At 53.5% G+C, this 44,442-nt stretch carries 43 protein-coding genes, 1 other RNA gene and 1 pseudogene; 22 read left to right on the top strand and 23 right to left on the bottom strand.

Annotated features, from left to right (window positions below; genetic code table 11):
• Nucleotides 1-177: 177 nt before the first annotated feature.
• From KGZ92_01125 to KGZ92_01115, 3 genes are read left to right on the top strand one after another with little or no spacing between them, the layout of a single operon-like run.
• Nucleotides 178-1,143, top strand: coding sequence for a cation transporter (locus tag KGZ92_01125; protein ID MBS3887887.1), 966 nt, complete (start codon nt 178-180; stop codon nt 1,141-1,143).
• Nucleotides 1,079-1,336, top strand: a complete 258-nt coding sequence (locus KGZ92_01120; protein ID MBS3887886.1) for a LysO family transporter — start codon at nt 1,079-1,081, stop codon at nt 1,334-1,336. Before KGZ92_01125 ends, KGZ92_01120 begins: the two co-directional genes overlap by 65 nt.
• The gene (locus KGZ92_01115; GenBank protein ID MBS3887885.1) at nt 1,336-1,932 is read left to right on the top strand and encodes a lysine exporter LysO family protein; all 597 of its coding nucleotides are present in this window, start codon (nt 1,336-1,338) and stop codon (nt 1,930-1,932) included. The genes KGZ92_01120 and KGZ92_01115 overlap by 1 nt, the downstream gene beginning before the upstream one ends.
• Here KGZ92_01115 and KGZ92_01110 read toward each other — a convergent pair.
• Complete coding sequence (locus KGZ92_01110; protein ID MBS3887884.1) at nt 1,915-2,586, bottom strand: prenyltransferase; 672 nt, start codon at nt 2,584-2,586, stop codon at nt 1,915-1,917. The two genes, KGZ92_01115 and KGZ92_01110, sit on opposite strands and share 18 nt — an antisense overlap.
• A gap of 104 nt (nt 2,587-2,690) precedes the next feature.
• On the opposite strand from KGZ92_01110, the gene KGZ92_01105 reads away from it, so the two are divergent.
• From KGZ92_01105 to KGZ92_01095, 3 genes are read left to right on the top strand one after another with little or no spacing between them, the layout of a single operon-like run.
• Nucleotides 2,691-4,313 (top strand): spore germination protein, encoded by a 1,623-nt coding sequence (locus tag KGZ92_01105; GenBank protein MBS3887883.1) that lies wholly within the window; start codon nt 2,691-2,693, stop codon nt 4,311-4,313.
• Nucleotides 4,288-5,397: an endospore germination permease gene (locus tag KGZ92_01100; protein ID MBS3887882.1), complete on the top strand. Its 1,110-nt coding sequence runs from the start codon at nt 4,288-4,290 to the stop codon at nt 5,395-5,397. The genes KGZ92_01105 and KGZ92_01100 overlap by 26 nt, the downstream gene beginning before the upstream one ends.
• Nucleotides 5,387-6,571 (top strand): Ger(x)C family spore germination protein, encoded by a 1,185-nt coding sequence (locus KGZ92_01095; protein ID MBS3887881.1) that lies wholly within the window; start codon nt 5,387-5,389, stop codon nt 6,569-6,571. The genes KGZ92_01100 and KGZ92_01095 overlap by 11 nt, the downstream gene beginning before the upstream one ends.
• Nucleotides 6,572-6,655: 84 nt before the next feature.
• On the opposite strand, the gene KGZ92_01090 is transcribed toward KGZ92_01095, so the two are convergent.
• Nucleotides 6,656-6,817: a rubredoxin gene (locus KGZ92_01090; protein ID MBS3887880.1), complete on the bottom strand. Its 162-nt coding sequence runs from the start codon at nt 6,815-6,817 to the stop codon at nt 6,656-6,658.
• A 124-nt stretch (nt 6,818-6,941) separates the two neighbouring features.
• On the opposite strand from KGZ92_01090, the gene KGZ92_01085 reads away from it, so the two are divergent.
• The 3 genes from KGZ92_01085 to KGZ92_01075 are packed head-to-tail and all read left to right on the top strand — an operon-like array spanning nt 6,942 to nt 9,471.
• Nucleotides 6,942-7,499, top strand: coding sequence for a flavodoxin family protein (locus tag KGZ92_01085; GenBank protein ID MBS3887879.1), 558 nt, complete (start codon nt 6,942-6,944; stop codon nt 7,497-7,499).
• 9 nt (nt 7,500-7,508) lie between these two features.
• Nucleotides 7,509-8,471, top strand: a complete 963-nt coding sequence (locus KGZ92_01080; GenBank protein ID MBS3887878.1) for a biotin--[acetyl-CoA-carboxylase] ligase — start codon at nt 7,509-7,511, stop codon at nt 8,469-8,471.
• 10 nt (nt 8,472-8,481) lie between these two features.
• Nucleotides 8,482-9,471, top strand: a complete 990-nt coding sequence (locus KGZ92_01075; protein ID MBS3887877.1) for an asparaginase — start codon at nt 8,482-8,484, stop codon at nt 9,469-9,471.
• 72 nt (nt 9,472-9,543) lie between these two features.
• On the opposite strand, the gene KGZ92_01070 is transcribed toward KGZ92_01075, so the two are convergent.
• Entirely contained in the window at nt 9,544-10,092 is a 549-nt protein-coding gene (locus tag KGZ92_01070) for a biotin transporter BioY (protein ID MBS3887876.1), read from the bottom strand.
• Nucleotides 10,093-10,269: 177 nt separating this feature from the next.
• Between KGZ92_01070 and KGZ92_01065 the strand changes: the two genes are divergently transcribed.
• The 3 genes from KGZ92_01065 (at nt 10,270) to KGZ92_01055 (ending at nt 15,067) form a co-directional block, all read left to right on the top strand.
• Nucleotides 10,270-10,437 (top strand): DUF1540 domain-containing protein, encoded by a 168-nt coding sequence (locus KGZ92_01065; GenBank protein MBS3887875.1) that lies wholly within the window; start codon nt 10,270-10,272, stop codon nt 10,435-10,437.
• Nucleotides 10,438-10,552: 115 nt separating this feature from the next.
• Nucleotides 10,553-12,376: a translational GTPase TypA gene (gene typA / locus KGZ92_01060; GenBank protein MBS3887874.1), complete on the top strand. Its 1,824-nt coding sequence runs from the start codon at nt 10,553-10,555 to the stop codon at nt 12,374-12,376.
• 219 nt (nt 12,377-12,595) lie between these two features.
• Nucleotides 12,596-15,067 (top strand): copper-translocating P-type ATPase, encoded by a 2,472-nt coding sequence (locus KGZ92_01055; GenBank protein MBS3887873.1) that lies wholly within the window; start codon nt 12,596-12,598, stop codon nt 15,065-15,067.
• Nucleotides 15,068-15,079: 12 nt separating this feature from the next.
• On the opposite strand, the gene KGZ92_01050 is transcribed toward KGZ92_01055, so the two are convergent.
• Together KGZ92_01050 and KGZ92_01045 are read right to left on the bottom strand one after the other, a co-directional pair.
• Nucleotides 15,080-16,744, bottom strand: a complete 1,665-nt coding sequence (locus KGZ92_01050) for a DUF4080 domain-containing protein (protein ID MBS3887872.1) — start codon at nt 16,742-16,744, stop codon at nt 15,080-15,082.
• 30 nt (nt 16,745-16,774) lie between these two features.
• Complete coding sequence (locus KGZ92_01045) at nt 16,775-17,950, bottom strand: PLP-dependent aminotransferase family protein (GenBank protein ID MBS3887871.1); 1,176 nt, start codon at nt 17,948-17,950, stop codon at nt 16,775-16,777.
• A 145-nt stretch (nt 17,951-18,095) separates the two neighbouring features.
• Here KGZ92_01045 and KGZ92_01040 point away from each other — a divergent pair, with 145 nt between their 5' ends.
• Together KGZ92_01040 and KGZ92_01035 are read left to right on the top strand one after the other, a co-directional pair.
• Entirely contained in the window at nt 18,096-19,583 is a 1,488-nt protein-coding gene (locus tag KGZ92_01040) for an oligosaccharide flippase family protein (protein ID MBS3887870.1), read from the top strand.
• 62 nt (nt 19,584-19,645) lie between these two features.
• Nucleotides 19,646-20,647, top strand: a complete 1,002-nt coding sequence (locus KGZ92_01035; protein ID MBS3887869.1) for a phosphotransferase — start codon at nt 19,646-19,648, stop codon at nt 20,645-20,647.
• A gap of 15 nt (nt 20,648-20,662) precedes the next feature.
• Here KGZ92_01035 and KGZ92_01030 read toward each other — a convergent pair whose 3' ends face one another.
• The gene (locus KGZ92_01030) at nt 20,663-22,675 is read right to left on the bottom strand and encodes a S9 family peptidase (protein MBS3887868.1); all 2,013 of its coding nucleotides are present in this window, start codon (nt 22,673-22,675) and stop codon (nt 20,663-20,665) included.
• A gap of 79 nt (nt 22,676-22,754) precedes the next feature.
• The gene (locus KGZ92_01025) at nt 22,755-23,900 is read right to left on the bottom strand and encodes an SAM-dependent methyltransferase (protein ID MBS3887867.1); all 1,146 of its coding nucleotides are present in this window, start codon (nt 23,898-23,900) and stop codon (nt 22,755-22,757) included.
• A gap of 156 nt (nt 23,901-24,056) precedes the next feature.
• Between KGZ92_01025 and KGZ92_01020 the strand changes: the two genes are divergently transcribed.
• A complete protein-coding gene (locus KGZ92_01020; protein MBS3887866.1) occupies nt 24,057-24,569 on the top strand; it encodes a LemA family protein in 513 nt (170 codons plus the stop codon).
• Between the two features lie 22 nt (nt 24,570-24,591).
• The gene (locus tag KGZ92_01015) at nt 24,592-25,362 is read left to right on the top strand and encodes a TPM domain-containing protein (protein ID MBS3887865.1); all 771 of its coding nucleotides are present in this window, start codon (nt 24,592-24,594) and stop codon (nt 25,360-25,362) included.
• Nucleotides 25,363-25,367: 5 nt separating this feature from the next.
• Here KGZ92_01015 and trpS read toward each other — a convergent pair whose 3' ends face one another.
• From trpS to rnpB, 3 genes are all read right to left on the bottom strand, one after another.
• Nucleotides 25,368-26,345: a tryptophan--tRNA ligase gene (trpS, locus tag KGZ92_01010; GenBank protein MBS3887864.1), complete on the bottom strand. Its 978-nt coding sequence runs from the start codon at nt 26,343-26,345 to the stop codon at nt 25,368-25,370.
• 23 nt (nt 26,346-26,368) lie between these two features.
• On the bottom strand, nt 26,369-27,739 hold the full coding sequence (locus tag KGZ92_01005) for a glycine--tRNA ligase (protein ID MBS3887863.1): 1,371 nt from the start codon (nt 27,737-27,739) through the stop codon (nt 26,369-26,371).
• Nucleotides 27,740-27,899: 160 nt separating this feature from the next.
• Nucleotides 27,900-28,263: RNase P RNA component class A (rnpB, locus tag KGZ92_01000), an RNA gene on the bottom strand.
• 269 nt (nt 28,264-28,532) lie between these two features.
• Here rnpB and KGZ92_00995 point away from each other — a divergent pair.
• A complete protein-coding gene (locus KGZ92_00995; protein MBS3887862.1) occupies nt 28,533-29,147 on the top strand; it encodes a redoxin domain-containing protein in 615 nt (204 codons plus the stop codon).
• Nucleotides 29,148-29,252: 105 nt separating this feature from the next.
• On the opposite strand, the gene KGZ92_00990 is transcribed toward KGZ92_00995, so the two are convergent.
• Entirely contained in the window at nt 29,253-29,951 is a 699-nt protein-coding gene (locus KGZ92_00990; GenBank protein ID MBS3887861.1) for an SAM-dependent methyltransferase, read from the bottom strand.
• 169 nt (nt 29,952-30,120) lie between these two features.
• Here KGZ92_00990 and KGZ92_00985 point away from each other — a divergent pair, with 169 nt between their 5' ends.
• Entirely contained in the window at nt 30,121-30,996 is an 876-nt protein-coding gene (locus KGZ92_00985) for a GNAT family N-acetyltransferase (GenBank protein MBS3887860.1), read from the top strand.
• Here KGZ92_00985 and pepT read toward each other — a convergent pair.
• Nucleotides 30,993-32,216 carry a peptidase T gene (pepT, locus tag KGZ92_00980; GenBank protein ID MBS3887859.1) on the bottom strand — a complete coding sequence of 408 codons (1,224 nt, stop codon included), beginning with the start codon at nt 32,214-32,216 and terminating at the stop codon, nt 30,993-30,995. The genes KGZ92_00985 and pepT overlap by 4 nt on opposite strands.
• A 113-nt stretch (nt 32,217-32,329) precedes the next feature.
• Here pepT and KGZ92_00975 point away from each other — a divergent pair, with 113 nt between their 5' ends.
• Both KGZ92_00975 and KGZ92_00970 read left to right on the top strand, forming a co-directional pair.
• Nucleotides 32,330-33,214 (top strand): PhzF family phenazine biosynthesis protein, encoded by an 885-nt coding sequence (locus KGZ92_00975; protein ID MBS3887858.1) that lies wholly within the window; start codon nt 32,330-32,332, stop codon nt 33,212-33,214.
• Nucleotides 33,215-33,238: 24 nt separating this feature from the next.
• Entirely contained in the window at nt 33,239-33,796 is a 558-nt protein-coding gene (locus tag KGZ92_00970; GenBank protein ID MBS3887857.1) for a nitroreductase family protein, read from the top strand.
• A 105-nt stretch (nt 33,797-33,901) separates the two neighbouring features.
• Here KGZ92_00970 and KGZ92_00965 read toward each other — a convergent pair whose 3' ends face one another.
• From KGZ92_00965 to KGZ92_00945, 5 genes are all read right to left on the bottom strand, one after another.
• Nucleotides 33,902-34,240, bottom strand: coding sequence for a type II toxin-antitoxin system PemK/MazF family toxin (locus tag KGZ92_00965; protein ID MBS3887856.1), 339 nt, complete (start codon nt 34,238-34,240; stop codon nt 33,902-33,904).
• Nucleotides 34,237-34,488 carry a toxin-antitoxin system protein gene (locus KGZ92_00960; GenBank protein MBS3887855.1) on the bottom strand — a complete coding sequence of 84 codons (252 nt, stop codon included), beginning with the start codon at nt 34,486-34,488 and terminating at the stop codon, nt 34,237-34,239. Before KGZ92_00960 ends, KGZ92_00965 begins: the two co-directional genes overlap by 4 nt.
• A 14-nt stretch (nt 34,489-34,502) precedes the next feature.
• Nucleotides 34,503-34,763, bottom strand: a complete 261-nt coding sequence (locus KGZ92_00955) for a type II toxin-antitoxin system HicA family toxin (GenBank protein ID MBS3887854.1) — start codon at nt 34,761-34,763, stop codon at nt 34,503-34,505.
• Nucleotides 34,756-34,971, bottom strand: a complete 216-nt coding sequence (locus KGZ92_00950) for a type II toxin-antitoxin system HicB family antitoxin (protein ID MBS3887853.1) — start codon at nt 34,969-34,971, stop codon at nt 34,756-34,758. Before KGZ92_00950 ends, KGZ92_00955 begins: the two co-directional genes overlap by 8 nt.
• 134 nt (nt 34,972-35,105) lie before the next feature.
• Nucleotides 35,106-35,882, bottom strand: coding sequence for a transposase (locus KGZ92_00945; protein ID MBS3887852.1), 777 nt, complete (start codon nt 35,880-35,882; stop codon nt 35,106-35,108).
• A gap of 114 nt (nt 35,883-35,996) precedes the next feature.
• Between KGZ92_00945 and KGZ92_00940 the strand changes: the two are divergent.
• Nucleotides 35,997-37,027 (top strand): annotated as a pseudogene (locus tag KGZ92_00940) (putative DNA binding domain-containing protein).
• Nucleotides 37,028-37,076: 49 nt separating this feature from the next.
• Here KGZ92_00940 and KGZ92_00935 read toward each other — a convergent pair.
• The 5 genes from KGZ92_00935 to KGZ92_00915 all read right to left on the bottom strand — a co-directional run bounded on the left by KGZ92_00935 (nt 37,077) and on the right by KGZ92_00915 (nt 42,230).
• Nucleotides 37,077-38,849 carry a hypothetical protein gene (locus KGZ92_00935; protein ID MBS3887851.1) on the bottom strand — a complete coding sequence of 591 codons (1,773 nt, stop codon included), beginning with the start codon at nt 38,847-38,849 and terminating at the stop codon, nt 37,077-37,079.
• Nucleotides 38,850-38,951: 102 nt separating this feature from the next.
• The gene (locus tag KGZ92_00930; GenBank protein ID MBS3887850.1) at nt 38,952-39,239 is read right to left on the bottom strand and encodes a DUF4276 family protein; all 288 of its coding nucleotides are present in this window, start codon (nt 39,237-39,239) and stop codon (nt 38,952-38,954) included.
• A gap of 27 nt (nt 39,240-39,266) precedes the next feature.
• Nucleotides 39,267-39,629, bottom strand: a complete 363-nt coding sequence (locus KGZ92_00925; protein ID MBS3887849.1) for a DUF4276 family protein — start codon at nt 39,627-39,629, stop codon at nt 39,267-39,269.
• The gene (locus KGZ92_00920) at nt 39,626-40,762 is read right to left on the bottom strand and encodes an AAA family ATPase (GenBank protein MBS3887848.1); all 1,137 of its coding nucleotides are present in this window, start codon (nt 40,760-40,762) and stop codon (nt 39,626-39,628) included. Before KGZ92_00920 ends, KGZ92_00925 begins: the two co-directional genes overlap by 4 nt.
• A 214-nt stretch (nt 40,763-40,976) precedes the next feature.
• The gene (locus KGZ92_00915) at nt 40,977-42,230 is read right to left on the bottom strand and encodes an ATP-binding protein (protein MBS3887847.1); all 1,254 of its coding nucleotides are present in this window, start codon (nt 42,228-42,230) and stop codon (nt 40,977-40,979) included.
• 198 nt (nt 42,231-42,428) lie between these two features.
• On the opposite strand from KGZ92_00915, the gene KGZ92_00910 reads away from it, so the two are divergent.
• Entirely contained in the window at nt 42,429-43,931 is a 1,503-nt protein-coding gene (locus KGZ92_00910; GenBank protein ID MBS3887846.1) for an AAA-like domain-containing protein, read from the top strand.
• A gap of 57 nt (nt 43,932-43,988) precedes the next feature.
• Here KGZ92_00910 and KGZ92_00905 read toward each other — a convergent pair whose 3' ends face one another.
• On the bottom strand, nt 43,989-44,213 hold the full coding sequence (locus KGZ92_00905; protein MBS3887845.1) for a type II toxin-antitoxin system HicB family antitoxin: 225 nt from the start codon (nt 44,211-44,213) through the stop codon (nt 43,989-43,991).
• Nucleotides 44,214-44,442 lie beyond the last annotated feature (229 nt).

Raw genomic sequence — 44,442 nt, 5'->3', positions numbered from 1 at the left:
TGCGACAGAGGGGACGGTTCTTTTTGTCGGACTTTGCGACAAAAAGAACCGTCCCCTCTGTCGCAAAGGTGAAACAAACTATGTTTTGTGATATCATAGTCGAGCGAAGGGAGGGACTTCACTATCGCTACTCCATCAGCTAGAAACCAAAGTGCCAAAAGAGTTGCTGTCCTTAGCATGCTCACCAACATTGTACTCACCTTGCTCAGAGGAAGTGTGGGCTTTTTCGCAGGGAGTACCGCAGTACTTGTTGACGCGGCTAACTCGGCTTCAGACATTGTAGCTACTGTGGTGGTCTATGTGGGGCTTAAACTGGCTGGCAACCCGCCCGATGAGACGCATCACTATGGCCACGCCAAGTATGAGTCCGTAGCCGCTAAAATTGTGGCTCTCTTGATCATGGCCACCGGCATCAGTCTAGGCGTCAAATCGTTCTTGCTGATTAAAACGGGCAATATCGAAGTTCCGGGCACCCTGGCCATTTGGGTTACTGTCCTCTCCATTGTTGCCAAAGAGTGCGCTTACCGCTATGTCGGCAGAGCAGGTCAGCGACTCCGCAGTTCGGTCCTGCTGGCTGACGCAGCTAACCATCGTAGTGATGTACTGGCCTCGTTCGCGGTGCTCTGTGGCGTGCTGGGAGCACAGCTAGGCTACCCTGCGCTTGACCCACTCGCAGGGCTCACTGTATCACTTTATATCACCTATACCGGCCTCAAAATTTACGCGCAGTCAATCCGTGAGCTAATTGATGAGGCGCCGAGTCTGCCTGTACTAAACGACATTACCCGCATCGCGGAGGGCACGTGCGGGGTACTTTCAGTAACTGAAATTAAGGCTCGCCTCATCAGCTCACGCGTGCTAGTTGACCTTAAGATATGCGTCAACCCTTTTCTGACGGTAGCCGAAGGACACCATATCGCCACCTTAGCTAAACGAGCGCTTCTTGAGGAGCTGCCTATCGTAGAGAGCGTACTCGTCCATGTAAATCCCTGTCATCATATGGCGGTGGTAGATCAATCTATTGACTGCACTACCTGTAAGTTTCATCCACACGACATGCCTGAGGAGGAGACTGCTGATGAGCCAACTAATACTGGCGCTGCTCGTAGGGATGGCCTGCGGCGTAATTCTCAAGAGAAATAAATCCCTAAAGTATATGCCCACAATTGTCTTGGCTACGGTCGCCTGCTTGCTCTTAGTCATGGGAGCCAAAATAGGTGGAAATCCTGAGGTACTGGCCTCCTTGCCTCGCCTCGGGGGCAAGTCACTAGTCTTTGCCACCTTGAGTATAGCTGGTGGCGTCCTACTGTCACTTCCTTTGAGGGGGCGAAATTAATGACCCGACTGCTACTTGGTGCCACTGTGGTCGGCGGCTTGCTAGGTCGCTTCTTACTGCCTAGCACGGTTACCGCCAACCTTTCTCAGTATGCTTTCTGGTTACTACTGTTAGTGCTTTTCGGCATTGGCATTGAACTGGGCAGCTCCGATTCACTTGGCAAACGCCTCCTCGGCATCAAGCCGAAACACTTGCTCCTGCCGGTGACTTCTGCTTTAGGAACTTTACTGGGCGCTGGCTTAGCCGCACTGCTACTTGGGGTGAGGTTGCCTCTCGGGCTAGGTATCGGAGCTGGCTTTGGCTGGTACAGCTTGAGCAGCATTATCCTCGCTGAGTTAGCTGGTGCCGAAATTGCCGCCATTGCTTTTCTCACCAATGTCATTCGCGAACTAATCTCTATTCCATTAATACCCAAGCTATTTCGCCATAACTTTGGACCAGCCGCCATCACACCGGGCGGGGCCACGACCATGGACACGACGCTCGCGGTAGTCTCTAGAGCCGCTGACCAGGAGATGACGCTACTCGCTTTCTATCATGGTGTTGTTCTCTCGACTTTGTCGCCCATCTTGGTCACCCTACTCGGCAGCAGGTAGCTTGTGGAGAATATCTTGTATGCGCACCGCTAAATTTCTTTTGCCCGCCAATCTGTCAGACGCCGCGTCCGTGAACTCATTTAGTAAGAGTACCATGCCAATTAGTGCACCTATGACCACACTGACCAGGAAGACCGCAGTAGAGTAACCCCCTGTCAAGACATAGTAGGTGCTAAGCATAAGGCCCGGGCCAAAACTTAGGGCCACCAAGAGCTCACCATAGCCCCGATATGATAGCTTAAAGGGTGGCATTGTGTAGGCGATGCCCGCGGCTGTACCACCTAAAGCAAAAACGATTGGCCAAGCGCTATTACGCGATAAACCCGCGGCAATACCTATGGCGGCGACGAAAAGCACCGCAAAGAGCACTTTGGCCTCCCCTACTGCTACTAACCCCTTGGGCAAGACCCCGCTGCCGCCAGAATAGCGGCCGGCGGTGTCTTTTTTGTCTGCCCCTAGGCAGTAATCATAACAATCATTCACCACATTCGCGCCAGCGTGCATCATGGCTACACCCACCATACACCAGAAGAGAAGTGGTAGGCTACCCTCCCCCGGCAGCCCGGCATATCTGGCCGTGATGAGCATGGGTATTACCGACAAAGGCAGGAACTTGGGTCGGGTGAGTTCTAGAAACGTGGCTGCACGATTCATGTTAGCCCCCTAAACTATTCTTACCGAGAGTTTTAGCGGGACGGGAGAAAAAATACCCCCAGAGGGCATAATAAGTAAAAATTCTTCTCTGAGGGTTGTGAGTTGTGCAGAAAAATAGAGAAAAGGGCGCTGACCAGGCACTGAAACTGCCCCCTCCCCACCCCATCATGGACGAGAAAGATCAGCCCCTCGGCGCAAATATCGGTGAAAATCTCGCCTTACTCAAGCAAAAGCTCGGCGGAAGCGACGATGTTGTCTTTCGCGAATTCAAGCTCGACAATGCCAGCGAACTGCCCGCAGTAGTCGTCTTTATTGATGGTTTGACGAACAAAGACCACCTGCAAAGAGATCTCCTCGCTCCCCTCATGCTTTTCGCCCGCCAAACTGGCCACGCTGAGTGGGGCATGGGTAGGCGTGGTTTTGCCGCGCTCAAGAACCATCTGCTGACCCTAGTGGAGATAAAAGAGGCCAGCACCTTGCGCGAATGTGTGGAGGCCGTACTGGCAGCCGATGCGGTACTACTTATTCATGGTAGCGAGCAAGCGATCCTCCTTGGCGTAAAAACTTGGGAACACCGGGGCATCATGGAGCCTACCTCTGAACGAACAGTGCGCGGCCCCAAAGATGGCTTTAATGAGCTCTTTAAAAGCAATATCGCGCTCGTCAGGCGCAGGATAAAGAGCCCCTACCTGCGCGTCAAGTACGCGCGCATCGGTAGACGCACGCAGACGGACATCGCCATACTCTATGAAGACAACTTAACTGACCCCGCACTAGTGGCTGAGGTTTACCGCCGCCTACAATACATAGATGTGGACGGCATCCTTGACTCTGGCTACATCGAACAATACATAGAAGATAGTCCCTATTCACCCTTTCCGCAAGTGCAGTACACCGAAAGGCCCGATAGAGTCGCCGCGGCCCTCCTCGAGGGAAGGGTCGCCATTATGGTCGACGGCACACCCTTTGCGCTCATGGTCCCCGCCATCATGAGCAACTTTCTGCCCACTCCCGAGGACCATTATGAGCGGTGGACCTTAATGACAGGGGTGCGGTGGATTCGCACCATTAGCCTGCTCATCGGGGTGCTCTTACCAGCGCTTTATGTCGCCATAACTACTTTTCATCACGAAATGATTCCCCGGCACCTGGTAATAGCCATTGCCGCGGCCAGGGTAGGGGTACCCTTCCCCGCCATGGTCGAAGCCCTCATTATGGAGATTACTTTCGAGCTGCTCCGCGAAGGCGGTATCCGCATTCCCGGCCCCATTGGACCAACCATAGGCATAGTTGGCGGCATCATTATCGGCCAAGCGGCCGTAACAGCAGGGCTCGTAAGCCCCATTATGGTCGTGGTAGTGGCACTGACGGCCATTGGCTCCTTTGCCGTGCCTTCTTTTAATGTCGGCCTGTCGCTACGCCTTCTAAGATTCCCCCTCATTCTCCTAGCGGGAGCCTTTGGTCTCTATGGCGTGGTATCGGGTATTATTGTCATCTTAATGCACGCAGTGAGCCTAAAGTCGTTTGGCATACCCTATCTCTCGCCCATAGCGCCGTCAAACCTAGCCTCCATGAAAGACACCCTCGTTCGCGCACCCCTATGGATGCTTACCATGCGGCCACAAATCTTTCACCCGCGTCAAGGCAGACGCATCAATAAACCATCCTTCATTCAACATGACCACGAGCGGGGAGGACGCCATGACGAAGGCAACGAAACAGATTAGCGCCAGGCAACTCATGTTCTTAAAACTGACCGGTATTATCGGGGTCTTGTTTTTTGGCGCCATACGCCTAGTAACAGGTATAGCGGGAGCGCAGGGCATCATGGCCATAGCGGGAGGGGCGGTTTTGAGCATGCTTATTCTCTACTTGGCCGTCAGCGTAGCCAAAATGTTCCCCGACCATACTCCCTTTGAGTACGCCAAACTTATCTACGGCAGATGGCTAGGCTCACTCATTGCTCTAAGCTTAGTCGTCTTTAATCTCCTCATCGGCACCATGGTACTACGCGACCTCGGGGATTTTCTCATCTCTGCCATACTACCCGAAACGCCGCTCAGTGCAAACATCGCCCTTATGTTGGGCTTAGTCTGCTTCGGGGTCTATTTAGGCTTAGAGAGCCTCGCTCGTTTTAACGAAGGCTTCGCGCCTCTAATATTGCTGTCGTGGCTTATCGTCATAGTGGCCGGACTGCTCAGAGCTGACTTCGGATGGCTACGCCCCTTGCTGGCTGTGGAGCCCAGTCAGCTCATGCTCTCCACGCTCGTATCTGGCAGCATCATTATTGATGGACTGATCGTCCTCTTGTTTTTTAGTTTTGTCAAAGACCAAGGGTCTGTACTCAAGTACAATACTTGGGCAATTATCATGGCCACAGTTATCATGGCTGGGGCACAAGTTGCCGTTGTCACCAGCCTGAGCCCTAATTTAGCCCAGACGGTGCTCTACCCAATTCTTGAGCTGGCCCGCAATACCCCTCTAGGTGCATTTCTTGAGCGCATCGAAGCCCTTTACCTGGCCGTCTGGATAATGGGCACCTTCATCAAAATTGCCGTACTCTTCTATGGCTCCTGCCTCGGGCTCGCTACAACTACCGGGGTTAAGAATTATAGAACCTTCATCATACCTATCGCCGCGCTTTCCTTTTACTTCTCCTTTCAGGCCGACAACATTGTGCAAAGCTCACTGTTTGAAGCCATGTTCCACCATTATGCGCCTTTCTATGAAGCAGGTCTCTTGCTACTACTTTTACTCGGGGGGCTCTGGGTAGGCAAAACCGGCCGAGGACGTATCGCGCGTGGTACGTAAAGCAGCCATCATGCTCCTACTTGCCGTTCTACTCATCTTACACACCAGTTGCTGGAGCTCACGCGAAGTTGAATCCTTGGCCTTCGTCATGGCCCTAGGTGTAGATGCTGACGAAAATGGTGTTCGCCTAACAGTTCAAGTAGCTCTCCCGGCCGGGGGAGCGGGCGGCGGCGGAGGTCAAGGGGCCGAGAGACCGGTATGGGTGACTAGCTTTACTGCCCCCTCCCTTATAGAAGGCATCTTCAATATGCCCGCTCTCTTTGGCAGAGAACCCTTCCTAGGGCATTTGCAGGTTGTGATCATGGGGCAAGACTTTGCCAAAGACGGCATCCACCAACTGCTCGATTTCCTCGCCAGAGAACGGCAGGTGCGTGACACCATACGCTTGGCAGTAGCAGTCGACAAGGCAGAAGATATACTTCTGGTAGAGCCAAAAGTTGTGCAAATGCCCGCGGACTACATGGTCGAGCTTCTTAAGCAGGGAGAAAGAACGGGCATGATCCCACCCTCTGAGTTCCTCCGTACGCGCCAAGCGTGGCACAACAGACCGCGCCTGCAAATTATACTCCCCCTGCTACAGCCTCTAGAGGAGACAGAGGAGGAAAGCCCTGCGGTAGCCCCAGAAGAAAAACCACCTGCAGAAGCAGAAAAAAAACCCGAGGCGCTGCTCTTAAAGGGCTCCGCCGTTTTTAGAGATGACCGTTTGGTGGGCTTCCTCGACACGACAGAGAGTCGCGGCCTAGCCTGGCTGATGGGTTCTGTCAAAAACACCATCATCAGCATCCCGCGCGAAGAAGGAGCAATTACGCAACATGCCAACTTTGCTTCCGTAAAATTTAGAATGCGCAAGGCAGCTAATGGCGCACGTCTAACAGCTGTAGTTAGTCAGGACGGTAACCTGACCCAGTGGCCGCTCCGCGAACAGGGTATTACCTACCCACTCCTTAAGCAATTCGAACGTGTTTTGGTGCAACAAATCGAGACAGAAATTCGTGCCAGCCTGAAGGCTATCCAAGAGGTCTACCAAGTAGATGTTATCGGTATAGGTGAGCAGCTAAGGCGCCATGCACCAGAGCAATTTGCCGCTCTCAAGTGGGAAGAGGCCTTTCCGCACTTTGTCCTTGCTCTCGAGGTGCGCGCTTCTTTTAGGCGAATCGGACTTGTATTCAGGTAATTTAAGTTTCTTCACCAGAAAAAACCCCGCTCGGCGGGGTCTTTGGTATGTTTGTCATTACGTCGTGCCGACGCTAAACCTGCCTTACTCTGCTAGTTCAAACTGATCCTTGCCCACCCCACAGAGAGGGCATACCCAGTCCGAAGGAAGCTCTTCAAAGGTAGTACCTGGTGCTATGCCGCCATCATAGTCTCCTTGTGCCGGGTCATACACATAAGCGCAAACCACACAAACCCATTTAGCCACGTCAACACCTCCTTCCAATGGCCTAAATATATCACTATTCCTGCCTGCTCTCAAGCATTCTCACTTGCCCGGGAGAAAACAAAGTGCTAAGCTTTTGCAGGAGACTAGTCAAGGGAGGCCTTTCATGCGTGTTCTAGCCCTCCAGGGAAGCCCTCGCCCAAGCGGCAATACAAAAACCCTACTCAGTGCCCTATTAAAACCTCTTTGTGACCACCACGAGGTGCATGAATTCCATGTTGCCGGGTGTAAGCTTATGCCTTGCCTCTCTTGCTACCAATGCCAAGGGGAGGCCCGCTGCGCACAAGAAGACGACATGCATACGCTTTACCCACTCTTGGCCGAGAGCGACCTAGTCATTCTGGCCTCGCCTATCTATTTTTATGGGGTCAGTGCGCAACTAAAGAGCGTCATCGACCGCTGCCAGTATTTTTGGACTAACCCGGCGCGCCGCAGAAGTAATCGGGCCGGGGTACTCGTGCTGACCGCAGGTGCGCCAGACCACCGAGGTCAAGGGGTGGCAACTACCGAGGCGGCCTGCAAAATGTTTTTGCACTGCCTAGGTGCTCCTCTACTCCATACGCTAACTGCTACGCATACAGACCAACACCCTGTGACTAGCGAGTCAGAGGCCTTTCGCGCTGCCCTCACGCTCGGAGCAGTGCTCGCCAAGAACCACAAATGAGGTGATTACTTGCATCCCACTACCGATCACATCTTGCGACTACTGCTCGCCGAGGCTTGTTTTTCTGGTGAGGACATGGCGCGCGAACTAGGCTTGTCACGCGCCGCCATTTGGAAGCACATCTCGGAACTGCGTTCACTCGGGTTCAGTATTAAGGCTGTGCCCGGCCAGGGATATGTCCTACAGGATTGCCCCGACACTCTGCACCAGGCCCTAGTTCATGCCCATTTTACCCCGAGCAGCATTGGCCGGCAAATCATATACCTCGCGGAGTGCGATTCTACCAATGCCAGGCTCAAACACTTGGCCGATGAGGCGCCGGTGCAACTAAGGGGGCTCACCATGGCCACTGATCGCCAGAGTGCCGGCCGAGGGCGCCGCGGTCGCACCTGGCAGGCTGGGCCCGGCGAAGGCCTACTCTTTTCGGTGCTCCTCTATCCCCCCCTCCCCCCAAATCTCCTCCACGGTCTTACGCTGATGGCTGGGGTGGCCGTGGTAGAGGCCTTGGCCCAACTAGGGGTCACCACTACTCTTAAATGGCCTAACGATGTCTATCTCGCGGGGCGAAAGCTATGCGGCATACTAGCCGAAACGAGTGCCGAGCTTGACCACACAAACTACGTCGTGCTGGGCATAGGTCTAAACGTCAGTGGACACCCCCCTCTCTTAGAGACGCTGTCTACCGATCTTTATAGCGCAGGAATTCGCCCTAAGCGAGCCGAAATACTAGCTAGAATACTTTGTGCGCTAGAGGAGAACTACACCCTTTTTCTCGCTGCGCGGGTAGAAGAGATATATGACAAGTGGCGACTTCACTCGCATACCCTAGGGCGCAAAGTGACCGTGCATACGCTGCAAGGCGAGCTGTGCGGGGTAGCGCGCGATATTACGAGCGAAGGCGCGCTCCTCATTACCCTAGATAGTGGTGAAGACAAAGTCGTAACCGCTGGCGACGTCACGGTGAGATATTAGGAGGAAAGATATGAGCGATACACTCCCCCATGTGCGGGTTTTGGCGACCGGGGGCACCATAGCCGGGCATGCAGCTTCCCCTTTGCAGACTATGGGCTACAAAGCGGGACAACTTAAAGTTAGCGAACTACTAGCAAATATCCCACAAGTAGGCCAATTCGCCCACGTCACGGGCGAACAATTTGCTAACTTGCCTAGTTCAGACTTGACGCCAGCCCACTGGCTGACTTTGGCAAAGCGCATCAATGCCCTTTTTGCCGAGGAAGATGATTTGGCCGGCCTGGTCATCACCCACGGCACCGACACCCTCGAAGAGACAGCCTACTTTCTTAGTTTGGTAGTTAAGACCGAGAAACCCGTGGTCGTCGTCGGTGCCATGCGCCCTGCCTCAGCCCTAAGTTCAGACGGTCCCATGAATTTAGTAAATGCCATTCGTGTCTGCACTTGTGAAGCCGCCCGGGGACTAGGCGTCTTGGTAGTCATGAATGATGAAATCTATGCCGCACGCGAGGTCACCAAGGCCAACACCAATCGGCTAGACACGTTTCGCGCCTATGACTTTGGCACGGTCGGCACAATTGACAACGGTTACCCCGAGATATATTACCGCCCCACGCGGCTGCATACCGTCCAGACCGAATTTGATGTGTCCCAGGTGCAAGAACTCCCCCGCGTCGATATCATCCTCGGCTATGTGGGAGCCGATGCCTTACTGGTCAATGCCTTGCTCGGCATTGGCGCTACCGGCCTAGTCTTAGCGGGAGCAGGGGCAGGCCATATCTCCCCCCCGGCCGAGGACGCCCTGCGCGTAGCTTACGACGCCGGCACCATTGTAGTCCGGGCCAGTCGCACGGGAACCGGGCGCATACTGCCGCAACCCCCCCGCGACTTCATAGCCGCCGACAGCCTCTCGCCACAGAAGGCACGCATTCTCCTGATGTTAGCTTTGACTATTACGCAAGACCACACCCGAATACAAGAGATGTTCTTCAAATACTAGCGACAAAAAGATGGCCTTCGCCCAGCAGGGCAGGCCATCTTTCTTTTTCCTCCAGAGGGGCAACGACATCAATTACGAAAGATATGGCAGGCGCTTTTTTAGTTGTCGCGCCAGTAGCACTGCCACAAAAACTTTGACCATGTCTAGAGCTATAAAAGGCGCCACTGCCACTTCAAACGCCCTTTGCCAAGTAAAAGGTCTGCCTAAGTAAAAGCGAATGACGGCCACCAAGTAGGGCACGCCAACCAAGTACAGCACCAGAACACCAACGACCATGGCCAAAGCCGCACCGCGCCAAGTACGGATATCAAACTTGCCGGCGAAGTAAGCGGCGGCGATAAAGCCAAGGATAAAACCAAAAGTTGGCTGCAGCACGTAGGTTACGCCACCGAACGGTGGCCGGGCAAATACGGGCAAACCCATCAATCCAAGGAGCGTGTAGACAGCTAAGCTCAGGGCACCGAGCTTACTACCAAGAGTGAAAGCCGCCAGAAAGGCCATAAAGGGCACCAAACTAAAGGGTACCACCGCAGGGCCACCATAGCGCAGCATAAGGGCTGCGGCTACATGTAGAGCGGCAAAAATACCCACACGAGCGATCTCCTGCGTAGAAAACTTCATGCATATCACCTCCCGCATTATTTTAGAATACGGAAGCAAGCATGTCAACCTCTTTGCTTACGATGGTTTACAACTGCCAGAGCCTACTAAAGCCCGCGAAAAATTGCACAAAATCTTTGTTTCGACGCATGTCAGACAAAGAAAGCTGGCACATTAAGTGCAGAGGAGGTGATATTTTTGGAAACAAATACGAGTCCCATCGGCCGAGTAAAATGTGTTGTAGAGACCTGCCGCCACTGGAACAAGGGCAACCACTGCCTAGCATCAAGTATCACAGTACAGGGGCCTAAGGCCACCAGCATCCAAGGCACGGACTGTTCTACCTTTGTCAACAAAACTCTATAGGCTTAGCGCAGGCATACGCCTGCGCTTTTGCATTTTGTGGCCGCAAATTAATTTGACTCTCCATGTTAAACTAGGCTATAATTCTTTGTCTAAGTACAACAAAGGAGCCTGAGAAGTGAAAAGAAATATAGCGATTATAGCCCATGTTGACCATGGGAAGACCACTTTAGTAGATGCCATGCTCAAGCAGAGCCATATTTTCCATGTCAAGGAGCATGTGCAGGAGAGAGTCATGGACTCGATGGACCTAGAGCGCGAGCGAGGCATCACCATCATGGCCAAAAACACGGGTGTTTTCTACAAGGGGACCAAGATTAATATAGTGGATACCCCTGGACATGCCGATTTCGGCGGCGAAGTCGAGCGTACTTTGAGTACGGTCGATGGCGTGCTGCTCTTAGTCGACGCCGCAGAGGGCCCCTTAGCGCAAACCAAGTATGTCCTACGCAAAGCCCTCGCCCAGAACTTGCAGCCCATCGTGGTCATCAATAAAATCGACCGTGGCGACGCCCAGCCCCTCGAAATTCTAGATAAGTGCCTCGATCTCTTTATTGAGCTAGGCGCGAGTGAAGACCAGCTTGATTTTCCCGTGCTCTTTGCCTCATCGCGGGCTGGTATCGCTAAGTACAAGCTCGACGACCCAGGGGTTGACCTCGCCCCCCTCTTCGAGACCATCCTAGAGAAAGTGCCAGCCCCAAGCGGCGACTCCGACGGGCCTTTTCAGATGTCGGTAACTACCCTTGATTGGGATGACTACCTCGGTCGCATCGCCATCGGCCGCATTGCCCGTGGCAAGGTCTTAGCCTCGCAGACCGTAGCCGTGGTCAAGGCTGACCAAAGTATCGTTCAGGGCAAAATCGCTCGTCTCTACCAGTACATGGGACTAAAGCGCACTGAGCATCCTGAAGCCGAAGTCGGAGACATTGTGGCCATGGCCGGGCTCGCCGATGTCGGCCTAGGCGACACCATAACCGCGCTCGACTGCCCCGAGGCTCTGCCCTTTATGGCGGTAGATGAGCCGACTGTAACCATGGATTTTATGATTAATGACAGTCCTTTCGCTGGTCGTGAGGGGCAGTTTGTCACCTCGCGCCACCTTAGAGACCGCCTCTTTAAAGAAGGGCTGACCAATGTCAGCATGCGCATAGAAGAAGGCGCCTCCCCTGATGTCTTTCATGTCTCCGGACGGGGCGAGCTGCATTTGGCCATCCTCATTGAGACTATGCGCCGTCAAGGCTATGAATTCGCGGTGTCGCGACCGCGGGTTATCTTCCGCCGCATCGATGGCGAGCTCATGGAGCCAGTGGAAATACTCACTGTAGATGTACCGGAGCAGTACACAGGCGTTGTCATGGAGAAACTTGGTGCCCGTAAGGCGCGCATGGTCAACATGGAGCATACGGCTACCGGCTCGGTGCGCCTCGAGTTCGAAATCACCTCGCGCGCGCTGCTCGGTTTTCGCAATGACTTACTCACCGACACGCGGGGCTACGGCGTTATGAACTCTCTATTTGACGGCTACGGCCCCTACAGGGGCGATATTCCGGGGCGTCCAAGTGGCGTACTCCTAGCCTATGACGAGGGCGAAGCCACTGCCTACGGCCTGCAGAACGCCGAGGAGCGCGGGGTACTCTTTATTGGAGCAGGCGTAAAAGTCTACGAAGGCATGGTTATCGGTGAATCTTCACGCGCGAGCGACCTCGATGTAAATGTGTGCAAGCGCAAGCAACTCACCAATATACGCTCAAGCGCCGCTGACGACGCCATTCGCTTGACACCCCCGCGTGATATGGGGCTTGACCGCGCCCTCGAATACATTGCCGACGACGAATTAGTCGAAGTGACTCCCCAGAGCATTCGCCTGCGTAAGCGTGTATTGAGCCGCCAAGAGCGCCTGCGCCAAATCAAAAAGCAACAAGACTTGCTCACACCAAATTAGAGTGCTGCAAGCACTCTTTTTTTTCTATTGTCATGCAACTATGTTGCAAATCTCGCTTAGGCCAAAAAAGAGTGCTTCGGGCACTCTCTTTTTTTTCCTATTGCCATTGCCGTGCAAACAAATTTCACGGCGTGTTGTTGACTCGAGGCAAGACCAGTGATAAAGTTGTAGTATACCCAGTGGGGGTATACTAGACTACGCAAATGGAAGGTGATCCGCATGGAAAGTTCCCTGTCTAAGGTTTCTCTCAAAATTACCGGCATGACCTGTGCCGCCTGCACCAGCAAGATCGAAAAAGTCCTTAAAAGAGTGGAGGGTGTGCACGAGGTCACGCTCAACTTGGCGACAGAAACGGCGGCCATCGTCTTTGACGCCAGCAAAATCGACCCCCAAGTCTTTAAAGATAAAATCGAAAAAATGGGCTACGGCATCAGCGAAAAGAGAGACACGCTAACCCTTGTTATCTCGGGCATGACTTGTGCTGCCTGCTCTAGCCGAGTTGAAAACGGCCTAAAAAAGACGGCGGGTGTGTTTTCTGCCGCGGTCAACCTAGCCACAGAAAAAGCAGTGGTAACTTACGACCCTGCCGTACTAGCTCCGCACGACTTGCTTGACCGCATCACGAAATTAGGCTACGAAGCCACCCTCGATGAAGACACCAAGCCGGCAGAGGATGACGACCAAAAGCGTCAAGCCACGGCTGCTCTCCGCATGTGGGTTTCCTGGGCTTTTACGCTGCCCATCATTATCTGGATGCTCCCGTCCATGTTCGCCGGCGGCCACGCCATGGATAAAATGTGGCCGAGCAAAGAGATATACAACATCGGCATGATTGTCCTAGCTGCACCCGTGCTTTTTTGGGCGGGCCTGCCCACCTACAAGTCGGCGTGGAAGGCCATTAAGATACTCTCCCCCAACATGGACGCCCTCATTGCGCTCGGCACCTTGGCCGCCTTTGGCAGTGGCTTTGCCACTTTTACTCTGCATGTCGAGAACTACGCCGGCGTGGCCGCCATGATTATGGCTTTCCACCTTACGGGTCGCTACCTAGAAGCCAAGGCCCGCGGCAGAGCCTCGCAAGCTATTAAGCGCCTGCTGCAGCTTGAGGCCAAGACCGCCACCCTCCTTGTCAATGGCGAAGAAAGAGAAGTCCCCCTGCAGCAGGTTCGCGTGGGCGATGTCTATGTCGTCCGCCCCGGGCAAAAAACACCTACTGACGGCAAAGTCATTAGGGGCGAAAGCAGCGTCGATGAATCTATGGCCACTGGCGAGTCGCTCCCCGTGCGCAAGGGCGTAGGCGACGAGCTGATTGGCGCTACGGTGAATCAAGAAGGCATTCTTTACGCCGAAGCAACGCGCGTCGGCAAAGACACCTTTCTCGCCCAAGTCATTAAATTAGTAGAAGAAGCCCAAAGCACCAAGGTACCCATTCAAGAGTTCGCCGACAAAGTAACCGCCGTCTTTGTGCCTATCGTCGTGGGTCTAGCCGTCTTTACCGCCGCTATCTGGCTAATCTGGCCCCAGGAACTCGGAGTAGTGCTTGAAATGGCTAAACCCTTCATCCCCTGGGTCAACCCCCACCTCACCCCCCTCACCTTGGCCATGGTGGCTACCGTGGCTGTGCTGGTCATCGCCTGCCCATGCGCTATGGGCTTAGCCACCCCCACCGCCCTAATGGTGGGCAGCGGTATCGGCGCCGAAAATGGCATCCTCATTAGGCGTGGTGACGCCATACAAACACTGCAGTATGTAAAGACCATCGTCTTTGACAAAACCGGCACCATAACGAAGGGCAAGCCAGATGTTACCGACTTACACGCCTTACACGGCACCGAAGTCGAGCTGCTCGAAGTAGCTGCCAGCGTGGAAGCAGGCTCTGAGCACCCCCTAGGCAAGGCCATCGTCAAGCGAGGCCAGGCCGAGGGCCTACGACTTAGACCTACCGAGCAGTTCTCCTCACTGACAGGTCGCGGCGTAGTGGCCCAAGTAGAAGGCAAGTTGGCCTTGGTAGGCAGCCGCAAGTTGATGCTCGAACACGGCATCGACCCCGCACAACTAGAAGACACAGTCGCGAGCCTCGAATCACAGGGCAAAACCGTAATGCTAGTCGCCTGGGAAAGTAAGCTACTCGGTGCCATCGCCGTGGCCGACACACTAAAAGAAGACTCCATCGCGGCCATTAAAGAACTCAAAAAAATGGGGTTGACCCCAGTCATGATAACCGGAGACAACCGCCGTACAGCCTTAACTATTGGGCGCGCCGTAGGTATAGAGGACATCCTCGCCGAGGTGCTCCCTGAGGGTAAAGTACAAGCCATCAAGTCACTGCAAAGCGCGGGCAAGACTGTGGCCATGGTGGGCGATGGCATTAACGACGCCCCTGCCCTCACGCAAGCTGATGTTGGCATCGCTATTGGTACCGGTACGGATATCGCCATTGAGGCCTCGGACGTGACCATAGTGCGGGGCAACCTCGGGGCCGTGATCAGCGCCATCAAGCTTTCGCGCGCTACCTTCCGCAAAATCCGCCAAAATCTCTTCTGGGCCTTTATTTACAACTTAGTCGCCATTCCGCTCGCCGTTCTCGGCCTGCTGCATCCCGTCATCGCCGAAGTAGCCATGGCCATGAGCTCTCTCACTGTCGTTATCAACGCCAACCTGCTGCGCCGGGTCAATATAAAACCGGAGTAAGGGCAGTCAAGCCTACGTCACGGTAAGCGGGGTCGTTCGCTCTGAAACCGGCCTCGAGTGGTCAAAAATAAAGGCATTACTCGCTGCAAAGCCGAGATGCTCCATGGTTTGCTGGCCAAATAGGCCAAGGCGGAGACTACGCAGTATGGACCCTGGTTTCTCTCCCCTCGACTTAGGCAAAAGGCGCCATAATTGCTCTATGTCCCCATATATAATCTCGCGCAATAGTCGCCCTTCTTCGCCCCCCCCAGAGGCGAGGGAGGGCGGCAATTGTCGATGCGGCTCTAAGGCTAAGAAATCAAACCGGCATAACTCGCGCAGAAGCTCGGGCTCCGGTACGTCGCCACAGAGGGCCAAGTACAGCTTTTCTTCCACTAACCCCTCGCCGGACAAGGCTAACTTCGCCAAGAGCGCACTCGGCGGCAAAAACTGTAAAGCGTAGCTCAAGGCAGCAGTCGAGCCTCGCCCATTGTAAAAACGCTCGAGTGCTCTCTCTAGCTCCTTAAGTTCGGCAAAATCACGCGGGGACATGACGGGGGTTCGCAATACCTCGTATGGCGCATACGGCAAAATCCCGTAGCCATGGTTATCCTTAAGAGCAGATAGGGTCGTACCGGGAAGTATCTTTAAAAAACCAAGATGCAAACGGTGTGGTCGTGCCGCCATAGCAGCGTTTAGCGACCCCAAAAATTCGCTCTTGCCCTCGCTAGGCAGCCCCGCGATAAGGTCTAGATGCACCTCGACTTTCACCTGTGCCACGAGCCTCTCTACCTTGGCCAGTACGAGGTCAGGCCTCATGGGCCGATTTATCGCGGTCAAGGCTGACGGCAAGGTGGACTGCAAGCCCACCTCAAACTGAAAGCGGGTAGCCCTAGGGTCGTCCAAGAGGGCAAAATCCTGCTCTGTCAAGAGATGGGCACAAATCTCAAAGTGAAAGCGGCAGTCCCCCGGCAAGTTGAGCAGGTACTGCCATAATTCGCGCGCACGTGCGGGGTCGGCGTTAAAGGTGCGATCGACGAACTTAATAAGTTTCACCTTAGTACTCAAGGCAGCTAGTCTAGCCTTGGCAAGGCCTAGCGACATATAGCGCACCCCTTCTTCTCGCGCCGAAAGGCAGTACGCACAACTATAGGGGCAGCCACGGCTGCTCTCAAAATAGTGTATCTTTACGGGCGAGAGAATCGCCTCATTTTCGTAGGGGTCAGGCAGAGTATCAAGACTGGCGACTTTAGCGCTAGCCCCCCTGTGACTCTGCCTACTGCTGATACCCACGCCACTAGGCTCCCTTCCCGCCCATAGCGCCGCTAGTAGCGCAGGCAAGACCTCTTCGCCTTCACCCTGACACAGGTAAGTGAGAAAGGGCAGCCTAGAGAACATGTCCTCTAAACTGCCGTTAACTTCCGGGCCACCCCAGACGATCGTTATTTGCGGATACATGGTGCAGAGGCGTGTGCAGATATCCTCTACTAGCCGGCGGTTCCAAATGTAGACCGAGCACAGCAAGATAGCGGGCTCTTCCTTCACGAGACGGGCGGTAATTACTTCCGCCCGCTCGTTTATGTTGCTTTCCACAAGGCTAAGCGGCAGCCCTTGCTCCACACAGGCGGCAGCAAGGTAGCGAGCAGCCAAACTAGTGTGCGAAAAACTCGCATTAACCGCGAGTAGCACTGCCTTCATGGTCTTTCTTTCCCCTGCCGGCTATTCATACTACTCATAATTCTCTAGGGCCCGCGCCAGGCGCTTAAAACCTTCTCGTATATTGTCCGGAGTGGCGTTGCTAAAGTTAACGCGCAGGGTGCTCTTGTGGCCACCCTCAACATAGAAGCTTTCGCCCGGAATAAAGGCCACTTTCTCTTTCACAGCCGCCACCAAGAGCTTGGCCGCGTCCATGCCCTGCGGCAGCTCACCCCAGATAAAGAGTCCCCCTGTAGGCTTGGTCCACTTAATTTCCGCGGGTAGCAGTCTTAAACAATCCTGCATCACCCTCAGTTTCTCACTGTACCGTTGTCGAATACTCTCTATATGTGGCACTAGATGTCCGCGACGACAGAACTCATAGACCATGGCCTGCGCTAAATTGTTGGTGTGCACATCTGTCCCCTGCTTGCCAATGACCATTTTGCGCAGAATCGACTTTTCTCCCACGGCAAAACCAAGGCGTAAGCCTGGCGAGATAATCTTCGAGAAGCTCCCCAAGTAGATCACGCGGTCACTTACGTCGAAGGACTTAATGGCCGGCATAATTTCTCCGGTAAAGGACAGGCGCCCATAGGGGTCATCCTCAACGAGCAGGGTATTATGGCGCGCCAGCATGGCGCCAATAGCTTGCCGACGCGGCTTGTTCAGAGTTATGCCCGTAGGGTTTTGAAAGGTAGGCACGAGGTAGGCTAGCTTGGGGTTTTCCCGGGCAATAATATGTTCTAATTCGTCGACCCAAACCCCCTCATGGTCGCCATGAGCGACAGAGAAGTTCGCCTGGTACGTTTTTAGAATCTGAATGGCCGCTAAGTAGGTGGGGCTTTCCATAACTGCTGTATCCCCTGCATCTATCATCGCCTTAGAGATAAGATCAATACCCTGTTGCGAACCCGAAGTAATAATCACTTCATCGACGGTAGCGTTAATACCAATGTCTTTGACCCATTCCGCAATAAACTCCCGCAGAGGAGGATACCCCTCGGTGGTACCATACTGCAGAACGTCGCGCTGCTCTAAAATCACCTCACGGGCAATATCCGCCAAAATCTCTGTCGGAAACGAATCCGGTGACGGCAGGCCCCCCGCAAACGAGATGATATCGGGCTGTTGAGTTAGTTTAAGAATCTCACGGATGACATTGCCTTGCATGTTCTTTAGCCTCTCAGCATACCTGACTTCGCTCAATTGCCTACTCCCCCTAATTATGCTCTCACTAGTTTGTTCGTCATGGCCACAGCTTTCTCCTACCACCCAAACTAGTCGCTAATTTCTGACGATAAGGCATGCGCCTAAATTTGCGACATATGTATCATCCCAAGGGGGAAGATACATGCGCCAAAACTCGCTCATCGGTGGCACTGTGGTGCTCGGCCTCGCCGCAATCTGTAACCGCATCATCGGCATCGCCTTTCGCGCCTATGTCGTGCGAGCAGTGGGAGAGGAAGCACTAGGGCTGTACCAAATGGCCTTTCCGCTCTATACAGGCATCGCCTCCGTGGCTACCGCCGGCATCTCCATTGGCGTAGCCAAAATTGTCACCGACCACCGCCAAAAAGGCAGCATGAGCGGTGCTACCTCTACTCTCAAGGCGGGGTGCCTACTGGCCCTCATCACGTCTTTTCTTAGCATGCTCATACTCTTCTTCGGTCGACACATCATTGCCGTAGACCTGCTCAAAGATGAACGAACACTGCTACCCCTGCTAGCCCTTATCCCTGCCTTGCCCATCATCGCTATGGCAGGTGCACTGCGCGGTTTCTGCCAGGGTATGCGGTTTATGTCGCTTGTGGCACTAGGGCTCCTCATTGAGCAAGTGGCGCACACCGTGTTTGCGCTCGCCATCATCGCCCGGTTAGGGTCGTCACCCCCGGAGACCCTGGCCATGGGACTCGCGCTCGGCTACACCGGCGGCGAGCTCTTGGGCCTTATCAGCATCGGGCTCTCGGCACTACTCGCTACTAGGCACCACAAGGCCCCTGCCCCAGGTCAGATGGCACCCCTAATCGCCATGGTTCTGCCGGTGGCAACTGGGCGCATCTTTCTCGCCCTTAGCTCCACACTTAATAATGTTCTGCTCCCCCGCTCGCTCCGCTTCATGGGCTATTCTGCAACCGAAGCGGCCGTTTTATATGGGCAACTAACGGGCATGGCTCTAAGCGTGCTCTTTCTGCCCGCGGTACTAACTTTCCCCCTGGCCAGCAATCTCTTGCCGGCGATGGCCGAAAGCACCCACTCTACCAGCCCCAAGCAAAAACAGCACCGCTTTCAGCGCGGGCTAAGTTATGCTCTCCTACTTGGCATGCCAAGCAGCGTCCTCTTTATCACCGTCGGCCCAGAGCTTTGTCAGCTGCTCTTTGGTGTACCTGCCGCAGGGCAACTACTCGCACTGCTAGGCTGGGTGGCCTGGCTCATCTACCTGCAGCACATTACCACCGCGACTTTACAAGGCCTAGGCAAGCCTGCTCTACCAACGCGAAACGCAGTCATATCTACCTTACTTAGTAGCCTTACCATCATTATACTGTCACGTTTTTATGGCTCTTTAGGCATCACCGCGGCCGTCTTTGCCATCATGGTCGGTACATCCTGTGGCGCGGTGCTCGGCTTGGTGGCCGTACTAAAAGAGACCGGGGGAACAAAAGCTACCACGAGCATCATACTGCGCGGGGCAACTGCCGCGGCGGTCTCTCTGTTTATGACGCTCTACGCCCTAGATGTCTTGGCGCTAGCCGGCCTGCCCCGCATCCTGCTTGCTGGTGTAGTAATCGCGCTTTCTTTCTATCCTCTCGCCCTAATTTTCAAGCTCCACCGCGCCTGACAAGGAGTTACAACGAATTTGGCGAAGATACTAGTTTAATACTTAGGACAGGAGGGCCAAGAATGAAGATGCGGCAGCTGCTTCACGACCACTACCACATCGATGTCGCCTGTGCAGAGCTTCTGACCACAGGGCGTATAAACCGTACCTATAAAATAACCACAGTCGATGGCCTGCTCTACTGTCTGAAGGTCTATAGTGATGCGGTAGAGGACAAGCGTATTCAGGACGGTTTAGAGGTGACCAGCTACCTCGCCCCTTTAGGATTTCCCGTTCCTCAGGTGGTGACAGCGAGAGGCCACCAGCCCTTGCTAAGCCTCGACAAGCGACGCTACTTACTGCTCAAATTTATCCCTGGCCGAAATATATCACGCCGCCTGCTTGGCCTCGCTGAATGCCTTAGCATGGGCAAAATGCTAGGCAGTATCCACCAGAGTCTGCGTAACTTCCCCACGGCAGACAAGCTGTACAGCACCTTATGGAAGGGAAGCCAGGCCTCGCTACCGCGCGTTTTTGACTTGCTCAAAGTTGTACAGGCTAAGGAGTATCGCGACGCCTTCGACATTTTCGCCCTAGACTCCCTGACCTATCGTATCCAAGCCATGCAGAGCCTCGATGTTGCCCCCGAGCAATTCTTTCACTTAGCGCGCCAAGCCATACATGGCGACTACCATCTCGACAACATCATCTTCGGTGAGAGGGGCGAGGTTAGCGGCGTGCTTGACTTCGACCAGACTTGCTATGCCTTCCCCTCACTTGAGCTCATGCGCGCTATTAGCTTCACCTGCTTTGACGGCCAAGACTTCAATTACGCTTGGGCCAAGGCCATTTTACAGGGCTACCAGGCGGTCGGTGGCAATCTCACCCCAGCAGATTATCTAGAGATGCCCCGCCTCTGGTACTGCCAGCTACTGCGCGGTCTCTTTGGTTTAAGCGAGCACTACAGCGGCGCGGCCGACCCTAGGCAGGACGAAGCAGCCCAAGGTCGACACCACACCATGGTTTGGCTGGGCGAAAACCTGACAGAGATCCGAGACTTTGTCTGGAGCGTAACGCAAGGGTAAAGAAAGACATTAGAACTACATGACTGTTTCTAAGAACCAGCCCACCACATGGCGCATATTCTCGAGGCGCAGTTTCGGCTTGCCACTTCGCGTCAGCTCATGGTTAGACGCCGGAAAGCGCACTAGGCGCGTCTTAACCCCGAGCTTTTTGAGGTAGACATAGAATTGCTCGCCCTGCTCAATGGGACAGCGCATGTCTTGCTCGCAGTGCAAGACCAAGGTAGGGGTCTTGACGTTTTTGACATAGCTAATGGGAGAGCGCTTGAGCAGCAGCGCTTGGTCATCCCATGGATTTCCATTTATCTCAAACTCGGTAAAAGTATAGCCAATGTCGCTCACGCCGTAGAAGCTCAGCCAATTTGAGATGCTACGGTGTGTTACTGCGCCCTTGAAGCGATCCGTATGCCCCACTATCCAGTTGGTCATAAAGCCGCCATAGCTTCCCCCCGTAACTCCGAGGCGCGCTTTGTCTACCCATGGCAGAGCCACAACGTGGTCTACGGCGAGCATCAAGTCGCCATAGTCATTGCCGCCATAGTCGCCGCGCACAGCGTCGACAAAGGTCTGCCCGTACCCATGGCTGCCGCGTGGGTTGGTAAAGAGCACGCCAAAGCCATTACTGGCGAGCAGCTGAAACTCATAGAAAAAGGAACACCCGTACTGCGTGTGTGGCCCGCCATGTATTTCTAAAACAACGGGGTACTTCTTCCCCTCTGCAAAGTTCACAGGCTTCATCAGCCACCCCTGAATATCCCAGCCATCCACGCCCTCGTACCAGAATTCCTCGGGCTCACTGAGTGAGATCTCGGCTAACAGAGCGGCGTTAACATGGGTTAGCTGCCTTTCGCTGCCATCCGCCTCGAGAACGTAAATTTCGGCAGGCTGCAAGAAAGTTGCTTCGCACATGGCGGCCACGCTCGTATTCTTATCGAATGATAAGCCCTGCACATGGCGACGCCCGCGGGTGACTTGATCTACGGTGCGTGTGTCTAGCCTGACCACGTAGACATGGGTGTCGCCGCGGTCGCTGGCCATGAAGTACAAGCGTTGCCCGTCGGCCGAAAAAGTCAAGGAGCGCCCGCCATCGCCGTAGCGACAATCCGAATTAGTGTGGTCACCAATGCTGCGGTCAAAGCCGGAAGTCACGCATACCGGCTCGCCACCACAGGACGACACCAGGTAGATGCGATTTAAAGTCGCGAAACGGTACTCTAACGTGTGCCCTACATAGGCCACGTGCTTTCCATCAGGCGACCATACTGGGTCAGCGGCCGGCCCAGGGGTCGCAGTTAGGCGTTTAATTTCACCAGTGGCTAGAGTTACCGAATATATGTCGCTGTCGTAGGGAGCAAACTCCGTGTCGCTGTCGCGGTTGCTGCTAATAGCCAGGTAGCTTCCGCAGGGCGAGAAGCTCGGGCTATGATGGTCAAAATCTCCCTCGGTCAGCCGGCGCGGTGTACCACCCTCTAAGCCTACCACCCATACATGGCTATGCTTGCCATCAAGAAGGCCCATAGCTTCATCGGCTTTGTACTTAATCTTATCAACTACCTTGGCTTCCTCACGGCGGTTTTTTTCTTCCGCTTCTTTTTCCTGCTGGGTACGGGGCGTAAGCAGCCTAGCGACATCGTCACTACCACTAGCACGCGATAAAAAGACGAGCTGTTGTCCGTCGGGCGACCACACGGGGTTAGTCGCGCCATAGCGCATGGTAGTCAAGGGCCGTGCTTCGCCCCCTAGACTTAGGTCTAGCAGCCAAAGCTGCTTATCTACACCGCGGTCGGAGACAAAAACTAATTTTGTGCCGCAGGGTGAAAAGCGCGGCGCAGTCTCAGCCTTGCCGCCAGCTGTTAGTTGGTGCAAATCGCCACCGCCGGTAGGTACGGCAAAAATATGCGAGCGATACTCCATCGTCTCGCCCTCGATGTGGGTCTTAACGAAGGCAATCGTCTTGCCGCAGGGGGACATCTCGGGGGAGGAGATAAACTGCATCCTTAGCAAGTCCGTTTCTGACAAAGGCCTTTTCATAAAATGATTCCTCCTTGCTATCTTCCACCAGACCATATTTGCCATGCAGGGGCAAATTCCTTCGCCGGACGAAAAATATTCACCTACTGAGGCGGTCAATCCACGGCTCGACCTTGAGCACGCGCTTGAGCTCGTCATAGGCTCTAGCACTAGGCGTGGTCTGACTGCGCTCGGCGCGAATCATCAAGTTCTTAGGTGTATCGAGCGGCGAGACATACTCTACAACACTCACTTTGTAGCCCGCCGCCTCTAACGCCAACACCCGCAGGCCATCGGTCAAGACATCGGCGAGTCGCTGTTTTAGCAGGGCATGACGAGCCAAACTCTGCAGCGCGCCATAGTCGATGCTTTCAGTGAGCGCGGCTTGGCAGCAGGGCACGGCAATAATGTACTTGGCCTGCATGGCGAGACCGAGTGCTAACGCTTCGTCGGTGGCTGTGTCGCAGGCATGCAGACTCAGGACTAAGTGCGGTTTTTTGCTGGGTACGTAATTGCTTACCTCTGCTCGGACAAACTCCATGTTGCGATAAATCAATTCCTCTTGAATTCTGCGCGAGGCGTCCACTACATCTTGGTTTTGATCAATGCCTATGAAAAAGCACTTAATGCCGAGCACTTCGTGCAAGTAGTAGTTTAAGGCAAAAGACAGGTAAGACTTGCCACAACCACAGTCTAGCACCACTAGTTCCTCGCCGCGCGGCCAGTCCGCCACCATGTGCGATAGGAGCTCTATAAAGCGGTCCACCTGGTAAAATTTGCGTCTCTTGTCGCCCTTAATTTCGCCTGTAGGGCTCATAATGCCTAGCGCCGTAAGCATTTTACGCGCTGGCTCGGCCTTAATAAAATCTTGCCGCGTTCCCGTGATTACTGCCTGGCTGTGCGCGGATGGCGGCGCTCCGGCGTCACTCCTAAGATGCTCCGCGGCCTTAGTATGCACCTTAATTTTACCAGACTCGAGAGTCACGAGAGTTTCTGTGCTGCGCAGGACGCACCGCAGAAGAACTTTTTTCGCCGCACCAATATGCTGCTCCAGCCACATTGTGATATCCTCTAGTGGTACCTCGTAGGTGCTCTCGCCCTTTGTTTGTACCACAAAGCCCGCACGCCCCCACAGCGGGCTAATTTCTACCCGACGCCCGTCCGTCTCAACCTGCAAGAACTGAAAGTCGCGGCCTTGCATCTTTTCACCGACAACCCCTAGGGGTGCCAAGAGCCTCTTATCCATTACTGCACCTCAAATTCGCTGAAACTTAGCTGCTCCTCACACGTAGTATAAGCGTGACAAAACTTTAGAGCAGAGCAAGGAGTGATTACTGTGAACCAACAAGGACGTATTCTCGGCGCACTACTGATCGTCGTAGGTCTCATTGCTGTAGTAGGCATGTTTTTGGGTAGCTCCTACAATAGTTTCGTGAGCTTATCCCAAGAAGTTGACGCCCAGTACGCCGTAATTGAAAGCAAGCTGCAGCGCCGCTTTGACCTTATACCCAACTTAGTGGAGACGGTCAAGGGGCATATGGCACACGAGGCCGAGGTCTTTGGCAACATCGCTGACGCTAGAGCCAGAATGGCCGGGGCACGCACGGTCGACGAAAGGGTGGCGGCCAGCAACGAACTCGAGAGCGCGTTCAGCCGGCTCTTAGTCGTCATGGAAAACTACCCGCAACTAAAAGCGCAAGAGTCAGTCGCCCGCCTTATGGATGAGCTCGCCGGCGCCGAAAACCGCATCAGCGTCGAGCGCGACAACTACAATGCCGTGGTCAGGCAGTACAATACGCGCATACTCTCTTTCCCTGCGGTCATCATGGCCCGTATGTTTGGCTACAGCAGCCGTCCCTACTTTCAGGCTGACCCCGCTGCACAACAGGCGCCACGCGTCAACTTAGGCAATTAACTAGTTAGAGGGGGGATGCTCTGTGAGAAGAGCCTGCGCTTTAATCTTCATACTACTACTTTTCGTGCCCGCCATCTCCTTCGCGGCAGTGCCGGCGCGTCCGGCAGAGCTCACCTTTGTCAATGACTTTGCCAAGATACTCTCTCCTTCGCAAAGTGACACCCTCACCCAGGTACTACAGGGTATAGAGCAAGCCACCACCGCAGAATTAGTAATCGTCACCATGCCTAATCTCGGTGGAGAGACGGCCCTTACCTTTTCGCAACGGCTCTTTTCCGAGTGGGGCATTGGCAAGCGCGAAAAAAATAACGGCATGCTAATTCTGGTGAGCATAGAGGAGCGCGAGTTTCGCTTTCACACCGGCTACGGCCTTGAAGGCGTGCTGCCCGATAGCTACCTCGGCGCTCTTATGCGGCAGTACATTACCCCTGCCTTTGGCGAAGGCCGCTTCTACGACGGGCTGGCTTTAGCCCTGCTCAGCACAGACGGCATCGTTCCCCGCCTCGAACGCGAGCACAATGTAACCATCGACACCACCGCAGTAGCCATACCGGGGGAGAACACTGCCTCGTGGGCCGACATGCTGGGCTCCGGAGTATTCTTGGTCATCATCCTGGCCCTTCTTATGACTAGGGGCGGACGTAGCATGCTCTGGTTTCTCCTCGGACATGGCCTAGGCAGCATGAATCGGGGTGGCCGCGGTGGCCGGGGTGGCGGCTTTGGCGGCGGCTTCGGTGGTGGCGGTTTCGGTGGCGGACGCTCCGGCGGCGGTGGCGCAGGCGGCAGGTGGTAAGGCCTCTAGCGTAAGCCCATGGCCTTCTGCACACGGCTTAACGTCACGCTAGCCACAGCCCTGGCCTTTTCGGCCCCCGCTCGCATAGTCATATCAAGGTCAGGCGACTCTAGATACTCGAGGATGCGCCGCCGCAGGGGGTCTAGCACGGCAACCACTACTTCGGCGGTGTCCTTTTTAAGCGCCCCATAGCCCTTGCCCACAAACAACTCCTCGAGACTAGCGATACTGCGCTCGCTGAGCAAGGCGTTTATAACCAAGAGATTTGACACCCCGGGCTTTTGCTCGGGGTCGTACTTTACTTCGCTGCCTGTGTCTGTAACAGCGCGCATAATCTTCTTCTGCATCGTCTCTGGCGTATCGAGCAGGCTAATATAGCTCGCCGGGGTAGGGCTAGATTTGCTCATTTTCTTTGCTGGGTCATCAAGGCTCATTATACGTGCCCCGAGCTTCGCGATTTGATGCTCGGGCACGACGAAAACATCGCCGAAGCGCTGGTTAAAGCGCAGGGCGATATCGCGACAAAGCTCAATATGCTGCTTCTGGTCTTCCCCTACGGGTACAAGCTCCGTATCGTAGAGCAAAATATCGGCAGCCTGTAAAACAGGGTAGGTATAGAGGCCGACTGAGACAGACTCGCGGCCCTCTCCCTTTTCTTTAAACTGCGTCATGCGGCTAAGCTCACCGAGGTAACTCAGGCACTGCAAAAGCCAAGCCAGTTCGCTGTGCTCTGGCACCTGTGACTGCACAAAGAGCGTGGCCCGCTCGGGGTCTAGACCGGCCGCCAAGTAAACCGCGGCCAGAGTCCTCACTTGCTCGCGCAGCGCGGCGGGGTCTTGGGGCAGTGTTAAGGCGTGCAAATCTACAATGCAGTAAAAGGCTTCGTGCAGAGCTTGCCGCTCCACAAAATGCTTAAGCGCACCTAAGTAGTTACCGAGGGTTAAAATCCCCGAGGGCTGAATGCCCGAAAAAACTCTCGCCATAGCTCTATCCCCACTTCCCACTTCTAGTCGATGGTGATGCGACTCCGAATATACTCTTTCAGGGTATCGATCGGTATGCGCACCTGGGCCATAGAGTCGCGCTCGCGCACAGTGACGGCGCGGTCTTCTAGCGACTCAAAATCGAAAGTAATGCAGAACGGTGTGCCTACTTCATCTTGACGCCTGTAGCGCTTGCCGATACTTCCCGCCTCGTCATACTCCACCATAAAATGCTTGGCGAGCTCGCGATAAAGCACTTCTGCCTCTGAGCCTAGTTTTTTGCTAAGCGGCAAGATGGCCGCCTTAAGGGGGGCGACTGCTGGGTGTAGCCGCAGCACGACCCGCGAATCGTCTGGGGCGAGCTGCTCTTCACAGTAAGCATCTGCCAGTAATGCTAGGGCTAAGCGCTCCACACCTAGGGAGGGCTCAATAACATAGGGTACGAACTTTTCGTTGCTTTCGGCGTCAAGAAAGCGCATATCCTCGCCTGACTTCGCCATGTGGGCCTTAAGGTCAAAATCTGTACGGTCGGCAATGCCCCACAGCTCGCCCCAGCCGAAGGGGAACTTAAACTCAATATCTGTCGTCGCGGCACTGTAGTGGCTGAGCTCTTCTTTAGCATGGTCACGCAGGCGTACACTCTCTGGGCGAAGACCAATGGCCAGCAGCCACTCGTGGCAGAACTTGCGCCAGTAGGCAAACCACTCTAAGTCCGTGCCGGGCTGGCAGAAAAACTCCAGCTCCATCTGCTCAAACTCGCGCGTGCGAAAGACAAAGTTGCCCGGTGTAATTTCGTTGCGAAAAGCCTTGCCGATTTGCCCTACTCCAAAGGGCAGCTTGCGCCGGGTAGTGCGCGCTATATTACGAAAGTTAACAAAAATACCCTGTGCCGTCTCCGGCCGCAGGTGAATCTCGGCCCTTGAGTCTTCGGTGACACCCTGGTAGGTCTTAAACATTAGGTTAAACTGTCTAATCTCCGTAAAGTCATGCGCCCCGCATTTTAGACATTTGAGCTTTTCACTATCTATGTAACTCTTAAGCTGTGCCTGCGCCCAGCCGTCCACATTCACTTTGGCCGCTTCCTCTACCAGGTGGTCAGCCCGAAAGCGGCTCTTGCAGGCCCGACAGTCAATAAGCGGGTCTGAGAAACCACCCACATGGCCACTGGCCACCCATACCTCTGGGTTCATAAGAATGGCGGAGTCTAGGCCCACATTGTAGGGTGATTCTTGCACAAATTTCTGCCACCACAACTTCTTAATATTCCGTTTTAGCTCGGCCCCTAGCGGTCCATAATCCCAGGTGTTGGCCAGCCCACCGTAAATCTCAGAGCCAGCGAAAACATAGCCACGGCTTTTGCAGAGTGCCACAATCTTGTCCATGGTAACCGTCATCAAGAACTCCCCTTTCTCAAAAAAAACAAAAAGACCCCGTCCCACAAGGGACGAAAGGTCCTCTTTCCACGCTGCACAGGCGTGTTGCATAGCCCCCTGAATCAACGTGTATGCACTTGCTAGGATTATAGCAGAGTAAAGGCATTGGCGCAATTAACAGCTGTCGAGTGAATCTATAAGCCGGGTTCTGTACCGCTCGCGCGGCAGCAGTCATCTATCTAGGATCTACGTTGCCGTAGACCTCCTTCGCACCAAGGTGCGCATAGCGACCAACCCGGGAGAACGAGCGGGCAGCTCTTAACTCTCCCCTATTAGGTCTTGCTCCAAGTGGGGTTTACCTAGCCGTACCTGTCACCAGGTCGCTGGTGAGCTCTTACCTCACCTTTTCACCCTTACCCCGAGGGGCGGTATATCTCTGTGGCACTTTCCTTCAGGTTACCCCGACTGGCCATTAACCAGCACTCTGCCCTGCGGAGCCCGGACTTTCCTCGCCGATTTGACGGCGCGACTGCTCAATTCACTCGACACTATATTCTATGCTTTTTTAGCGCATTTTGCAATAGAAACAAGCTTCCATTTTCTTGATTATAATTTTTCTGCGCTCGTGGCATCTTACTCTTGACAGCTTCAAAGCGCACATGATAAACTTACTCAACAGCTAATGATTACTGTTTGCGACCAACAATATCCTTCTCCCGCCTGCCCGTCTCCCACTTCCTGCTTCTTATTTCCTGCCTCTTGCTTCTTGTCTCTTGTCTCTTGTTTCTTGTACCAAATTTAGGGGGAATGCATGATGTTCGAAAATTTCACAGTTAAAGTAGGCCAAGATGTTCCAAATTTCAGGCTCGATGTGCTAGACACAGCTGCCGTTGAGTTCAGCGAAATCAGTTTAGAAAGGCTCAAGGCTGAGCGCAAATGGACCATCCTCTTCTTCTATCCCGGCGACTTCACTTTCGTCTGCGCCACAGAGTTTGCCGCCATATCCGCCAAGTACGAAGAATTTAAGCGTTTAGGCGCTGAAGTCATCACGGTGAGCAAGGACACCAAGTACGCCCACTTGGTTTGGCAACGCGTAGAAAAAATGCTGGAGGACGTTAAATACCCCATGGGTGCCGACCCCACCGGCAATATCTCGCGCTTGTTCGGCGTCTACGATGAAAGTTCAGGCCTCGCCCTACGCGGCACCTTCATTATCAGCCCCGACGGCAAGCTTATGAACTCTGAGATCAACTACTTCAACATCGGCCGCAATATCGATGAGTTGATGCGCAAGTTCAAAGCCAACCGCTACCTCGCCAACCACGACAGTGAGGCGTGCCCGGCGCAGTGGGCAGAAGAGGGCGACCAAACACTCACACCTTCCATCAAGATGGTCGGCAAAGTTTACGAACAATACGGAAAAGAATAGTAGACCAGGGAGCAAGTGCAGGAAGAATAGCCGCCCAGGTAGCAATCGACATTAAGAAAAAGAGGGGCATGCTTTAAGCAGAGCCCCTCTTTCGTCTACCTACGCCTAGAGCGAGGCATGGCTTACGGCCTCTTTTAGCAGGGTAATCCTCTCCTCTACCTCACTCTGCCGCCTAGCGATACTCTCGCCCCTGCCCTTAGTCAACTCATCGCGCACCCTGAGCCAATGCGCCAAGTCGCGCGACAACAGCTGTAGCAGCAATGGGTCATGCCGGGCAAGGTTCTGGCGGCCATATTCAAGTTCAAGCGGCGAGTACGAGCCGCCCTCGCCTGGTTCGGCGCGCAGCACTTGGTACAGGTAGTCGCCATCTAAAACTAAGCGTTCGTCCACGATTGCATAGCCGCTAGTAAGCAAGTACTGCCTAAGTTCCGCCGCGTCGACATTCGGCTGCAGCACTAACTGCCGAACCGCGGTAAGTTTTGTTTCGCCCCTAGCCAGTATGCGCGCCACTGTTCCGCCGCCCATGCCAGCGATGCAGAGGGCATCTACTTCTCCTACGGCCAAGGGCTTAAGGCCATCGCCAAGGCACACTTCGATCCTGTCCTCGAGTCCTGCCGTCAAGACTGCCTTTTGGCTCTCTAGGTACGGCGAACGGTTTATCTCTACCGCCACGCCGCGCTCGGCAACTCCACATGCCACCGCAGTCGTAATGAGCAAACCATGGTCACTACCGATCTCCGCCAGGCAGCGACAGGGGGTGAGCAGCTCTAGCAAGGCCGTAAGTCGGGGTGAAAGAGATGTCATAAATACCCTCCCCTATGCGAAATCTTGTCCGAAAACATGTATAATCTAGTCATACTACTATCGTAACGATATTCCTATATATATCGCAAGGATATACCTAGGTATATCGCAAGGATATACCTAAGTATATCGCAAGGATATACCTAGCAAGCGCAAAGGGGAGAAGAACTTGAACATCAGAAGAGCCGCAATTACCGACACCCCTAAAGTCATGGCCATGCTCGCCAGCATTTGGGAAGACGACTACCTGCCACATACTTGGATTAGCTGGGTAGAGGAAACTGACCGCGGCGTGGTACTCGTGGCCGAAGAGGGAGACGAATCCGGCGCAATCATCGGCACCTGCTACACGCACTTTCTACCAGATAGCAGCTGCTGGCTACAGGGCATGCGCGTTGACACCAAGGTCCGCCGCGCCGGCGTCGGCAGCGCACTCACAGCCGCCAGTCTCGCGGTGGCCAGGGCAGCACATTGCACCCATGCCTACCTAGGTATCGACGCCGACAACACCCCCTCGCTCACTATGACGGAGAGAGCCGGCTTTCGCAAAGCATGCGATTACTCGAGAGTGGGCAAAAAAATCCCCGCGCGCGAATCTGGCCTGCCTAAAGAGAGCACCCTCTGGCGCAAAGCCCAAGCCGATGACTTAGAGCGCATGTGGGAACTAGGACAGTCCTATGCCCCAAGTAGCGCTATTTTTGCCAGCTGGAAGTGGCAGCCTGTATCCCGCGCGGCGCTAGAGAAATTCATCGCCGAGGAGGACCTCTGGGTATGGGGAACGCCCGAAATTTTAGTCTGGTCTGGCTTTGCCATACACGATGAGTACCGCGCCCTCTTCCCCCTGTGCGGCGAAGAAGACGCAGTACAGGCCGCCTTCTTAGACTTGCTACAGTGGCTGCCCGACGAAAAAGAACTCTACCTCGAGCTATGGCAGCCGCCGCAAAACGCCCTGGGAGACCTGCCGCAGATGAACGGCTTTAGCGGAGACGACGGCTACACCATCTGGGAGTACAAGCTCTTAACAGAGGGTACGGATAAAATTTAGCGGGCGTTCATCTCCACTATCTTCACTACTAGCTCCACAGCTTTCTCCATGGTCTGGATAGAAGCGTACTCATGCGTGCTGTGGTAATTATGCCCGCCGGTAAAGATATTAGGGCAGGGCAAGCCCATAAAAGAGAGCCTAGCACCGTCCGTACCACCCCTTACCGGGGTAGTGATAGGCGTAACGCCAATCTCGCGCATGGCTTGCTTGGCCAAATCCACGATGTGCATGGCCGGCAAGATCTTCTCGGCCATGTTGTAGTAAGAGTCCGCTACTTCTACCGTGAAGGTGCCCTCTCCGTAGACGCCGTTAAGGTAGCGGCCGATTTCACCTAAACGTTCTTTTCGCGCGGCAAACTTCTCTTTATCATGGTCGCGAACTATATACTTTAGCACAGCCTGCTCCGGAGTCCCCTGCACTTCCGTCAAATGATAAAAACCTTCGTACCCTTCGGTATGCACTGGGCGCTCGGCGGGTGGCAGCATACTGTTAAAATCAACCCCAAGGAGCAGGGCATTCTTCATTTTGTTCTTCGACGCACCGGGGTGAATATTGCGCCCCTTAACAGTAACCTTGGCCGACGCCGCGTTAAAGGTCTCGTACTCAATGCCGCCTAGGGCACCGCCGTCAAGTGTGTAGGCGTAGTCCGCCCCAAACTTCGCCAGGTCAAACTTAGCCGTACCGCGCGCAATCTCTTCATCCGGGGTAAAGGCAATGCGCACCGTGCCTCGCTTAATCTCGGGGTGCTGCAAAAGATACTCCACGGCCGCCATAATCTCAGCAATGCCGGCCTTGTTATCTGCTCCGAGCAAGGTCGTACCATCGGTAACAATAAGGTCGTCCCCCGTGCAGAGCTTAAGCTCGGGGTACTCCGCAGGCGAAAGCACAATACTTTGCTCCTCGTTTAGCACGATGTCGCCTCCGTCGTAGTCCTTGACAATACGCGCCTTAATGCCCGCGCTCGGCACATCGGCCACCACGTCAACATGGGCTACTAGGCCAATCGTGGGCACACTATGTTCCACATTGCCAGGCAAAGTGGCGTACACGTAGCCATACTCATCAAGATGAGCGTCTGCAAGGCCTAGTTCGAGCAAGTCTGCTACCAGTATCTTGCCTAGGTCGAGCTGCTTTGCTGTGCTGGGCTGTGTCGGAGAATTGGCATCAGAAGCCGTATCCACTTGGACATACCTTAAAAACCTTTCAACTAATCGCGTCATTAATTGCGCCTCCTCGTAACCTATTAAAATTTGTCCCTAACGATTTCTCTAATTCTTCACCGCACGCTTTTCTTCCTGCCATCAGACAAGCATTAACTAAAGGAGGTCTGTAGGTGAGCTACCCCTTTTACATCCTCGACGTCTTTGCCCCCCATAAGTACGCGGGCAATCAGCTGGCAGTTGTCAGGCACAGCGCCAAACTGACCAGCGCCGAAATGCTAGCCATCGCCAAAGAGATGAACTACAGCGAGACGACCTTTATTTACTCTGATTCCCCGCGCGAGGGGGGTTTTGACGTGCGCATTTTTACCCCAGGCGAAGAGGTCCCTTTTGCCGGGCACCCCACCCTAGGCACAGCCTATGTCATTCAGCAGACCATTTTGCAGCACGAAGTCGCCGAGTTGGTCTTAAACCTTGCCGTCGGTAAAATCCCCGTCACCTTTACCTACGATGCTGGCCTGCCCCACACCCTCTGGATGAGGCAAGTACAGCCCTCGTTCTTAAGCACACTTGACCCTCAGGGCATGGCAGACTTGCTCGGCCTAACCCTAGAGGACATCGACTCCCGCTTCCCCATCCAAGAGGTAAGCACAGGGCTGCCCTTTATAATTGTTCCCCTTAAAAATCTCGCCGCGGTAAAAAAGTGCCGCCCCGAGACCCGCCGTCTACTTGACTATGTCGCCGCCCTTACCGCGAAGAACATCCTCGTTTTTGCCCCCGAGACCTATAACCGCGAAAACGACTACAACGCCCGCGTCTTTACCGACTACCTCGGCATACCCGAAGACCCTGCCACAGGTAGCGCCAATGGCTGCCTGGCCGCCTACCTAGTCAAGTACCGTTACAACGGCACCACCTCGCTCACCGCGCGCGTCGAGCAAGGTTACGAAATCGGCCGCCCGTCTTTGCTCCTGCTCAAAGCCGAGGAACAAAAGGGTAGCATTGCAGTCCATGTCGGCGGTCAAGTCGTACTTGTGGCGCACGGCACACTACTATAACTACAACATGGGAGGACGTTACTAATGCCAAGAGACTTTAACCACGACATTTTAGACCTTATCAAGGCCCGCTGGTCCCCACGTGCCTTTAGTGCTGAACCAGTCGCCATGCCCGAACTCTTAGCACTCTGCGAAGCCGCACGCTATGCACCGTCGTGCTTTAACGAGCAGCCCTGGCGCTTTATCCTCGCCACGACCCCCGACGAACTGGCGAAAATGCAAAGCATCCTCGCCGAAAGCAACCTAGAATGGGCCCAGCATGCCCCGGCCCTACTCCTTATTCTCGCCAAAAAGACCTTCTCAGAAACCGGCCAAGACAACTACTGGCACATGTTCGATGCCGGCACCGCCTGGGGCTACCTCTCGCTCGAAGCACAAAGCCGCGGGCTCATTACCCACGGCATGGGCGGTTTTAGCAAAAAGAAAGCGCAAGAGCTCTACCAACTACCGAGCGACCTCGCGCCTATGGCCGTCATCGCCATCGGCAAATTAGGCCAGCGCGATAACCTGCCCGAGCCCCTGCAAGCGCGCGAACACCCCGGCGAGCGCGCGAACCTTGAAAGCCTGTTCCTCAAGCAGTAGGGACGGAGCCTGCTGCTTGCACCCCTTCCCCTTTCATTTCTATCTCGCATTAACCGATCAGAAGTACGCTGCTATCGCATGCTTAGCTAGCCGTATCCGATGCTACTATAAACCCAACAGGATGCGCATTCGATCTTCGACTAACTCCAGCGTGCTAGGAGCAACAGCTCCTAGACAGCGATCTAGTCGCTTCAAAGATACCGACCTTACGTCCTCGCACTTCGCAGAGCTCACGTAACTAAGCCCTGTTTCGATCGGGCTTAGCGTGACATGTAGAGGTACATTCCTGCGTGTTGTAGTTATAGGCACTAGAACGACCAGTTCGGCGGGCCCATGATTAAACTGATTAACCGACACAATTAGTGCTGGGCGCATGCCTGCTTGCTCGCGCCCCACGACAGGGTCGAGCGACACCAGCCAGATTTCACCTCGCGAAGGCCTCACTTTCTGTCCTCCAAGCCGTCACCGAGCGTAAATTCCCAGATCTGCCGTTCGGCCACTTCTTCTGCCCACAAGACGGCGTCAGCCTTTAGACAGGCATAGGCATCATTAGTCGCCTGAAGGAGAAGTTGTCTCCTATAAGATTCAATCGCCTTGCCCAGCACAATCTGCATAGACTCATTTGACTGCTTTGCTAACTCCCTCAACATACGAACATGTTCCTCGGCTAACCTTACCGTAGTACTCGCCATGTAGCTCACCTCCTCTACATATTAGTATACAAAAGAGCACACAGAAATGCAACGCATGGCGCCTTCTTCCTAGCAACAGGCTCCGTCCCTGGTGCTTGCGATTGAAGCGTCCCAATTCGAATTTCGCTGTGATCTGGGATCGGGACGGTTATCGTGCTCTGGAGGATCATCTTCTGCATAATAATATGGCTACCTCGCCTCCGCACCTCAATAAAGCCGTGCGCAGACAAAATCACGCACAGCTCTTTGCCGCTAAGTACCCGCAACCTACCCACGCGCTACCTCAATGTGGGTGACAAAAACCTCTCCGCGTAGCCGGGTCCCTATTTCTTCGGAAGACGCTGCTTCAAAGAATAGTTCCACTGCTTCCAGTAAATTTCTCCGCGATTGCTCCACTGTATTTCCTTGGCTCGCAATATCAAGTTCCGGACACAGAGCGACATAGCCATCGCCTTCACGCTCGATAATAGCGGTCAGTCTCATTGCAGCGCTCCTCCTAAACCAATTTCTAACATGATTATATGCTAAATCTAAAGCACCTTCAAGCGGCCTTAACTAATGCTATGCATTCCAAGCAACAGGCACCGTCCCTGGTGCTTGGCGCTCGGCCCCTGGTGCTAGCTGCTCCCGCCTCTACTGACTTGGTGCACGTAGTACGCGTTGATGTCTAACAGGCTGGCAATCTTGCGGTGGCTTAGCTTGGTGTGGCGCAGCAGTTCTGCCACGAGTTCCTCCGTTTGTTTTGGGTTACTCTTGAGAAAACTATGGTCTTTGATCTCCCGTGTGCTGCAAAAGGCAGCCACTATGGTTTGCGCACGCTTTAGCCTGTCGCGCTCTATATCCTCGGCGGTGTCTAGGTACTCGTTCTCATCCGGCTCAAGGTGAAATATCTTAAAGCTCTCGGTTCCCTTAGGAAAGAGTCCAAGGACCACCCGCTTTTGTATAGGAGATACTATGTTGAGGTTGCCTAGATACTCGCCATAACTGCTCCACCTGTACTGTCGCGCCTCGGCCACGAGGCCGGCCTTCACAGGGTTATTATGCACGTACCTTATCAGGTGTGCTAGGTACTTGTCGTCTTCGACAATTTCGCTCCGATAGCGATTTTGAAATACATGCCCTACCCTCTTGTTCACAAAATTATAATGCATAGCATACTTGATATTTAACTTCCGCAGGGCTAAGGAGAGGGCCACGATATCCCCCTGCACCACCAAGTGCACATGGTTATCCATTAGGCAATACGCTACTATGTCCAGCTGCTCAGCTTCCTTCAGCAGATCAACAAAGTAGGTCTTGTCTTTACTAGACTGATAGATAAAATCCCTGTCGATGCCCCGCATCATGATGTGGTAATACCCTGTGGGGCTTTTTTCGCGTGCTTGTCTTGGCATTTCGCATAACTCCTTTCCAAGTCGACTAGCAAAAGGCTCCGTCCTAGTTGAAATAGATATAAAATCGCGATATTATGTATATAATATTGAAAATGTCGATTAGGAGGGATTATGATGCGATACAGTGAAAGCGCGCTTGTTGAGCTGAAGGAAGCAGTAACGGCTGACATCAAGAAGGAAATTGTGGCATTTGCTAATTCAAACGGTGGCGAAATCTTCATAGGAATTGCTCGCGATGGCCAAGTTGTCGGCGTACCTAATACCGAAGCAGAAATGGAACGCATCAGCAATATGATCCTTAATGGCATCAGGCCAGATCTTTCTTCCTATACCACAGTTGAGCGACTGCTAGAACAAGGCAAGAGCATCATTCGCATCTGCGTATCGCGCGGCGCAAAACGACCTTATCATTTATCTGACAAAGGCCTTAAACCCAGCGGGGTGTCCGTGCGCCATGGCGTCATCGCGGCACCCGCGAGCGAAGAAGCAATCCGACAAATGATCCGCGATAGTGACGGCACAACCTTTGACAAGGCACGCTCCCCCAACCAAGAGCTTACCTTTGCGTACGCAAGCAAGTTCTATGCGGAGCGCCAAGTGAAGTTCGAGGACATGCGCTCAGGGAAGCTCTGCTAAACTGCATCGTGCACCGTGATTACGATTACTCCGGTAGTATCCTTATAAACATATTCGCAGACCGCATGGAGTTTTTGTCCCTTGGTGGTCTAGTCAAGGGCCTAACACTTGCTGATATCATGAGCGGCGTTTCTCAATCACGAAATGCCGTGTTAGCCGCCGTATTTTACCGGCTAGAGTTGGTAGAAAGCTATGGAACAGGAATTCAAAGAATTATTGAGAGCTATGCTGGGCACTCTCGCCAACCTAAGTTTTCGCCCGCCCCATCATCCTTCTTGGTGCAACTACCCAACATTAATGAAAACCCCGTCATTGACTCCGCCCTAGCAGATGCGGACAAGGTACTTCAGCTCTTAGCTCACCAAGGTACGGTGACTCGCCGCGATGTTGAAAACCTCCTCCAATGCTCATCCTTTCCAGCCACCAATGTGCTTAACGATCTACTACGCCAAGGGAAGATTGTTCGCTTCGGAGCCGCTAGGGCAACTAGGTACCGTCGTAGCAAGTAACAAGCAAAAGGCTCCGTCCCCGCTGCTGGCGTCCCTGCTGCTGGTGGCGCTAGCGCGAGAGCTCGTCCATAAAGGCATGCTTGCGCGCATATGTCTGCCTGAGTGCAGCTATGATCTCAGCTTCTGCCGCATCGCCACAGGCCTCGCGGTACAGGCGTGCTACCCTTCTAATCCCAGCATATGCACTGCGTGAACTGGCTTGGATGGCCAAGCGCATAATGTGCTGTATAAACAGGTGCTTAACTTCTGCCCCATAGTGTTCTGTCAAGTACGGGTACCATGTCTCCAGCAGATGCCCGCTTTTTCGGCAGCGTTCCAATATTTTATCCACTAGGCCTTCTGCAGCCAGAAATTCCATAAAGTCATGCTCACGCTGTTCTTTTCCCTCGTACCGGCCCACCAGTTTCGCCCGCACCATGGGCCATTCCTCTGCCGCATACAAGGCTTTGAGCTGCGCATGCCACACAAAGCCGTCCGCAAACAGCAAATCCTCGGTTAACTCTCGTTGCCTGCCAACGTTACCCATCTGCGCATACGCTTCGACCATGTACTTCTTCCATGTGATGCCCATCCATGGACTCGCACTTTTCAGACCCACTTCAGCTAATTCTAAGGCTAGCGCAGCATCCCCACGCTCTAGGGCCCGAGTGACCGCTTCCTTCCGAAAGTCACCGTGCGCTAGATTTGCCAGCAGAAACTCGTCCAACTCCGCGCCGCTGCCATGCTGCGTAAGCATTGCGTGTTGGTGCCCGAGGAGGGCTTCTAAGCGCTCATCATACCCCCGATACGTCGACTTAAGATGCTTCCAGTACTCCTGATAAACCTCGCGAAGTTTGCGCCCCACAACTAGGTTAGTCGCCAGCGGCCCACAGGCGCCGAGCAGGCCGATAGCTACATCATATCTCTTGCTGCCGACGTACTCCCGCATCGCCGCGTGCATTCGATCGAACAGCTCTACCTGTTCAGGCGCGCTCCGCATATGGGTTGCGGCAACAAGCGCCGCCTCCACTTCACTAAGACATTCCTCAACAGTTTCCGGCTCGTCTTCAGGGTTAGAGACGCCGATTACTTCACCTTCAAAACACTCGTCCTCGTCATCATCGGCATCCTCTTCATCGTCTTCAGCGTCTTCATCGTCTTCATCGTCTTCATCGTCTTCACATTCTTCATAATGCACAGGTAGCACCTTAACCGCAGCATCAAGCACCGCCATGCACAACTCAATGGCACGTTCAATCCGTCCGGCTACAATGTGCGCCTTCGCCTTGTCTAGCACGACATCGCAGCCGCGCATAGCAACCACTCGGCCCGACACACTGGCTCTGTTGACGGTATCGTCAATTGTCGACCAAATTATCTCACGTGCCACGCGCAGCTCTGCATCCTTGGACACATGCTGGCACAGGAGCGCCCTAGTTAAGTGCGCATCCTCGGTGGCCAACTCTAGGATAATGCTTTGTAGCTCATCGGGGCTGAGTGCCGTAAGCGCGGTTGCCAGCTCGGCCAGCAAAGACACGCTTGCCCCGCTACTTTTTCCCCCAGCAGCCGCTTTCTTCACCTCCGCCGCAAGGGAATAAAACACCGCGACTTCGTGCTTGCAGAAGGGTCCACCCTCGTAAGGACAGCTACATTCTGAGTAGGTAATGTCTCCACGCGGCCCGACAGCAACGTTAACGTCGTAAATATCGCTACCTCGCACAAAAGCGCGATAGCGCCCCACATCGACACAAATCACGCCGCTGACACTCCCCTCAGCGTAGTAACCTTCACCTCGATCCACAATCACAGGATCAATGTGAAGCATAAAATTATTCAGGTTCACTCTCTTGCCTCCTTTAGGCTACTCCTCATCCCTGCCCTCTTTCGCTTCGCCGTGGCGAATAGTGTTGTTGCCTCTTGCCAACACAAGCAACAGGCTCCGTCCCTAGATTCTCCCGCCGACAGCCAGAAGCTGCTTGATCCATGAGTCAAAGTGGGGGCACTCCCTTCGAATTGTGTCTATCCCGATCCGCCCAGCGATAATGGGTCCAGAACTTGCTTTGAGATACCCATACCCGGGCACACAGTCAATTAATCTCTTAGACGGTGCTAGGTCAGGATCAGAGTTAATGTGTTCTGGGCTCAGGAAACTACTCCTAACTACCTCTAGCTTTTCCTTGAGACCACAAACATCGAAAAAGTGATCGGAAATCGAGGCGACATCGGAAAACAAATATGCTTCAAACTCGTGTAGCTGTATCTATGGTAGTACTCTCTGACTGCCTAAATCACTCTTCATAGATTTCTCCAATATGGAAACAGCCTCGTAGGGATCGTCACATTGCAGGGCAGCCTCGTAGCCTGGAAAATCGCTCGGCAGGCGGTAAAAATCAAACATCGTGGTTAACCAAGCTGTCCTGTCATGTGAGAGCCACATCTCGATGTCTCTTTTAGGCAAAGAGTAGTTAGCTAAGCCGCCTCGAAAATACTTGTCTCCACGCTTGCTAGTTAAGACTCGCCTAGCGGCAACATATACCTCTGATGTTCCAAGATAAGGTGCTAAAACATCTCTTACAAATGTCTCCTCCGTTTGCCCCTCAACAATGATATTCACGCGCGTCATAACGCCGGCCTGCCGCCAAAAACATTCATCTCCCATAGTTCACCCAACGAGTATTCCTTTAACCATAACTCCAGCGCGCTTTCATCCAGTCTCTTGAAAACTGACTGTTTGTTGCTCCGTTCGGCCACCAAGATGTCATTGGCCGTAAATTGATCCACAAAGTAGGCCGACTGGGTAGCCACCACAACCTGGGACTTACGGGATGTTGCTTTGATAATGTCGGCAAGTAGCCTCAGCGCGAATGGATGCAATCCTAATTCTGGTTCATCTAGAATGATGCATGATGGCAGAGAGGGCTGCAGAAGCATAGATATCAGAGCCATCATCCTAAGAGTGCCATCAGATAACTGGTCTACACCGAATGGGTAGTCTGAGTCCTTCTCTCGCCATGACAAAGAAATGGTGCCTGTGTTTTCTACATCCGGTTTTAGAACAAAGTCTCCAAACCACGGAGCGAACAAACGGACATATTCAACAATTCTGCCGTAGTAGGCTGGATGCTCCGAGCGTAAGCGATATAGGAAAGGCGCTAGGTTGCCGGCATCGTCACGCAGGTATTCGTTGTCGGCGATGCTGCACTTCTTCTTAACTCGTGCGTCTGGTGATGTATCATGAAAATGATACACTCGCCACATACTCATAATCGACTTTATAACTTGTGCCGTCTTCGCTAGCTCTGGTACCTTTGCGTCATCAAGCATTGTCTCTTTATGTCCTGCCGAACCCAAAGATTTTGGCGTTTTTGCCGAGGAGTTTGTCCTTGTGAAAGAGACTAGCTCATCCAGGAAAATAAGCGTGTCTCCCGCGGCACACGCAAATTTCGCCTCGTAAACGTTCGAGCCTGCCTTCGTATCAAAAGTTAGGCTACACTCCAATTGGGGTGAACTCTTTGCCCCGTAGTACAAAAGAGTGTTCGCCCCACCTACTCTGGCAACGTACAATTGCAGTGCTTTGCTAGTAATGTAGTTTAGCATGCGAAAAAACGATAAAAAATTGGACTTACCGACCCCATTGCCCCCAATAAGAATATTTATGGGTTGAAGATCGATGGTCTGCTCCCGCAGACTTTTGTAGCCAGAGATCCGTATTTTCTTTAACACATTCATCACCTCTCGAGCAAAGTTTATCAACACGCTACCCCTCATCCGTTCTGGACGGCTGCAACTTGCTTCTAGCAATAGGCTCCGTCCCTAACGCTAATTGATGACATTGTATGCGGAACTTCCGAGTTCGTCAACATTTCACTTCCGAGTTTGGCAACGTTTCACTTCCGAGTTTGGCAAGTGAGACGCCTGCAACTTGCTTCTAGCAAAAGGCTCCGTCCCTGTTGCTTGCTGTTGCTTGTTGCTAAATCATCCACACCGGCACACGCCAATTGGTGGCATCTATGGGCAGCAAATCATTGCTCATGCAGATGACCACTCCATTTCCGATGATGGTTTTTGCCTGCGCTAGGCCGCCATGTTTTTCTGGGTCCTGCACCGGCTTCAAGACGCCAAAGTGTTTAATAGAATCCCGCCCTGGTGACGCTGATTTCTTTATCTCAATCGGGTAGAGGGTTCCATTTTCGTGGATGAGAAGGTCAATCTCTTTCTTGTCTTTGTCTCGGTAGTAGTAAATGGGTGGCTCCCGCCCAACGTTCAAAAAGCTCTTATAGATCTCCGAAAAAACATAGCTCTCGAAGAACGCCCCTGACATAGCACCCTTCTCAAGCACCTCCGGGCTGCTCCAACGCAAAAGATAGGCACATAGCCCCGTATCTAGAAAATGCAGCAGGGGCATCTTGGTGATGCGCTTAAGCACATTGTTGTGGTAGGGTTGCACAAGGGCCACCACGCCAGATGATACTAGGATTGAAATCCATTTCTTTACGGTGGGGGCAGAGACACCGCATTCACAGGCAATCTCCTCGTAGACAACTGGCTTGGCAGTCCGGGCCGCCACGGCAACCATGAACTTATAGAAGTCCATTTCATCCGCCACTTGCGTTAGATCTTTGATATCGCGCTTGAGATAGGTCTCGACGTAGGAACGATAAAACATCTCCCAAGGAACGTCATCAGAGGCGTAAAGCTGCGGCATAGACCCTTTGAAGATGCGCTCATACAAGTCAGTAAGCCCCATCTTTTGCACTTCACCAAGACGAGACATCAACATTTCGGGGTTGGTAGTAAAAACGCGCGAAGGACGGCCCTGAATCTCACTGTTTGAAAGCCCCAAGAGATTAATAATACCTACTCGGCCAGCTAAGGTTTCGCTAACATCACGCATCATCACAAATGATTGGGAACCGGTGAGCCAGAAGTCACCGCTACGCTTCGACCTATCTACAGCCATTTTGATGTGCGACAATAGTTCAGTCGCATACTGAATTTCGTCAATCAGTACTGGTGGTTTGTAGCGCTGCATAAATAGGGCCGGATCAGTCTTGGCCAAAAATCTTATCTCGGGGTCGTCTAGGCTGACCACTTGACGCCCTGGCATAGACAGGTGCTCCAGCAATGTAGATTTACCCACCTGACGCGGCCCGGTTACGAGCAGCACAGGGAAACTTCTAGCCACCCTATTCACCGCATCTTCTACAGCGCGCTTAATGTACAATACCCTCACCCCTAGGTTAAGCGATTTGCGTCTAAACTAAACTTATACTTTAGTATAGCCAGAAACTCGAGCGCTGGCAAGCGGGCGCGACAAGCAAAAGGCTCCGTCCCTACCGCTCGTCCCCCCCACTTGCTTGATTTTGCCACTTAGATTGCATATGATAAGGCAAAGGCGCAAGAGATTAGGGAGGCGTATGATGTGAGGCGGTTTAACACAACGGGCCCGTGCTTTCCTGACGAGCACTACATGCTTAACGCCGAGGACCGGCTTGATGTGCGTGGGTTGATAGAGCAAGGGCAATACTTTGTCATTTATGCCGCACGTCAAAGCGGCAAGACCACCCTACTTAAGAGTCTTGAACAATCCATAAACACTAGTCAGCTCTACTACGCACTCTATTGCTCGCTCGAAGCAGTGCAGTCCTTCCCTGAACCAGAGCGCGGAATACCTCAGATTTTTAACTGCATAACTTCAGCTATAAAAATATCGGGTCTGCCCCTAAAGGGTAGCCTCGGTGAAATTGCAGCCAGCGTCGACAAGAACGACAGCGCTGTGGCGATAAAAGAGCTTTTTCATGCCCTGTGCGCGAAGCTTAACAAACCGCTTGTCGTTTTCTTTGATGAGGCAGACTGTTTGAGCGAAGGTACGCTTGTCACCTTCCTGCGGCAGTTACGGGATGGCTATATTAACAGAAAACAAGCCTCGTTTATTCACTCTTTGGCCTTAGTCGGCATGCGCTCTGCCAGTCCGTTTAACATAGTCAGAACCGCATTAACCCTACACAATTTTACCCGCGCGGAAATTGCCCAACTCTATAGCCAGCACACAGAAACAACAGGGCAGATATTTGAGCCCGGGGCAATTGACAAAGTACATTGGTGGACAAATGGGCAACCCTGGCTGGTAAATGCCATTGCCTTGGAAGCGATCGAGAATGAACTGAGCTACGACTATGCCAAGCTAGTAACGGCTGACATGGTAGAAGATGCGGTGCAGGCTATAGTTCTTCGCCGAGATGTACATATTGATAGCCTACTTGAGCGACTTAACGAACCACGTGTGCGAAAAGTCATCGAGCCCGTTATCCTTGGGTTTGCCGAAAGAATCGATTACATGTCAGATGACTTTATGTATTGCTTAAATCTTGGACTCATAGCAATAGAAGACGGGCAGGTTGTCGCCGGGAATCGCACCTATGGCGAGGTGTTTATCCGCACCTTGTCCTTCAGCACCCAGTTCGCCCTGCAAAGCAGTATAAAGCCAGTGTGGGCATTACCCGACAGGATCGACATGACTGGCCTGCTTAAGGCATTCCAGCAGTTTTGGCGAGAAAACAGCGAAATCTGGATAGAGAAGTATGAGTACAAGGAGGCTGCGCCTCATCTTGTGCTGCAGGCATTTCTGCAACGGGTTATAAACGGCGGAGGCGACATACTGCGCGAGTACGCCAGCGGCAGACGGCGGTTCGATTTATGCGTCCTGTATGCCGGAAAGAAATACCCCCTCGAGCTCAAGCTTAAGCATAGCGCCAAAACCGAGCCCGAAGGGCTTGAACAGCTCGGAGCATACATGGACACCATGGGGGAGCGCGAAGGCTGGTTAGTAATATTTGACCGGAGCATAGATACGCCTTGGGAGAACAAGTTATACTGGAAAACTATCGCTACAACCCAAGGGACTATCCATGTGGTGGGTTGCTGAGCCCAATCAATTAGCAGAGACGCAAAAGCGCTAGGCTCCGCCCTAGCGCTATGGGCATCAGACTTCGACTCCAGCTTCGGCAACAAAAGCCTCAAGAATAGACGACTCCGCATTCAGGGCATCGATCCCAAAAGTCTCAATATGGAATCGGATTGCTGATCTTACATCTGTCAGCGCTTCCTCGTAAGAATCTCCCTGCCCGACTATAACTCCCCTAACCCCCAATGGGTAAGCCACGTAACCATCAGTGTGTTTTTCAACCACAATCTTGAAGTGTCTCAAGTGCCCACCCCCTCGCGGTTCTCGCTGTACATATACATATTATCAAAAAAATAGTCTTGCCGGAAGAGTTCGCAATCACTCATCTATAATCTTACCGAAGGGGTATTGGCTCACTCACATAGAAATCTTACCGAGGGGATGTGTGTGAGGATGTCACTAAGCAGTCGAAAAGAGTATTTTCCCACGATGGTTGAGAGATACCGGAAAGCCAAGAAGCGCACAGAAAAGA

It is taken from the genome of Bacillota bacterium (assembly GCA_018333655.1).
In the GTDB taxonomy this organism is placed as follows: domain Bacteria; phylum Bacillota; class UBA994; order UBA994; family UBA994; genus BS524.
Note: the sequence above shows the minus strand (reverse complement) of the source record. Positions and strands in the feature narration are given on the sequence as shown.

Coding starts and splice junctions, on each gene's coding strand:
- KGZ92_01125 (MBS3887887.1), top strand. CDS start 178: ATGCTCACCAACATTGTACTCACCTTGCTCAGAGGAAGTGTGGGCTTT.
- KGZ92_01120 (MBS3887886.1), top strand. CDS start 1,079: ATGAGCCAACTAATACTGGCGCTGCTCGTAGGGATGGCCTGCGGCGTA.
- KGZ92_01115 (MBS3887885.1), top strand. CDS start 1,336: ATGACCCGACTGCTACTTGGTGCCACTGTGGTCGGCGGCTTGCTAGGT.
- KGZ92_01110 (MBS3887884.1), bottom strand. CDS start 2,586: ATGAATCGTGCAGCCACGTTTCTAGAACTCACCCGACCCAAGTTCCTG.
- KGZ92_01100 (MBS3887882.1), top strand. CDS start 4,288: ATGACGAAGGCAACGAAACAGATTAGCGCCAGGCAACTCATGTTCTTA.
- KGZ92_01085 (MBS3887879.1), top strand. CDS start 6,942: ATGCGTGTTCTAGCCCTCCAGGGAAGCCCTCGCCCAAGCGGCAATACA.
- KGZ92_01075 (MBS3887877.1), top strand. CDS start 8,482: ATGAGCGATACACTCCCCCATGTGCGGGTTTTGGCGACCGGGGGCACC.
- KGZ92_01070 (MBS3887876.1), bottom strand. CDS start 10,092: ATGAAGTTTTCTACGCAGGAGATCGCTCGTGTGGGTATTTTTGCCGCT.
- KGZ92_01055 (MBS3887873.1), top strand. CDS start 12,596: ATGGAAAGTTCCCTGTCTAAGGTTTCTCTCAAAATTACCGGCATGACC.
- KGZ92_01050 (MBS3887872.1), bottom strand. CDS start 16,744: ATGAAGGCAGTGCTACTCGCGGTTAATGCGAGTTTTTCGCACACTAGT.
- KGZ92_01040 (MBS3887870.1), top strand. CDS start 18,096: ATGCGCCAAAACTCGCTCATCGGTGGCACTGTGGTGCTCGGCCTCGCC.
- KGZ92_01035 (MBS3887869.1), top strand. CDS start 19,646: ATGAAGATGCGGCAGCTGCTTCACGACCACTACCACATCGATGTCGCC.
- KGZ92_01030 (MBS3887868.1), bottom strand. CDS start 22,675: ATGAAAAGGCCTTTGTCAGAAACGGACTTGCTAAGGATGCAGTTTATC.
- KGZ92_01025 (MBS3887867.1), bottom strand. CDS start 23,900: ATGGATAAGAGGCTCTTGGCACCCCTAGGGGTTGTCGGTGAAAAGATG.
- KGZ92_01020 (MBS3887866.1), top strand. CDS start 24,057: ATGTTTTTGGGTAGCTCCTACAATAGTTTCGTGAGCTTATCCCAAGAA.
- trpS (MBS3887864.1), bottom strand. CDS start 26,345: ATGGCGAGAGTTTTTTCGGGCATTCAGCCCTCGGGGATTTTAACCCTC.
- KGZ92_01005 (MBS3887863.1), bottom strand. CDS start 27,739: ATGACGGTTACCATGGACAAGATTGTGGCACTCTGCAAAAGCCGTGGC.
- KGZ92_00995 (MBS3887862.1), top strand. CDS start 28,533: ATGTTCGAAAATTTCACAGTTAAAGTAGGCCAAGATGTTCCAAATTTC.
- KGZ92_00990 (MBS3887861.1), bottom strand. CDS start 29,951: ATGACATCTCTTTCACCCCGACTTACGGCCTTGCTAGAGCTGCTCACC.
- pepT (MBS3887859.1), bottom strand. CDS start 32,216: ATGACGCGATTAGTTGAAAGGTTTTTAAGGTATGTCCAAGTGGATACG.
- KGZ92_00970 (MBS3887857.1), top strand. CDS start 33,239: ATGCCAAGAGACTTTAACCACGACATTTTAGACCTTATCAAGGCCCGC.
- KGZ92_00960 (MBS3887855.1), bottom strand. CDS start 34,488: ATGGCGAGTACTACGGTAAGGTTAGCCGAGGAACATGTTCGTATGTTG.
- KGZ92_00950 (MBS3887853.1), bottom strand. CDS start 34,971: ATGAGACTGACCGCTATTATCGAGCGTGAAGGCGATGGCTATGTCGCT.
- KGZ92_00945 (MBS3887852.1), bottom strand. CDS start 35,882: ATGCCAAGACAAGCACGCGAAAAAAGCCCCACAGGGTATTACCACATC.
- KGZ92_00925 (MBS3887849.1), bottom strand. CDS start 39,629: ATGACGCGCGTGAATATCATTGTTGAGGGGCAAACGGAGGAGACATTT.